Source organism: Streptomyces sp. NPDC021115 (assembly GCF_044333065.1).
GTDB lineage: Bacteria > Actinomycetota > Actinomycetes > Streptomycetales > Streptomycetaceae > Streptomyces.
The window spans coordinates 822,267-878,161 of record NZ_JBIRQF010000001.1 but is presented as its reverse complement, the minus strand read 5'-3'; the positions used below and the strand labels follow the sequence as shown (position 1 = coordinate 878,161).

The window sequence follows — 55,895 nt, the reverse complement described above, 5'->3', positions numbered from 1 at the left end:
TGCCGCTGGCGATGTGGGAGCCGGGGCCGGGCCGGTTGGGGTACATGTTCGAGGTGCCGAGCACGCGTTGGCCCTCGACGGCCACCACGACATGTCCCGGCGGCGGGACCACCCACATGTCGTGCGCCTGCACCTCGGTCTGGAGGGGGTCGTAGCAGAAGGTGTCCGCCTTGCGGACGATCTCCTCGATGATCGGCCAGACTTGCGGCCAGTCACGCTCCTCGAACGCCCGAATTTTCATCTGGCATACGTTAGCGACGGCGTTCAGTCCTTTCGACCGGATATTTGCGCGGTGAATCAGCGGGTGCCCAGCACCAGTGGCGTTCACCGCGGCGGGAGGCCGAGTACGGGTGAAGATCTACTTTCGATGCGCGCCCTGACCAACTCTCAGGATGCGTCTCGGTAGCGGGTGGCAAGGGCGGCGGCGCGGTTGCGCAGGGAGGTGCGCAACGACGCCGGGGTCAAGGCTTCCGCGTCCGTGCTGAGCTGCCACAGCGCCCACTCGGCGTGTCGTAAATCTTGGAACGTCACTTCCAGCCGCAGCCAGCCGTCTGCGTCGGGTTCTGTGGCGCGGACGGCTACCGCGGTGCTCAGCAGATCCTCCCGCCGCTCCGGGTTCACCCGTATCAGCACGGCGATATGGTCGCTGGACAGAAACTGCGCGCAGCGTTCCCGCCAGACCCGGTCCAGATCAACCCGGTCTGGTCGCTGTGCCGGTTCGGGGAGTTCCTCGGCGGCCAACACCCGCGACAGCCGGTAGGTGCGGTCCGCGCCAGATCTCGTGGCTAGCAAGTAGCCCCGGTCGCGTACGGTGACCAGGCCGATCGGGTCCACCGCGCGCCACTGTGGTGTCTGGTCCGTGGCCGCGTAGTGGATGCGCAGTTTGTGTCCCGCGAGCACCGCGCGCCGGATCTCGATCATTGTCGTGTCGGGCACCTCCTCAGTGACCAGCCGGCGTGAGAGCAGGTCGGTGTCCGGCTCGACGAGAAATCGCTGGGCCGCGTCGCTTGCGGCGGCCCGATGACATTCGGGCAGCGCGTCAACCGCCTTGCGCATGGCCGAAGCGAGCGCCGAGCCGAGGCCGAATACCTGCTCGCCGCGCCCCGATCCGACGGTCAGCAAGGCAAGGGCCTCATCGAGGTTCAGCCCTGTGAGCTCGGTCCGGAAACCGGGCATCAACGCGAACCCGCCGTGTCGGCCGCGTTCGGCGTAGACCGGGACGCCGGCTGCGGAGAGCGCTTCGATGTCGCGCAGCACGGTACGGGTGGAGACCTCCAACTCGCGGGCCAGCGTGTCCGCGGTCAGCCGACCGCGCTGACGCAGCAGCAGCACCAGCGAGACCAGCCGATCGGCGCGCATACGAGAACCTTATCGAATACATGACCAAGGATGTCGTGATTTGTTGCGAGGCTCGTGAGCACCGACGTCGACGATGGCGGCTACCGCGCCGAGGGACGTACGGACATCCAATGAATCGAACGGAGCTGATGTGGCAGTGGAACGTACGGCAGTCAACCCGGTGACGTGGTCGGTGGAGATGGGGTTCAACCAGGGTGAGATCGTCTCCGGGCACACCCGGACCCTGTACTGCTCCGGACAGACCGCGATGAGCGGCGACGGCAAGCCACAGCATGAAGGTGACATGGCCGCACAGTTGGCGCTGAGTCTCGACAACCTGGAGGCGGTGCTCGGCGAGGCCGACATGTCCCTCGCGAACCTCGTCCGGCTCAACGTCTACACCACCGACGTCGATCTGCTGTTCCCGCACTACGGCGTGCTGGCGTCGCGGTTGGGCGCCGCCGGGGTGGCACCGACCACCACGATGCTCGGGGTGACACGGCTGGCGATCCCCGGCCAGATGGTCGAGCTTGAGGGGACCGCCGTCGCGTGATGTGACGCGTCACATCGGTCCGGCAGGCGCTCGATGCGAGTCGGGAGCGGTCCGGGGCACCGGTTCGAGGCGTACTCGTCCCTCAGCGAGACAGCGGTCGAGCTCGGGCGGTCGGTAGGACGCGTCCTCGTCGTGGCGTACGCGAGCGGATTCCGAGAGGTACTCGCACCCGTCGGCACGACCCGACGTGTCCGCGGCCTGGCCGATGGGCCGGTGCCACGGTCGGTCCATGAGGTAGAGGCCGGTGCGTGAGTCGTGCATCGTGCCCATGATGTCGGGCCGTACCTGGAAGCCCATGGCGCGCGGCTTGGTCTCGCTGAGGACCTCGGGGTCGAACTCCAGCCCGTGGCGGCGAGCCTGGTGGACCATCCACAGCAGGGTGATGTCGGACAGGGCCGTCTCGCTGTAGCCGCCGCCGACATCGCTGTGCACTCCGGCGAACCACACCTGCTTCACTTCTTGGCCGTTGTCGGCGGCGCCGGGTTGCTGGTGCCACAGCGTCGGGATGAACGGTGTGCGCTGCTCGTCGATGGCCAGTGCGTGGAAGGCGGCCTTCACCCAGCTGCTCAGTTCGGTGTCGTGGAATCCCCACCGGCGGTTGACCGAGGCCACGACCGGCTTGAGCAACCGGGGACCCGGAACCGGGATGCCGAGGGTACCGACCGTGTCCCACACTCCGATGAAGCGGATCTCCGTCTCGTACGCGTACGCCTGGCGGAACAGGGTGGCGGCCGTGCCGGACGGCTTCTCGATCCGGTCGCGGTACAGGGCCCACGCCTCCTTGATCCGGTGGGCGTTCTCCCGGCGCAGGATGCCGGAGTTGCGCACCAGACCGGCGAGGCTGCGGGCGGTGAAGGCCCCCCGGCTGAATCCGAACAGGTACAGATGGTCACCGGGCTCGTAGGCGTCGACGAGGAAGCGGTAGGCGTCCAGGACGTTGCTGGACAACCCCATGCCGAACGCGCCGCCGCGCAGGCGATCCCACCGGCGTGTGCCGACACCGCGACCGTAGTACACGCGCTGCTCAACGCCGTCCGCCCGCGGTCGGACGGCCAGGGCGACCTTGGTGACGTTCGTCTTGTTGGGCTGGTCGGCAAGGTCCCACGTGCCGTCACAGCAGAGGACCAGATTCTTGGCCATGGCAGCTCCCTCCGGGGAGGAACAGCGACCGCACATCCAGGCCTAACGGCCGACAGACGTGCTCCCATGGTCGCACCGCTCCGCCGACCTCGCCATTCGCCGCAGCCGACCCTCGACCTCCGGCGTCAGCCGTCCGCCGGGGCCAGGTACTGCTGGTGGCAGCGGTTGGCCGGGCCTGCGCGGGTTCCTCGGCTCGTGCCCGGTTGGAGGCGAAGCGGTAGGAGTCGGTGTCGGTCTCGATGATGGTGCCGTTGACTGTCGGACGGCCGATGACTGTAACAGGCACGTATCAGGGGCACATGGCGCGCAACTGCCCAGCTGTGCGAGGGGGTCTGAGTGGACATGATCATTCAACGACGCTCTCTCCGACGCGCCGTTCTGTGGGGGGTGGCTCCGGCTGCCGCGCTTGCCGTGGGAGTCGCGGCGGTTGCCAGCGGCGCGCACCACTCGTCTCCCGACGGTGCGCAGCAGGCCGCCGCCCACAGTGCGGGGCCGAAGACCGCAGACAAGGCGGCCGGCAGCGAAGGCAAGGGCGCGGGTGGGGAGTTGACGGCGCGCAGCGCTGCCCGGCGGCCCGGGCACGGACATGGGCACCGCCATAGGCCCGGGCAGAACCGGCCGCCCGCGCAGAACCTTCCCCGCGTGCACCACGTGTCGCTCTCGATCTCGCCGCAGGGCGACGGGGCCCAGGGCAACGTCCAGTTCGCCAGCAGCTACCAGCAGGCGATCGACGGACTGCGTCAGGAGACCGGGCCCGTCTTCCGCAACTACGTACGCACCACCCAGCCGGACAACGACGATCTGATCCGCCTGCGGGTCTACCGGGACGGGAGCCAGCCCGTCGATCTCTTCTTCACCGCCGAGAACCTCTACCTGCACGCCTGGGCCACCTACAACAATGGCGACGACCCGGAGCAGGGCACGCTCTTCGAATTCGGGGACGGCCACATCGGGCCCAGCCTGGGCTGGAACCCCCGCCACGTCGTGCACACCGGACTGCCCGGCGGCTACGACGGGCTGGAGCAAACCGTGGCCTACCGCGACCCCGGCAACCCCGGCAACCCCAACCGCCGCAACATCGAATACGGACGCCCCAGCCTCTGGCGCGCCTTCTCCGACCTGGACAACGCCGACGGCCGCTACCGGATGAACCGGCTCGGCGCCCCCAACCCGACGGCCGGCGCCCCCACCCGGAGCGAACTGGCGCGCAGCCTGATCACCGTCATCACCGCGACCGCCGAAGCCGCCCGCATCCGGCCCATCGCATCCGACATCACCAACGCCTTGCACTACGGCCGGCCGACCACGATGAACGACACGAACGTGGCACTGGTCAACAACTGGGATCCGGTGTCCCAGTGGATATTCAACGTCAACCAGGACCCCGACGCACAGCCCTCGGACCGCATCAGCTCCATTATCCGCCAGCACCTGCACAGCTTCCAGGACGGCCAGGGCTACCTCGCGGTGGTCCACAAGCAGAGCAGCCCCAAGTAGCTCACCTTGCCGGAACGGGGCCGACCGCCGCACAGTTGGCCCCGTTCCTTCTGCGAGCGTGCCCGAATCATGCGCCTTTTGCGCGCTTCGATCCGCCAGGGGAGCGGCCCGTCCAGTTCCTGCGGCGCCCCTCAGGCGTCTTCGCCCCGCTCAGTCCCAATGATCCCGACGGGGCAGCTCACGCCGGTCCCGCCGATGCCGCAGTAGCCTGCGGGGTTCTTGTCCAGGTACTGCTGGTGGTACGGCTCGGCCGGGTAGAAGGGGCCGGCGGGGAGGATTTCGGTGGCGATCTCGCCGTAGCCGGAGCCGGTCAGGACGGACTGGTAGGCGGCGCGGGAGGACTCGGCTTCGGACTGCTGCTCGGGGGAGTGGGTGTAGACGGCCGAGCGGTACTGGGTGCCGACGTCGTTGCCCTGGCGGAAGTGCTGGGTGGGGTCGTGGGACTCCCAGAAGAGCTTCAGGAGGGCGCCGTACGAGGTGACCGCGGGGTCGAAGACGACGCGGACGGCCTCGGTGTGGGCGGTGAGGCCGCTGCACACCTCCTCGTAGGTGGGGTTCTCGGTGTGGCCGCCCTGGTAGCCGACCAGGGTGGTCCAGACGCCGGGGGCCTGCCAGAAGACGCGCTCCGCGCCCCAGAAGCAGCCGAGACCGAAGTCGGCGACGGCCAGGCCCTGCGGGTACGGGCCGGTGAGGGGGGTGCCGAGGACGGTGTGGCGGTCGGGGACGGTGTAGCCCGGTTGGGGGCGGCCCTTCAGTGCCTCCTCGGGGGTGGGGAGGTGGTTTTCGCGGCGGCTGAACAGCATCAGGGCTCCTTCAGGCGGTACGGCGGCTGTTCCGTACAACGGGCGCGGGCGGCGGCGAATTCCGCGGCGCCCCTCACTTCGGCAGGGTCGCCGGGGAGCCGCCCCGGCCTTCCCAGCCCGCGACGGCCAGCGCCCGGTAGACGGCGTAGTCGGCCGCCGGGTCCGCCCCGTACGACCAGGGCACCGCGCCCACGTGGCCGTCCACGTGGCGCAGCTGCTCCATGGCGTCCGCGTACCGCTCGGAGCGGACCAGGAACCAGATCAGCAGGTGGCGGACGTGGGGGAGGACCGGGTGGTCGGCCGGGGCCTGGCGGACGGCGTACAGGGCGCCCTCGACCGCCTTGGTGATCACGTCGCTCTGGTAGAGGCTGCGGACGAGGTTGGCCTCCGGCAGGTGCTCGAAGACGCCGAAGAGGGGGAGGGCGGGGAGGAGGCTCTTGGCGGGGGCCGCCGCGGCGGCGGCGTGGGTGAAGGTGTCGGCGCGGTCCTGGGAGCCGTGCCACTTCTCGCACCAGTAGTGGAGGGCGGCGAGGTGGGCGCCCATGTGGTGCGGGGCGCGGTCGGTGACCTTCGTCCACAGCTCCTCGAAGTCGGCCTGCCGGTAGGGGAGTCCGCGGGCGACGCCGAGTTCGACGATGTACGGAACGGGGTCCTCCGGGGCCAGCCGGGCCGCCTCGTGGCAGACGTCCCTGGCCTCCTCCAGGATCATCCGGAAGTCCTGTGACGACGGGTCGCGCAGCGCCTGCCGGACCAGGAACTCCGCCTGCACGGCGGCCGCGCCCGGGTCCTCGGGGGCGGCGGCGCGCCAGGTGCGCAGCCACATCCCGCCCTGGCCGGGGGCCTGGGCGAGGGCGAAGGCGGCGGCTCCGGCGAGGGTCTGGACGCGCTGCCAGCGCAGTTCGGAGGTCGCTTCGGTGAGCGCGAGCAGCCGGGAGGCGGGCTGCCAGTCCTGGCTCGACTGGACCTCCTCCAGCGCCTCGATGAGCTGCGGGTCCGGGCCCGGCAGCCGTACGTCGAGCTGTTCGCGCGGTACGAAGCCGTACTCGCCCGGGTCCGTGGCGCGCATCGCGCCCCGCAAGGTCTCGCGGCCCCCGCGCCTCCGCCGCAGCGCGGGCAGCACGATCAGCCCGCCGATCATGACGACGGCGATGAGGAAGATCAGAAGCTCCATGAGGTGTCCCCGTGTGAAGTCCCGTGACGGCTTGTGGTCCAGCCTATGCGTCCCGGCGGCGGTTGAATCCTGGACCGCGGCGTCGCGCGTTACGCTCGGGCCCATGACCGACCAGCACCCCCACAGCTTCGAGACGCTCGCCATCCACGCGGGCCAGGAGGCGGACCCGCTCACCGGCGCCGTCGTTCCGCCGATCTACCAGGTCTCCACCTACAAGCAGGACGGGGTGGGGGGCCTGCGCGGCGGCTATGAGTACAGCCGCTCCGCCAACCCCACCCGCACCGCGCTGGAGGAGAACCTGGCGGCCCTGGAGGGCGGCCGCCGCGGGCTCGCGTTCGCCTCCGGCCTCGCCGCCGAGGACTGCCTGCTGCGTACGCTGCTGGTGCCGGGCGACCACGTGGTCATCCCGGACGACGCGTACGGCGGCACGTTCCGCCTGTTCTCCAAGGTCGTCGAGCGCTGGGGCGTGGAGTGGTCGGTCGCCGACACCTCCGACCCGGCGGCGGTACGGGCCGCGCTGCGCCCCCGTACGAAGGTGATCTGGGTCGAGACGCCGAGCAACCCGCTGCTGGGCATCACCGACATCGCCGTCCTCGCCGACATCGCGCGTAACGCCGGGGCCCGGCTGGTCGTGGACAACACCTTCGCGAGCCCCTACCTCCAGCAGCCGCTGGCACTCGGCGCGGACGTCGTGGTGCACTCCACCACCAAGTACATGGGCGGCCACTCGGACGTCGTCGGCGGCGCGCTGATCGTCTCCGACCCGGCCCTCGGCGACGAACTCGCCTTCCACCAGAACGCGATGGGCGCCGTCGCCGCTCCCTTCGACTCCTGGCTGGTGCTGCGCGGCATCAAGACGCTCGGCGTACGGATGGACCGGCACAGCGCGAACGCGACGCGCGTCGCGGAACTGCTCACCGCCCACCCCAAGGTGACCGAGGTCTTCTACCCGGGGCTGCCCGAGCACGCGGGCCACGAGATCGCCGCCAAGCAGATGCGCGCCTTCGGCGGCATGGTGTCGTTCCGGGTCACCGGCGGCGAGGAGGCGGCGGTCGAGGTCTGCAACCGGGCCCGGCTGTTCACGCTCGGCGAGTCGCTGGGCGGCGTCGAGTCGCTGATCGAGCACCCGGGGCGGATGACCCACGCCTCGGCGGCCGGTTCGGCGCTGGAGGTCCCGGCGGATCTCGTACGGCTGTCGGTGGGCATCGAGTCCATCGACGACCTGCTGGGGGATCTCACCCAGGCCCTCGCCTGAGCCCCGTCCCCGTGGTCACCACCCCTCCAGCGGAGGGGTGGTGTCGGTGGGCGGCCCCGCCCACGGGTGGACGACCGCCGCCCACACGGCGAACGCGAGGACCGCGGCGAGCAGCACCGCCCAGCCGACGGTCCGCGCCGCCCGGCGGCGGCGCAGCAGCCGCCGCCCGCGCCCGGCGGCCCGCCCGGCCAGATCCGGCGGCAGCACCGGGTGCGGCCCTTCCAGCATCCGCCGGACCTGGTCCTCCTTGCGGTCGGGGAAGCTCATCGCGCCGCCACCGGGGGCGGGCCGGGGGTGCCGGAAGCGCCGGAGGTATCGGAACCGCCGGTGGTGCCGGAAGCGCCGGGGCGCGCGGGGGCGGCCCGCGCGCCGGTACGGGGCGGGGCGGCGCGCATCAGCGTCACCGCGCGCGTGCAGATGGCCCGTACGCGCTCGACCGGCAGCCCGAGCGTGGCCGCCGCCTGCTCCTCCGCGACCCCCTCGTACAGCCGCAGCACCAGCACCAGCCGCTCGCGCGGGGTGAGCCGGTCCAGCACGCCGCCGCGCGGGCGCCGGTAGCGGCGGGCCCGGTGGGCGAAGAGGGCGGCCAGCTCCTGGCGGGTGCGGTCGTACGGATCTTCGCCGCGCAACCGCTCCCAGCGGGCGTAGGTGCGCGCGAGCGCGGCGGTCAGCAGCTGCTGCGCGGCGTCGGTGCGGGCCTCGGCCGCCCCCGTCGGTTCCCCGTGAGCAATGTGGCCGCGTGCAACAACCTGCCACCCGCGCCCGCGACGAATGCCTCGAATTCCCGGGCCCGGCGGCTCTCCCGTGCTGCCCGCCGCTCTCGCACCGCGCCGCCCTCCGCCTTCGTCCCTCAAGGACACGGCAGGCACGGGCGCCCGGTCAAGGGTTCGGGCGGCAGGTCGTCAGGAGGCCGGTGCCGCCGCCTGCGGCACCGCGCCGTGCGCGGCGGACAGGGCGACGTTGAAGCGGGTGAGCAGATCGCAGAACAGATCGCGCTCCTCCACCGTCCAGCCGTCCGTGACCTGCGCCATCAGCTCGCGCCGCGAGGAGCGCACCTCCTCCAGCCGGGCCTTGCCGCGCGGGGAGAGCTGGAGGACGACGGCACGGCCGTCCTCGGGGTGCGAGGTGCGCTTGACCAGGCCGGAGTCGACCAGCGGGGCGACCTGCCGGGTCACGGTGGACGAGTCGATGCCCATGCCCCCGGCGAGGGCCTTGACCCCCATGGGACCTTCCTGGTCGAGCCGGTTGAGCAGCAGATAGGCGGCGCGGTCCATCGAGTTGCGGGCCTGTCCGACGCCGCCGAGCCGGGTCTGCTCCGCGCGCCGGGCGAAGACCGCGACCTGGTGCTGGAGTGACTCCAGTACGCCTGTGTCGAGTTGAGTCGTCATGTCCGATTGGATGGGCATGGCCTAGGGCTCACTTCATGCGGTGGTCTGTGGGATGTGGCACAGAGTACGCGGCCCGGGCGCTGGCCGTACGGGGGCTGCGGAAACCTGCCCACAACCGGCCACACCCCGGTCGCCCCGCCCATCGCCCCGGAACGGCCGTGATCCGGGTGAGCTGCGAGACTGGGGCCATGGCACCACGACCCGGCGGAGCGGACGGGCCCGGCCCCGCCCCGCGTCCCGCGCGCTCCGCACCGTCCGTCCCGCCCGTACCGTCCGCCCCACTCGCGATCACCGTGGACGATGTGCGCGAGGCGCAGAAGACGCTCTCGGGGGTCGCCCGGCTGACCGCGCTGGAGGGCAGCCGCCATCTGACCGGTCTGGTCGGCGCCCCGGTGCAGCTGAAGTGCGAGAACTTGCAGCGTACGGGGTCGTTCAAGCTGCGCGGCGCCTATGTGCGGATCGCGCGGCTCACGCCCGAGGAGCGGGCCGCGGGGGTGGTCGCGGCGAGCGCGGGGAACCATGCGCAGGGCGTCGCGCTCGCGGCCTCGCTGCTGGGGGTGCGCTCGACCGTCTTCATGCCCGAGGGCGCGCCGCTGCCGAAGATCGCGGCGACGCGGGACTACGGCGCGGAGGTCCGCCTCGAGGGCCAGATCGTGGACGAGACGATGCGGGCGGCGCAGCGTTACGCGGAGCGGACGGGCGCGGTCTTCATCCATCCGTTCGACCACCCGGACATCATCGCGGGTCAGGGCACGGTGGGTCTGGAGATCCTGGAGCAGTGCCCCGAGGTGGGCACGATCGTGGTGGGCATCGGCGGGGGCGGCCTCGCGGCCGGGATCGCGGTGGCGGTGAAGGCGCTGCGGCCGGATGTGCGGGTGGTGGGCGTGCAGGCGGCGGGCGCCGCGGCGTATCCGCCGTCACTGGCGGCCGGGCGGCCGGTGTCGGTCGAGGCGCCGGTGACGATGGCGGACGGCATCAAGGTGGGGCGGCCGGGCGACGTTCCGTTCGGGATCATCGGCGCGCTCGTCGACGAGGTCCGTACGGTCACCGAGGACGAGCTGTCCAGCGCGCTGCTGCTGTGCCTGGAGCGGGCGAAGCTGGTGGTGGAGCCCGCGGGGGCGAGTTCGGTGGCGGCGGTGCTGTCGGACCCGGGGTCCTTCGAGGGGCCGGTGGTGTCGGTGCTCTCGGGCGGCAATGTGGACCCGCTGCTGATGCAGCGCATCCTGCGGCACGGCATGGCCGCGGCGGGCCGCTACCTGTCGCTGCGGCTGCGGCTCACCGACCGGCCGGGGGCGCTGGCGACGCTGCTGGCGGAGCTGTCGGCGGTGGACGCCAATGTGCTCGACATCAGCCACGTGCGCATCAATCCGCGGCTGGCGCTCAGCGAGGCCGAGGTGGAACTCCAGCTGGAGACGAAGGGGCCGGAGCACTGCGCCGAGGTCCGGGAGGCGCTGCACGGGGCCGGTTACACCGTGATGGTCTGACGGTTCGCGTCACCCGATTCGCCGATTCCGCTGATTCACGTATGTCGCGATGTATCGCGTCTACGTTACGATTCTCTTCACTTGCTGTCGCGACGCTGCCCTTGTGGGCGGACATATGCCTTTATTGAGGGGACGCGTCCCAACCCGGGAACACCCAACTCTGGGAGTGCCACATGCCAGGCGCGATCCATGCCGAGGGCCTGGTGAAGACCTTCGGTGACGTAAGAGCTCTGGACGGCGTCGACCTCGACGTGCCGGACGGAACCGTGCTCGGACTGCTCGGCCCGAACGGCGCGGGCAAGACCACCGCGGTGCGCGTGCTCACCACGCTGCTGCGCCCGGACAGCGGATCGGCGGTGGTCGCGGGGGTGGATGTGCTCAAGTACCCCAACGAGGTCCGCCGGTCCATCGGCCTGTCCGGGCAGTTCGCCGCCGTCGACGAGTATCTGACGGGCCGGGAGAACCTCCGGATGGTCGGACAGCTGTACCAGATGGGCGCGCGCGAGGCGAAGGCCCGCGCGGATGAGCTGCTGGAGCGGTTCCGCCTGGCGGACGCGGCCGACCGCACCGCCAAGACGTACTCCGGCGGCATGCGCCGCCGCCTCGACCTCGCCGCCGCCCTGGTCGTCAGCCCGCCCGTGATGTTCATGGACGAGCCGACGACGGGGCTCGATCCGCGCAACCGGCAGGCGCTGTGGGAGGTCATCCAGGAACTGGTGGCGGGCGGTACGACGCTGCTGCTGACCACCCAGTACCTGGAGGAGGCCGACCATCTGGCCCATGACATCTGCGTGATCGACCGTGGCAAGGTCATCGCCCGCGGCACCTCCGACCAGCTCAAGGCCCGCATCGGCGGGGAGCGGGTGGAGGTCGTGGTGCACGAGCGCGAGCACATCGCGATCACCGAGCAGGTGCTGCGGGTGCTGGGCAAGGGCGAGACCGCGGTGCAGGAGCACACCCGCAAGGTCACCGTGCCGGTCGTCGGCGGGGCCAAGCTGCTCGCCGAGGTCATCCGCGAACTGGACACCCGTGGCGTGGAGATCGACGACATCGGGCTGCGCCGCCCGACGCTCGACGACGTGTTCATCTCGCTCACCGGCCATGGCGCCGAGGACGGCGCCGACGGCGGCGACACGGTGAACGGCGCGGAGAGCGGCGGCGCTCGCGAGGGAGGCAAGTGATGGCTGTTGTCGAGGAGTCCGGCGCCACCGTCGCCACCGCCCCCCGGCCGCGCGGCGGACCGCTCGCGGGGGTCCGGGACTCGCTGGTGGTCGCCCAGCGGAATCTGATCCGGATGATGCGGATTCCTGAGGTAGTCATTTTTGGCCTGATTCAGCCCATTATGTTCGTGGTGCTGTTCAGTTATGTGTTCGGCGGCGCGATCATGGTGCCGGGGCAGGCCAGTGCGGACGCCGATGTCTATCGCGAGTTCCTGATGGGCGGGATCTTCGCGCAGACCGTCACCTTCGCGACGGCGGGCGCGGGCGCGGGGATCGCCGACGACATGCACAAGGGGCTGATCGACCGGTTCCGCTCCCTGCCGATGGCGCGCGGCGCTGTGCTCACCGGCCGTACCCTCGCGGATCTGGTGCAGACGGCGCTGACGCTGGTGGTGCTGGCGATCGTCGCGCTCATCGTGGGCTGGCGGGTGCACGACGGCATCCTGAGCGCGCTGGGCGCCTTCGGGCTGCTGCTTCTGCTCGGTTACGCGTTCTCGTGGATCGGCGCGCTGATCGGGCTGACGGTGCGGACGCCGGAGGCTGCGACGTCCGGCGGGCTGATCTGGCTGTTCCCGCTGACCTTCATCTCGAACGCGTTCGTGCCGTCCAGCAAGATGCCCGAGTTCCTGGGGCACATCGCGGACTGGAACCCGTTCAGCGCCACGGTGCAGGCGTGCCGGGAGCTGTTCGGCAATCCGCAGGGCGTGGTCTCGGACGCCTGGCCGATGCAGCATCCGGTGCTGGCGTCGGTGCTGTGGTCGGTTGCGATCATCGTGGTGTTCCGGACGCTGTCGGTCCGGAAGTACCGCTCGGCGACCGCCTGAGGACCGGTCCGGGGCGCGTCATGCGGCGAGCCCCCGACCGTGTCCGGTCGGGGGCTCGCCGAGCGTCGTGTGGGCGTTCGGGAGGGCGTTTCAGCCCTGGTAGGGCTTGGCATCCAGGATGCGCACCGATGCCGTACGGCCGTTGGGAAGCTCGTACTCGGCGTCCTGGCCGACCTTCTTGCCGTTGACGCCCGTGCCCAGCGGGGACTGCGGCGAGTAGGTCTCGATGTCCGCGCTCGCGTACTCACGTGAGGCGAGGAGGAAGGTCAGGGTGTCGTCCGGGTCGCCGTCGAAGGCGATGGTGACGACCATGCCGGGGGCGACCACGCCGGTGTCCGCGGGTGCCTCACCGACCTTCGCGTGCTCCAGGAGCTGCGTCAGCTGACGCACGCGCAGCTCCTGCTTGCCCTGTTCCTCCTTGGCGGCGTGGTAACCGCCGTTCTCCCGGAGGTCACCTTCCTCCCGGGCAGCCTCGATCTTCTTCGCGATCTCGATACGTGCCGGACCCGACAGGTACTCCAGCTCCGCCTTGAGCTGGTCGTACGCCTCCTGGGTCAGCCAGGTGACGTTCTCGCTGGTCTGGGTCACAGGTGCTCCTCGTCGGTGCTGGGAATACAAATGAACGCCCTACTCAGAAGGGTGCGCCTTCAAAGCCGGGCGAAACCACGAGCCTAACAATTCCGACAGGAAACGGGGAGGAGGGAACTCAGCTCCATGCGCATGAACCGGGGCAAACCCGGCCAGTCCGGACGTGCCCGATCCGGTGCCGCTCCAGCGCCCGGTCCGGTGCCCGGTTCAGCTCTTCGCGGCCGCTTCGCAGCCGACCAGCTCGGCACTGGTCGCACGCGCGGTGGTACGCACCGTCACGATCTTGACCATGTCGTCCTGGCGCTGGCCGAAGGTGAAGCTCTTCCGGCCGACCTCGTCATGGGTGGTGTCCAGGGTGCGCACCGTGCAGACGGCGGTGGAGTCCTTGTCCTTGGTGATCTCGAGCCGGGCCTCGACGGTGTCGTTCGCGGTCACCTTGAAACCGGTCAGCTGACCGCTGACGTCCTGCTCGATGACGTACGCGTACCCGAACCAGGCGATCAACGCGATCAGACCGGCACCCAGCACCGAACCGATGATCTTCAGCTTGCGGTCGGCCCGCTCATCCGCGGAGCGGCCGTAGCGCCCCTCGGGCAACGCCTGGCGCACCGCCGACATGATCGCTTCCTCCTGCTCGGGAGACCCGGAATTATTCGGGCCCGCTGTGGGTCACTATAGAAGCCGTCTTCCGCGACGAATCACTGAGGATCGAACTTGACTGAGCAGCTGCGTTTGATGGCCGTGCACGCGCACCCGGACGACGAGTCGAGCAAGGGCGCGGCCACGATGGCCAAGTACGTGTCCGAGGGGGTGGACGTGCTGGTCGCGACCTGCACAGGCGGTGAGCGCGGGTCCATCCTCAACCCCAAGCTCCAGGGGGATCCGTACATCGAGGAGCACATCCACGAGGTGCGCGCCAAGGAGATGGACGAGGCGCGCGAGATCCTCGGTGTGAAGCAGGAGTGGCTGGGCTTCGTGGACTCCGGGCTGCCCGAGGGCGACCCGCTGCCCCCGCTGCCCGAGGGCTGCTTCGCGCTCCAGGACGTGGACGAGGCGGCGGGCGCGCTCGTCAAGCTGATCCGCTCCTTCAAGCCGCAGGTCATCACCACCTATGACGAGAACGGCGGCTATCCGCACCCCGACCACATCATGACCCACAAGATCACGATGGTGGCCTTCGAGGCGGCCGGGGACCCCGAGAAGTACCCCGAGGCGGGCCCGGCCTGGCAGCCGCAGAAGCTCTACTACAACCAGGGCTTCAACCGGCCGCGCACCGTCGCCCTGCACGAGGGGCTGCTCGCGCGCGGGCTGGAGTCGCCGTACGCGGAGTGGCTGGAGCGCTGGAAGACGTTCTCCCGGCGCGAGCGCACCCTGACCACCTATGTGCCCTGCGCCGACTTCTTCGAGATCCGTGACAAGGCGCTGACCGCGCACCGCACGCAGATCGACCCCGACGGCGGCTGGTTCCGGGTGCCCATGGACGTCCAGAAGGAGATCTGGCCGACGGAAGAATACGAGCTCGCGAAGTCGCTCGTGGATACCTCCCTCCCCGAGGACGACCTCTTCGCGGGCATCCGCAACAATTGACCCCATGATGAGCGCGACCAGCACCCTCGCCATGACGCATCTCGTCCCGCTCGCCAAAGATCTGGACGAGAACAAGGTGACCCCCGGCCTGCTCGGGTTCGTCGTCTTCGCACTGATCGGCGGCGCGGTGTGGCTCCTGATGAGGTCCATGAACAAGCACATGAACAAGGTGGACTTCGAGGAGGAGCCGGAGCCCGGTGAGGCCCGGGCCACCGCCTCCCCGAAGGGCGCCAACGGGGAGCGCACGGCGTAACCGGGGAGCGCACGGCGTAACCGGGGAGCGCACGGCGCAGAGGCACCTCCTTTCCCGGGTCCGGCACGGGCTCGGGCCGGGCCCGCACGGGCTCAGGCGCGGGGGCCGTCCAGAGCCACGGCCATGACCTCGCGGGAGCGGCGGCTCGGCACCATGCCGAGCTGCCAGGCCTGCCATCCCGTTTCCGGCTCCACGCCGCGCTCCAGCACCAGCGCGAACGCCTCCGCGCACTCCTCCAGCCGGGGATCGCCGCCCGCCGCGGCCCCGCCCGGCTCGCGCAGCTCCCTCCGCAGCTCCGCCAGCTCCTCCTGCGCCACCGCCGTGCCGATGACCGAGCCGCCCGCCGAGGCGAACGGCAGCAGCGTGCAACGCAGGAACCGGGCCCAGGACCCGCCGCGCCGGTCCCCGTACCCGGCGAACAGCGCGGCCGCCTCGTCGACCAGCTCCAGCGCCTGCGCCGCCCGGCCGTTCCCCGCGTCGATCACCGCCAGCTCGACGCACGACCACGCCTCGCCATGGGCCACCCCCACCCGGTGGAAGTCCTGCCGGGCGTCCTGCAACAGCTGCCGCGCGAAGCCGCTGTTGCGCAGGGAGCCGGTCTGCGCCGCCCGCAGATCACGGGTGACCCGCGCCGAGTGATGCCGGGCACAGGCCAGCCCGTACACATCCCGCATCCGGCTGAACATTGTGCGGGCCCGCTCCAGATCCCGTACCGCCGCGTCCCGGTCGCCGCGCTCCTCCAGCGCCTGGCCCAGGTAGTACAGCGTCCACGCCTCACCGCGCGCGTCCTCGTTGTCCCGGTGCCGGGACAGGGCCTGGCGCAGCTGCTCCACGGACGCCGACGGCTCCCCGGCCACCAGCCGGGTGCGGGCCAGCATGGTCAGCGCCCACGCCTCACCGCGCTGGTCGTGGGTGCGGTCATACGCGCCCAGCGCCTCCCGCAGCTCGGCCTCCGCGCGCCCCACATCGCCCATCCGCAGACACGCCTGGCCGAGCTGGAAGTGCGCCCACGCCTGACCGTGCAGGCTCTCGGACTCCTCGTGCAGCACCAGCGCCTGCCGCAGCAGCTCCAGTGCCTCGGCGAGCTGCCCGCGGTCCCGCTCCACGGCGGCCAGCGCGTGCATCGTCCACCCGCGGTCACCGCGCAGCGCGTCGTCGGACTCCTGGAGGGCCAGCGCCTCGCGCAGCTTCGCCGCGGCCTCCACCAGATTCCCCTGGTGGTGCAGGGTGATGCCCAGGCTGCACAGCGCACGGGCCGCGCCCGCCTCGTGCTGGGCCTCGAAGTACAGGTCGACCACCGACGACAGCGTCGTACGCGCCTGGTCCAGCTCGCCCAGCTGACGCGCGGCGATACCGGTGCGCCACTGCACGGACCGCACCAGCAGCCCCTGGTCGACGGCCTGGGTCAGCTCGCTGATCTCGCCCAGCCGGTACAGGTCGCCGCGCAGCAGGCAGTAGTCGCACAGCGCGCCCAGCAGATGCAGCACCGCGGACTGGTCCACGCCCTCCGCATGGCGCAGCGCAGCAGTGATGAAGCTCGACTCGTCGTCCAGCCAGCCCAGCGCCGCGTCCAGCGAGGTGAAGCCGTGGCCGCCCGCCGCGCCCTTGGTGAAGACATCGGCACGCGTGGACGTCTTGCCGTCGACCAGCCGGATCACCGAGTCCGCCAGCTCGGCATAGCTGCGGATCAGCCGCTCCTGGGCGGCGGTGCGCTGCTCGGGCTCCTCCTCGTCCGCCAGCCGGGCGGCGGCGAACGAGCGCACCAGGTCGTGCAGCCGGTAGCGGCTGCCGCGCACATGCTGGATCAGCCCGGCCCGGCCCAGCGCGTCCAGATGGCGGGCCGCCTCCTCCTGGTCGGCGCCCAGCAGCGCCGCGGCCGCCGCCGCGCCCAGGCTCGCCCGCCCGGCCAGCGCGAGGCGCCGCAGCAGCCGCCGGGCGTCCTCCTTCTGGTCCGTGTACCGCAGCCACAGGGTGCGCTCGACCGGGCCGACCGGCCCGTACGCCTCGAGGTCGGTGGCGAGGACGGCGGGGGTGCGGGGGCCGAGGGAGGAGCCCGCGATGCGCAGCGCCAGCGGCAGCCGCCCGCACAGCTCGGCGATCCGCTCCACGGACTGCCCGTCGTACGGGCCGGGCCCGGCCGGGTTCTCCGCGGAGACCCGCAGCAGCTCCTCGGCGCCCGACTGGTCCAGCGGGCCGACCTCCAGCCGGTGCACCCATGCGGCGAGGTCCGGCGGCAGGTCGAGCGGGGTGCGCGAGGTGACCAGGATCAGGCTGTCGGACCGCTCCGGGACCAGCGTGCACACCTGCTCGGCGTCGCTCGCGTCGTCCAGCACGATCGTGACGGGCAGCCCGGTCAGATGCTGGTGGTACAGCTCGGTGAGCCGCTTGAGGTGCTGGTCCTGGCTCGCCCGCTCCCGGAAGAGCAGCTGGTCGCGGGGCGCGCCGAGCCGGTTGAGCAGATGCAGCAGCGCGTCACGGGTCGACAGCGGGGCCTGCTCGGGGCTGTCCCCGCGCAGATCCACCAGGCACGCGCCCCGGAACTGGTCGCGCAGCTCATGGGCCGCCCGCACGGCCAGCGTGCTGCGGCCCGAGCCCGGCGGGCCGTCCAGCAGCACCACCGTCGGCTTGGTCTCGGCGCTGGCCCGCGCCTGGTGCACCCACTGGGCGATCTGACCGGTCTGCGCGCGGCGCCCCGCGAACGGGCCGTCCGCCTGGGGGAGATGGCCGAAGGACTGCTCCAGTACGGTGCGCCTGCGGGCCGCCTGGCTGCGGTCCGCGCCCCGCAGCCGCGGCGCCTGCACGCCGGAGGTGGACGAGGAGCGCTTGGCGCGGGCGCCGCTCTGGCGGGTGGCGGCCGACGTCATCCGGTGCTGGTCGATGAACGGCCGGATGCCCCGCACCTCGACCGCAGTCAGCCACTGGAGCCGCAACTGCTCGGGCCCGCCCGGCTGGTTGCGCAGCGCCGCCTGGCGGTGGGCGGCGGGCCAGTGCGCCGCGGTGAGCTTGAGGACGGCCGCGGCCGACCCCGCCACCGCCGCGGTCACGCCCGCGCCCAGCGCCGTGCCCGCCGAGGTGCCGAAGGTGAGGTCCGCGCCGATGGCGGCGGCCGCCGCCACGCCCGCGGTCAGCGCCGGGGTCGACAGCCGCTCGCGCCCCAGCATCGCCGAGAGCGGTCTGCTGCCCGCCGCCGCCTCGTCCAGCGCGCGCACATACGCGCCGTACTCCTCGGCGGCGGTCGCCGCCATCTCGTCCAGCGAGCCCCGCGCGCGGCTGAGCAGCACCCCGCCGTCCGTGCGGCCGCCGGAGCGCCGCACCTCCTCCTCGACGGCTCGCGTCAGCAGCCGCTCGATCTCCGTCCGGTGGCTGTCCCGCAGCACGGCCAGTGAGCCCGGCATGTGATCCCCCTCCTTGCACGAGCGCCACGCGTGAATCGCGCGTTGCTCCCCAAGTCTTCCGCTTCTGCCTCATTTCCGGCAGCCCTGTGGATAACCCCCCTGTGGACAAACGGCTTTCCGCGTGCGGATGAGGCGGGTGGGGGAGGGAGGGGCGGGAGATTCAGGGGAGGATCGAGTCGACGTAACCACCGTCCACGCGTACGGCGCCGCCGGTGGTGGCGGAGGCGTACGGCGAGGCGAGGTAGACCACGAGGTGGGCGATCTCCTCGGGCTCGATGAGGCGCTGGATCAGCGACTGCGGGCGGTACTTCACCATGAACTCGCGCTGTGCCTCGTCCCAGGGCAGCTCGTCGCCGACGAGTTCGCGGACGAACCCCTCGACGCCGCCGGTGTGAGTCGGCCCGGCGATCACGGAGTTGACGGTGACTCCGGTACCGGCGGCCTCCTTGGCGAATCCGCGGCTGACGGCGAGCAGCGAGGTCTTCGTCATGCCGTAGTGGATCATCTCCGTCGGAATCACCACGGCCGAGTCGCTGGCGAGGTTGAGCACCCGCCCCCAGCCCCGCTCCTTCATGCCGGGCAGGTAGGCGCGGATGAGGCGTACCGCGGAGAGGACGTTGACCTCGAAGTACCGGCGCCACTCGGCGTCGTCGATCTCCAGCGGGGGCGCGGAGCCGAAGATGCCGAGGTTGTTGACGAGGATGTCCACCCGCGGGACGGCTTCGAGGACGGCGCGGGTGCCGTCCTCGGTCGCCAGGTCCCCCACGGCGCCCGTGACGTGCTCGTTGCCGGTCTCGGCGCGGATGGCCCGGACGGTCCGCTCGACGCGCTCCGCGCCGCGGCCGTTGACGACGACGTGGGCGCCCGCGCGGGCGAGGCCGGTGGCGATGGCCGCCCCGATGCCCTGGGTGGAGCCGGTCACCAGCGCGGTCCGGCCGGAGAGATCGATCTGCATGGCAGAGCCCTTCTGTAAGCGGGGGGTTGGCGCACGGGACGTGCGGGGGAGGGTCAGGAGACGACGCGCTCGGCTTCCGCCCTGTCTGCCGCGTCTGCCGCGTCTGCCGCGTCCGGCGCGCCGGACGCGCTCCGCGCGTCGGCCGTGACCCGCGCCGTGCCGGACGGCGGGCCGGAGGCCGCGACGCGCGAGCCGGTGCGCAGTTCCAGGCGGTGGGAGACGACGGCCAGCACCAGGGCGGAGGCGGCCAGGGCGGCGCCCACGGCGTTCGGCGCGGTGTAGCCGAGGCCGCCGGAGATGACGAGGCCGCCGAGCCAGGCGGCCAGCGCGTTGCCCAGGTTGAACGCGCCGATGTTGACGGCCGAGGCCAGCGTCGGTGCGCCGTGGGCGTGGTCCAGGACGCGCTTCTGGAGCGGCGGGACGGTGGCGAACCCGAGCGCGCCGATCAGGAAGACCGCCGCGACCGTCGTCGCCTTGCCCGAGGCGAGGACGGTGAACAGGAGCAGGACCAGCGCCAGTCCGCCGAGCGCGGTGAAGAGCATCGGCATGAGCTTGCGGTCCGCGAACCGCCCGCCGATGAGGTTGCCCGTGACCATGCCGACGCCGAAGACGACCAGGAGCCAGGTGACGGAGGACTCCGCGAAGCCGCCGACCTCGGTGGCCATCGGCGCGATGTAGGTGATCGCGGCGAACACACCTCCGAAGCCGAGCACGGTCATCACCATGGCCAGGACGACCTGTGCGTCCTTGAACGCGGCCGCCTCGTGCCGCAGCCGTACCCCCTCCGGCTTGGGGACGTCGGGCACCAGCAGGGCGACCCCGGCCAGGCCGAGCACGCCGAGGGCGGCGACGATCAGGAAGGTGACGCGCCAGCCCGCGCTCTGGCCCACGAAGGTGCCGAGCGGGACGCCGACGACGTTGGCCACGGTGAGGCCGGTGAACATCATCGAGATCGCCCCGGCCTTCTTCTCGGGGGCCACCAGCTCGGCGGCCACGACCGCGCCGATGCCGAAGAACGCGCCGTGGGCCAGTGAGGCCACCACCCGGCCGGTCAGCATGACGGCGAAGACGGGCGCGAGGGCCGAGATCGTGTTGCCGAGGATGAACAGGCCCATGAGCAGCATGAGCATGTTCTTGCGGGAGATCTTGGTGCCGAGGGCGGTCATGACCGGGGCGCCGGCCATGACGCCGAGGGCGTAGCCCGTGACCAGGTATCCGGCCGTCGGCACGGAGACGCCGAGGTCAGCGCCGACCTGGGGCAGCAGGCCCATGATCACGAATTCGGTGGTGCCGATTCCGAAGGCCCCGATGGCCAGGGCCAGCAGTGCGAGGGGCATGGGGAGGTCCTTTGATGTGGGCGAAGAGCGTGCGCGGCGATAGTGCGCAGGGAGCGATTGTAGGCATGGACAATAGTTGCACACGCCGACTAATGCAAGCGCGGGTATAGTGGGTCCATGGCTGCCACCGATCCGGCGATGACCGCCCTGGCGCAGGGCTGGTGCGCCCTCTCGCTGCTGCACGGCCGCATCGAGGGGCGCGTCGAGCGCGCCCTCCAGGCCGGTCACGACCTCAGCGCGCGCGAGTACTCCCTGCTGGACGTCCTCAGCCGCCAGCACGACGGGGAGGGCGGGCACCTCCAGATGCGTCAGGTCGCCGACTCCGTCGTGCTCAGCCAGAGCGCGACCACCCGGCTGGTGACCCGGCTGGAGGATCGCGGGCTGCTCTCGCGCTACCTGTGCCCCACCGACCGCCGCGGCATCTACGTCGACGTCACCGACAAGGGGGCCCGCCTGCTGGAAGAGGCCCGCCCCACTCATAACACCGCCCTGAGTGAAGCCCTCGAACAGGCGTCCGCAGAACCGGAACTGGCGCCGCTCGTGCAGGCCGTCAAGCAGCTCCAGAAGGTGGCCCCGACCGCCTGAGCACCTATTTCTTGCGCGAATGGGCGACGGTCAACGCGTAAACTCGGCCCCTTTCGCGTGTGAATGGCGAGAGGTGTGGCGTTGGGTGGTGGAATTCGGGGAATTGGTCCGGCACATGTGGAATCTCGAATTCCATCGAAAATGATCACAGTGTGACGTCGATCACATGGGTAAAGTCTTGATCAAGTGGATCCGATGGTTCATATACTGTCGGGACGTTTGGTGCCCCAGATGGACCGACGCTTCATCGCCGGCCCTCCGGGTGCGGCCGCCGCGTGCCTGTGCAGCGCAGTGGTGTGGTCTCAGTCAAGGGGGAAGTTCATGCTTTTTGGACGAGTTGATCAGGGCGCCTCGCTCGAGGACTTCGCTGCCGGATAGGGCCCCCAGGTGCAGACCTGGTCGATCGCGGCCGCTCGGTGAGCAGTAATTCGCGAATTCCCTCCATTTATCAGAAGCCCTGCCCGACCTCCAGGGGTTTTCTGCTGGGCCGTGGAGCCGGTTCCGCCTGTCCCGGTGCCTGATCTGCGCCCGCCGGACGGTCGTGCGGCCGGGTGAGCAGTGCTTCTCTGTCCTCGGGGCGAGGTCCCCTCAAGCCTTTCATCGCCTCGGAATCCGGCGCCTCACCGCCGGACGATCATAAGGTTGTAAGGTGAATTCAAGTAGTTCCTTGAGAGATCCCCACGTCGCATTGAGAAACGATCACTTGAGAATCCTTCAACTTGTCTCCCAGGGCTGCACCATGGCGCAGGTCGCCCGCCGCATGGAGATGAGCGACCGCACACTCCGGCGTAAACTCCGGTCGATATGCGACCACGTCGATGTGGAAACCCCGATCGAGGCAGTGGTGTGGGCTGTGCGCCGAAGAATCATCTGACCTGAAGTCACCCCGCGGTGCCGCGCCCCGGCGCCATGACGGGCCGGTCCGTCGAGCGGTCATCCCGTACCGCATCCAGTGCGCCCCTGCCACTGGTGGCCGATGCCGGACAATTCGTTGTCCGGCGGCATCGGCCCAGGATAGAAAGCGTCTGTGGCAGGCGAAAACATTAAGTACCAGGTCCGGTCTTCCGCGTCGGTTGTCGACACTCCCGTGAGTGCGGCGGTCGAACAGCTGCTGAGTCAGCTCGGGTTAGGTTCACTGAGCGCCTCGGACGTCTACTCCTATCCAGGCCGGAACGAGAACTGGTCGGGTATCACGGACACCGGAAATTCGGTATTCGTGAAACAGCTCAGGGGGAGTGCCCAGGAATCCCTGAAACGCTACCGAAGGGTCTTGGCGTTCGAGCGTCTGGTGAAGGATGGCGCCCGGCCTTTCCCCCGCCCCGCGTTCATCGGGGGCGACGAGGAACGGCGGCTGCTGGTGTTCCGGATGCTGGACGACGTCAGGTCCGGCAGCGAGCTCGCCGCTGACCAGGAGTTCACCGAGGCCATGTCGGCGGAGGCCGGTCGCACGCTGGCGGCGTTGCACCGACTCCCCTTCCGGGCCGAGGACTTCCCCGAGCCGGACCCCCACCCTTACCCACCGGTCGAAGACCTCCGCTCGCTGCCACTGGAGATGTACGTCAACGCCACCGGCGCCTTCGTCCAAGCATGGGCGCTGTTGCAGCGCGATGCCGCGCTGCTCGAAGAGCTGGAGCGGCTGCGGGCGACCGAGGCCGGGGTCGCACGGGTGCCCGTCCACGGTGATCTGCGGCTGGATCAGTTCCTGCTCACCGACACCGCGTTCTACGTCAACGACTGGGAAGAGTTCAGGCTCGGCGACCCGGCACGCGATGTCGGGGCGTACGTCGGCGAGTGGCTGCACCGGGCGGTGCTGCGGATTCCCGGGCAGGAGACGGACGACGCGTTCTCCCCCGCGCTCACCCACGAGGACGTCGTGGCGCGCGGGAGCGGGGAACTGGCCCGCGTGCTGCCGCTGATCTCCGCGTTCCACCGCGGTTACCGCGAGGGCGGGGGCCCCGACGACGACGGACTCGTGGTGCGTGCCACGTCCTACGCCGGATGGCATCTGATCGACCGGCTGATCGCCTCGACCAGGGAGAGCGGCCGGCTGTCGGCCATCGTCCGGGCGGCGGCGGGCATCGGCAGGACCGCGCTACTCGACCCGCGGAGCTTCGTCTCCACGGTCGGACTCGGGGAGGCCCCATGAGCACGCACATCGAAGAGATCGCCACGTCCGGTCGCATGCCGGAGCCGCCTTCCGCGGACAGGGGACCGGTGCTCTCGGCCGGTCTCCGTCAGACGCTGGAGGACGTACGGATCGCGCCGGACGGCAGGACGGCCTGGGTACGGGACGACGAGGTGACCGCCGAGTCCGCGTCCGCGATGCGCTTCGTGCTCGCCCGCACCCTGTACGAAGTGCTGCACACCGGGCGCGGGGTCAAGGACCGCGAGCCGCCCAGGACGCTGCGCGCGCCTGACTTCGAGGCGCGACTGGCGAAGGCGACACCCCACCCGGAGACGGTCGCCGCGGTGATCCTCACCGGGCAGCGGTCGGCCGCCGGACGGCGGGTCGTGGAGATCGACGGCCTCCGGGTGGGCGTCCCGGACTCGGTGACGCCGCGGGAGACCGGGCGGCTGGCGGGCGATCCCGGACGCCCGGTGGCGACGATGAATCTCCCGTCGGCCCGCCCGTTCGTCTCTCCCGGCTTCTTCCTCGTGGACAGCGGCACGGGCCGCACCGGCGGTGGCGATCTGCTGCGGCTCTATCTGCGGGTGGCCGACCCTGACGCGGCGCCGGAGCTGTGGCACGCGGTACTGAGCGCTCTGGAAAGCCGCTCCGCGACCTATCGCGCGAAGATCATCTCGAATCCGGCGAGCCTGCCGCGCAACGACGGCATGGTCCTCTACCTCAGTTCGCGCTCCTGGCACGTCGTCGACGTGGTGACCGGAACCGCTCTCGCCACCGCCCTGCCGGAGGGGCCCGCTCCCGCGTTCGCCCATGTGATCGCGCCCGGTGTGACGGCCGCCTGGGAGCCGAAGGACGACCGTACGGGCATGCGTGGACTGAGCTTCGGCGAACACCGGGCGCATGTGGTCGCGCGGGCCTTCGTGGACGCGGCGGAACGGCGCCGCGAGCACCCGACGGCCGCCGAGCTGGCGGCGGCGTGCGTCGCGGCGAACGTGGACCCCGCCGACCCCGCCCGGAATCTCGACTCGACCGATTGGCCGTGGCACCGGGCCGCCTGAACCCTCAGCCGCGCCGACGACGGTGACCGGACGTCACCGCACACCGCAGGAGGTCCCACGCCATGGCCAGAGAACCACGCCCTGAAGACACCCGTGAACTGCGTGTCTTCACCCAGCTTCTGGAGGGCCGCAAGGCCGCCGTGGCCGCCGCCGTGGTGCTGAGTCTGCTCTCCGCCGCCGCCACCCTCGTGCTCCCCCTCCAGGTCCGCGATCTGGTGATGGCCCTCGCCGAGGACGAACGTCCCGTCGGTCCGCTGCTCATGATGGCGGGCCTCGCCGTGGGCGCCGGGCTGGCGGCGGCGCTCTCCTCCTACCTGCTCGCCCGTGCCGGTGAGGGCCTGGTCGCCGAGGCACGGTTCCGCGTCGTCTCGCACATCCTGACCCTGCCGCTGCGGCGGGTGCGGCGTGAGGGAGCCGGCAATCTGGTCGCCCGCGCCAACTCCGACAGCACGCAACTGCGCTCCGTCGTGGACGTCGGTGTGGCGCAGCTCCCGTCCTCGCTCTTCCTGGCCGTCGGCACTCTGATCGCCATGGGCATGCTGGACTGGGTCCTGCTGATCGTCGTGCTGGCCACCTTCACGATCGCCGGTGTCGGCATCTTCCTGTGCGTACGGTCGATCCGCAGTGGTGTGGAACGCCAGCAGAACGCCATCGGAACGATGTCGCAGCAGATGACGGCGGCCGTGCTGTCGCTGCCCACGGTCAAGGCGTTCCTCGCCGAACGCCAGGTGGCGTCCTCGCTGGGCCACAGCGTCGAGGACGCGCGCAAGGCCGCCGTATCGGTCGCGCGGATGACCGCCCTGGTCGGACCCACGATGCAGCTCGGTCAACAGCTCTCGATCATCGCGGTGATGGTCACCAGCGGTGCCCGGCTCTCCTCCGGGGACCTGGGCATCGGCGAGTTCGCCGCCTTCATCGTCTACCTGCTGCAACTCGTCTCGCCGCTGACCCTGCTGGTGTCGGGCGTGGCCCGGATGCAGAGCGGCCTGGCCGCCCGCCAACGTCTCAACAGCGTGCTCACCATCGCCCCTGAAGGCTCCGGGGCGAACTCTCCGGTCGTTCCGTCACCGACCGCGCCCGCGGTGGAGTTCGACGCGGTCACCTACACGGACGGCGGGCGCACCATCATCCACGAGGCGGCCTTCGCCGCCCCCGCGACCGGACTCACCGCCGTCGTCGGGCCTTCCGGGGCGGGAAAGACGACGTTACTCGGACTCACCGAGCGCTTCCTGCTGCCGGATTCGGGCCGTATCTCCGTCTGCGGGGTGCCGGTCGAGCGGTGGCCCCTGCACCAGCTGCGCGGTGAGATCGACTACGTCGACCAGAGCTTCACCCTCGTCGAGGGCACCGTGCGGCAGAACCTCCAGCTCGGGCAGGAGAAGGACCTGCCGGACGCGGAGCTGTGGCGGGCGCTGGAGGCGCTGGCGCTGCGCGGCGCCGTGGAAGCGCTGCCGGACGGTCTGGACACCGAACTGGGACGGGCCGAAGACCTGTCGGGAGGCCAGCGGCAGCGGCTGGCGGCCGCCCGCGTCCTGCTGCGGGACACACGCATCGTCATCTTCGACGAACCGACCTCGCAGCTCGACAGCGAGAACGAGGAGCGGCTGCGGGTGCTGATGCGCACCCTCGCGGCCGAACGCGCGGTGATCGTGGTCGCGCACCGCATCTCCACGGTGCAGGACGCCGATCTGATCGTGGTCGTGGACGAGGGACACATCGTCGACCGGGGTACGCACGAGGAGCTGCTGACGCGCTCCGCGCTCTATCAGGAGCTGGTGCACGGACAGTCGCTGCGGCGCGGTCCGGCGAGGCGGGCGGTCGACAGCGGCCCGGTGCCACCCGTGCCGGTGGCCGGGACGGCGGCCCGGTGACCGATACCGGGGGTGCGGTCGAACCAGTGGGGGCGCGGCGCCTGCTGGTGATCGGGACGGGTTCGGTGACCGCGGCCCATCTGCCCTTCTGGGCGAGCTGGCTGAAGGCCGGGCACCCCGGAACCGAGGTGCGGTACGTACTGACCGGGGCGGCCACCAGGTTCGTCACCCGGGAGGCGCTGGTCGCCATCGGCGGCTGCGACGTGCTGGCGGACCGGTGGCCCGACGAGCCGGAGCCGAGGGCCCGGCATGTGGACCTCGCGCAGTGGCCGGACGCGGTCGTGGTGCTGCCGGCGACGCTGAACTACCTGGCCAGACTGGCCATCGGACTGGGCGATTCGCCCTCTCTGCTCGCGCTTCAGTGCACGCGTGCGGCGATCGCGCTGGCACCCGCGCTGCCGCCCGGTGGCGCGGAGAGCGCGGCGTACGCGGAACACGCCGCCAAGCTCGGCGCGCGGCGCAACGTGATCGTCGTGCCACCTCATCCCGGCCGCAGTACGACCACGGGCAAGCGCGAGGCGTGGGCGCCCGCGGCCTTTCCCGTGGTGCTGACCGCGGCCGACCGGCTGCGGGCGGAGCTGGAAGCACCGGACAACTCACGGAGGCAGCCATGACCACCGAAACACCCCGGCAGACCGGGAGCAGCGCGTACGGGGAGTCGCTCGCGGACGTCTACGACTCGCTGTACCCCGCCACGGGCCCCGCCATCGACTCCATGGTCGCCTTCCTCCAGGAGCTGTGCCCCGCACCCGCCTCGCTGCTCGAACTGGGAGTGGGGACCGGCCGCTTGGCGATCCCGCTGGCCGGGCACGGCTACCGGGTGCACGGCGTGGACGCGTCCCCCGCGATGCTGGCGAAGCTCCACGAGAACGACCCCACGGGCGCTGTCACCACTTCGGTGGGCGACTTCGGCGCGCTGGCCGTCGGGGAGCGGTACGACCTCGTCCTCACCGCACTCAACACCTTCTTCATGCTGCCCACCCAGGAGCAGCAGATCAGCTGCCTCCGCGGCATCCACGACGCGCTGGCGGACGGCGGGGTCGCGGTCTTCGAGACGTACAACCCGCAGGTGTACCACCGGCTCACCGAGGCGACGACCCGGGTCGGCCATCTGGCGCCGGACGCGCTGCTGATCGACACGATCCAGGTGAACCAGTCGCTCCAGTCCGTCCTGGTCGTGCACACGATCATGGGCGCCGATGGCCTGCGGAAGGTGCCGGAGGTCAGCCGGTACGCCTGGCCCGCCGAGTTCGACGTGATGGCCCGGCTCGCGGGACTGCGGGTGACCGGCCGCTGGGCCGACTGGGACCGCGGCCCCGTCACGGAGCAGACGGAGAAGCATGTCTATGTGGTGGAGCGCCAAAGCGTATAGATAGCTTGACGAAGTGATGTGTTAACACAATACTCCAATGAGTTAACGCATTGCACGGGAGGTGCGCGACATGGCTGTGCGGGCGCTGGAGGTCGACGGCGTGCGGAAGAGCTACGGCAGACGTCAGGCCGTCGACGGCATGACCTTCGACATCCGCGCCGGTGAGCTGTTCGGCTTCGTGGGAAGCAACGGAGCGGGCAAGACCACCACGATGCGGATCATCCTCGGAGTCCTCACACCCGACGCGGGAGAGGTCCGGTGGCTCGGCCGTCCGGTCGACTTCGCCGCCCGCAGGCAGTTCGGTTACATGCCCGAGGAGCGCGGTCTCTATCCGCGGATGAAGGTCGGCGAACACCTGAGGTACCTGGGCGAGCTGCACGGCCTGTCACCCGCGGCCGCGCGGACGGCGGCGGGCCGGTGGATCGAGCGGCTGGCGCTCTCCCCGTACGCGTCCGAGGAGGTCCAGAACCTGAGCCTCGGCAACCAGCAGCGGGTCCAGCTGGCCGCCGCGCTGGTCCACGGCCCGAAGGCGCTGGTGCTCGACGAGCCGTTCTCCGGCCTCGACCCGGTGGCGGTCGACGTCATGCGTGACGTGCTCGCCGAACGGGCGGCCGACGGGGTCCCCGTCATGTTCTCCAGCCATCAGCTGTCGCTCGTCGAGCGCGTCTGCGACCGGGTCGGCATCGTCGGTGACGGGCGGCTCATCGCCTGCGGGACGGTCGAGGAGCTCAGCGAGAACGCCGATCGCCGACTGCTGGTCGACGCCCCGAACGCGGCCGAGGACTGGGCCGCGGGGCTCGCGGGGGTGGAGGTCGTGAGCCGCGAGGGCACCCGTACCCGGCTCCGCCTGGCGAAGGGCGCGGACGACCAGCGGGTGCTCCACGCGGCGCTGGCCACCGGGCCGGTCTCCGCCTTCGTGTCCGAACACCCGCCGCTGACCGAGCTGTACCGCGATCTGATCACCAGAACGGACCCGCCCGGGACCGAGGGCGGCGAGCGATGAGCACGGCGGCGCGAGAAGCGCCGGTCGAAGCGAGCGGTCAGGACTTACCGGCCCGCCGCGCCGTCGGCCTGGTCGCCCGGCGGGAGATCAACAGCCGGATGCGCACGAAGTCCTTCGTGCTGAGCACCCTGGGGCTGTTGCTCGGACTCGGCGTCTACGCACTGATCATCTTCGCCTCCGAGGACGGGCCGGCCAAGGTCGGCGTCGAGGGAGAGGCCGCGGCGATGCGCCCGGTGCTCGCCGCGGTGGCCGAAGAGGCGGGCGGCATCGAGTTCGTCGCCGTCGACGGCGACCGCACCGACCGGCTCCTGCGCGACGGGGAACTCTCCGCCGTGGTCGGTCACACCGATGGGCAGCTCACCCTGTCCGTGGAACGCGAGGCGGACGAGGACCTGCTGGCCCTGGTGCGAGCCGCGGCCGCCGAGGACCGCACCACCAGGGAACTGGAGCGCGCGGGCGTGGACCCCGTGGAGTTCCGGGAGCGGGTGGCATCGTCCACGGTGCGGGTCGACGCGCTGGAACCGTCGGAGAACAGCGCGGCCGAGCAGTTCGCGCTGATCCTTTCCTCCACCGGACTGCTGTACTTCTTCTTCGTCTTCTACGGGATCATGCTGGCGCAGGGCGTGGTGGAGGAGAAGACCAGCCGCGTGGTGGAGCTGCTCCTCTCCACCATCCGCCCCTGGCAGCTGCTCGCCGGGAAACTGCTCGGTGTGGCCGTGGTCGGCCTGACCCAACTCGTGCTGCTCGGCGGAGCCGCGGTGGTGCTCGCCCAGGGCACCGGAGCCATCACCCTGCCGACCGCCGTGGGCGGGACGCTGGTGACGCTGGGCGTCTGGTTCCTGCTCGGCTTCTTCCTCTTCGCCGCCATGCTGGCCGCGGCGGCCGCGCGGGTCTCACGGCAGGAGGACCTCCAGGGGGTGGTGCAACCGGTGATGCTGCTCATCACCGCGCCGTTCGTGCTGGGCATCTCCCTGTTGAGCAAGGACGCCCACGACCCGGTGATCGAGTGGCTGTCGCTCGTACCGCCGCTCAGCCCGATCCTGATGCCGGCCCGCGTACTGCTCGGCATCGCGCCGGTCTGGCAGCTCGTCCTCTCCCTGGTGCTGGCGGTCGCCGCCCTGGCCGGGATGACCCGCGTCGCCGGACGGATGTACGCGGGCAGTGTGCTGCGCAGCGGCTCCCGCGTTCCGCTCGCCGAGGCGCTGCGGCTGCGTTAGCGCCCCGATCCCCCCGCCCCTACTCGGAACCCACCCAACCGGCCTCCCTGGCTGCCTGACAAAGGAGTTACCTCATGAGCACCGCCCTCTGGATCGCCGTCGGCCTCGCCGTTCTCGTCGCCGTTGTCGCGGGGGTGAAGAAGAGCCGGGACTGACGGCCGGTCGGAGCCCTGGAAACCGTCAGAAGTCGAGTTCGTCGGTGGCGCCCCGGCGCAGCGGTGCCACCGACGCTTCGTCGGCGACGATCACACCCGTGAAATCGGCGGGCCGGAAGAACCGGCGGGCCGCCTCGGCGACCGCGTCGTACGGCACGTCCTCCAGCAGCGGTCCCCAGTTGTGCAACCAGCCGGAACCGACCCCGATGTGCAGCAGGTTCGCCAGACCGGACGCCAGCGCGCCCGGTGAAGACATCGCCGTCGCGGTGGAACCGGCCGCGTAGCTCCTGGCGGCGTCGACCTCCCCCACCGACGGCGGCTCGGCCGCCATGCGCTCCAGCTCTTCCCTGAGCACCGCGAGGGCCGGCACGGTGTGCTCGGCGGCGGTGTCGGCCTCGACCATCAGCGTCGAGGCTCCCGGTACCGACTCCACGCCCGAACCGAGCTGATAGGCGTACCCCTTGTCCTCGCGCAGCCGGGTGACCAGCCGGGAGGCGAAGGACCCGCCGAAGACCAGCTGGGCCAGGTGCAGGGACGGGTAGCCCGGGTCCGTTCGGGGCAGCGCGGGGGCGGCCAGCCGGATCACGCTCTGGACGGACCCGGGCCGGTCCACCCGGAGCAGCGGCCCGCCCGCGAACCACGGCGGCACCTCGGGCAGGTCACCCTCGGGACCCGCCTCCCATGGCCCGAACACTTCCGTGACCGTGGCGACGGCCTCCTCCGGCCGCAGGTCCCCGACCAGTACGAGCACCGCGCCGTCGGCCCCCAGGTGCCGCGCGTGCAGCTTCGCCAGGCCGTCCGGTGTGCAGGCGGCGGCCAGTTCGGGCGTCGGCTGCCAGCGGGCGGCGGTCTCCTCGCCGTAGCGCCGTCGCAGCAGCGCGTGCTGGGCGAGGGCCGCCGGGTGGTGGGTGGCCAGCCGGATGCGGCGTGCCAGCCGTGCGCGTTCGGGGAGGACGACGTCCTCCGTCAGCCGCGGCGCGCGGACGGACTCGGCCAGCAGGGCGAGTACCGGCGGCAGGGCGCCGGCCATGGTGTGCCCGGTGACGGTGAGTTTGCGGGCGTCCGCGGCGGAGTTCAGGGTGGCGCCGTGCGCGGCGAGCGCCGCGTCGTAGCCGTCCGCGTCCCGGTGCGCGGTGCCTTGGGGCAGGACCCCGGCCAGCAGTTGGCACAGCGCCACCTCGCCGGGGCTCGTCGCGGCGTACGGGATGGTGAGCCGGATCTCGACGAGGGGGACGACGGGGGCCGAACAGACCACCACCCGCAGTCCGTTGCCGAGTGTGATGTCGACGTCGGGCAGCGGCATACGGTGCTCGTCCACCACGCCTCCGGTCATGCCGCCTCCTCCCGCGCGGCGCCCCCTGGCGCGGCCTGTCCCGGTACGAAGCGCACGACCGTCCGGTGCGAGGACGCGAGCCGGGCGGCGGCCCGGCTCACCTGTTCACCGGTCACTCCGGTCCGCACCAGCTCCGGCAGCGCCTGCGTCAACTCGGCCTCGCCGAAAAGGGTTTCGCGCAGGCCGAGCAACTGCGCCCGGGTGCCCGGGTCGCCCAGCTCGCGCAGCGCCCCGGCGGCCCAGCGGGTGGTCGTGGCACGCAGCAGACCGGCGTCGACCTCGTCCCTCGCCAGCGCCTCCAGCGTGCCGTCCAGCGCGGCCAGGACGTCCTCGGCGCCCCTCTCGTGCTCGTGCACGGCGAACAGGGTCAGCAGATCGGGCCCCGCCGTGTCCAGCGGCAGCCCGAACAGACCGCAGCCCACCGAGAGGCTCGACGCCTCGGCGGCAGCGGTCGGCCCCCGGCGCAGCAGGGCCCCTCTGCCCTGTCCGAGCAGGGCGGCCAGCACGAGGTGCGCGAGGTAGTCGGCGCGCTCGGTGACCGGATCCGGCATCCGGTAGCCCACGGCCACCGCGGGCGCCCCGGCGTGCGGGTCGGCGACGGTCAGCCGCCGCTCCTCGCGCGGCAACGGCTCGTGCGTGTCCGGCGCGACCACCGGCGGACGTGCCGGCAGGGGCTCGAAGTGCCTGCGTACGAGGCGCTCCGCCGTCCCCGGGTCGAACGCACCGGTCAGCGTCACCACAGCATTTCCCGGGCCGTAGTGGTCGGCGAAGAACCGCTCGCACAGCGGGATGTCGAATGCCGCCAGGTCGACGGTTTCGCCGTACCCGTCCCTGGCGTTCTCCGCGCGACTGTGCAGGGCACGCGGCAGCGCCCAGGGGAAAGCGCCGTAAGGGCGATTGCGGACCATGATGCGGATCTCTTCGTCAATCACCGCGAGTTGCGTGCGCAGATTTCGTTCGGAAATGTGAGGCGAGCGCATTCGATCCGCTTCGAGTGCGAGCAGCATTTCCAGTGCGGAGGCGGGGGCCGTGGCGTAGTAAACCGTCACATCCTGGCGGGTCCTGGCGTCGCCGGAACCGCCGACGCGCTGTACCCGGGGCAGATAACCCTCGGGTGCGGCACGGCGACCGCCCTGGAACACAAGGTGTTCGAAGAGGTGCGCGAGGCCCGTATGTCCCTTGGGCTCGGTCCGGAAACCGACGCCGTAGTGCACCGCGACGCCGACCGAGGCGCCTACGGGATTCGGTGCCATCAGCACCCGCAGACCATTGTCCAATACCAGGCGGCGCAGCTGATTTCGAATCACCCGGGCGAGTATAGAACGAGTCAAGTGCCCACTCAACGGAGAACGTTGACCGATAGCGGCCAGTGTCCGCATGCGGCCAATCCCGTTGCCATCGCGGTGTCGGTCAGGGAATGGTTCTGTTCCGACCGGAGAGCGTGATTGCTGAAATTGTCGATCCGGTCACCCATCAATTCCACTGTCACCCAACGGGAGTCATGATGAACACCCAGTCCCTCATCAGCGGCTACTCCGCCTACGCCGACGCCGACGAGATCGTTCCGGCGGTGGAGGCCCCGGGCGCCACCATCACGATCACCACCTCGTCGCAGGCCTGTATCTCCGCCGCGTCCGCCGTCTCGGCCGTGTCGGTCGACAACACGTTCGACCACTCCTGCTGAACCGCGTGACCCGCTGAGCAGCAGGGCGGGTGCCCACCGCCGCAATCGGTGGGCACCCGCCCTGCCGCACGAGGGCCGCGGCACCGGTCTCCGGGGGCCGGGTCACTCGTCGTCATCCGCCTCGGCGTCCCCGACGCCCGCACCGGACAACCCCAGGATGATGGAGGGCAGCGCCGATGACGTCAGCATCAGCGTCGTCAGCAGCGCGGGCATCCGCTCGATCATTACGGGCTCGTTCTGGAAGACGACCATGAGCAGGACGACGGCCATGCCGGCGCCGACCGCGCATTGGTATCCGATGAAGGAGACCCGGTCGCGCAGCCCGCGCTCGCGTTCGTCCAGTCCCTTCAGCGGCCGTTCGGCCACACCGCGGGTCATCGAGCGCAGTACGCCCCACACCAGCAGCCAGACGGCGAAGGCCACGAGCCACCACGAGTCGGAGAACGCGTTGCCCTCTGAGATGAGCGACAGCACCACCATGGCCGCGCTCAGCGCGCAGAGCGCGAGTGCCACCGGGGACGTGGGGTTGCGGACCAGACCCGCCGCCTCGTCAGAACCTTGCCGACTCACGAGCGTTCCTCCTTGTTGTACAGCTGGGCGGACAGCGGGACGAAGGGCTTGCGACTGAAGATCGCTTCGATCGGAAGCTCGAACACGTCGCTGAACCGGAACGCCAGGTCGAGGCTCGGGAAGTAGTCGCCCCGTTCGATGGCACCGATGGTCTGCGGGTGCACTTCCACCAGTTTGGCCAGCGCCACCCTGCTGAGGCCGCGCTCTGCCCGGAGCACTCTCAGCTGGTTGTGGATCGGCATTCCCTCGCGATGGCTCACTGGGCTCATGCAAGGAATGTAGTGGAAACACAACAGTTCGTCAAGGAAAAGCAACAGCTCTGGCTGGAGTCACCGCACCAGAGTCAAGGGAAGGTGTGCTAGATGCTCCCGAGCGTGCTCGTGCCCAACATGCCGGACACCCCGGATGCCCTGCGGCCCTACGCCGAGCTGGTGCGCGACACCGGTGCGCGCCGCCTGTGGACGGGGCAGTCGCTCAAGGTGGAGACCCACCAGGCGTTCGCCCATCTCGCCGGCGCGGGGGTACGCGTCCCCATCGGCACCAGCGTGACCCTGATGCCGCTGCGCCATCCGTACGAGGCCGCCCTCCAGGCGCGCTCACTGGCCCTGGTGACCGGTCGGCCGGTGGTGGCCGGATACGGCGTCGGCGCACCGGCGTTCGTACGCAGCCTCAACGGACGCCCCTATCCCAGCCCGCGGACGATGGCCGCCGACTACCTGCGCACGGTCCGCTCCCTGCTCGACGGGGAAGTCGTCGAGCACGCGGGCGACTACCACGCGCTGCGGGGGCGGCTGATCCCCATGGACCACCCGGGCGTGGAGGTCGGCGTGGGTGTGCTGCGCCCCAACATGGCGCGTACCGCGGGCGGCGTCGCGGATGTCGCCATCACCTGGATGACCCCGCCCGGATATGTCGCCGAGACCCTGCTGCCCGCCCTGGAGGAAGGCGCCAAGGACCGGGACGCCCGCTGCCGCGTCGCCACCGTCGTCCATGTCGCGGTGGAGCGCGGCGGCCGGGACCCGTACCTGCTCGCACACACCGCCGCCGCCGGGCACCTCTCGGCCGACCACTACACGGACATGCTGCGGCGGGCCGGTGTGCCCGCCGAATCGTCCGACCCGGCGGCCGGTGCCGCCTCCCTGGTGGACAGCGGCACCTACGTGTTCGGCTCGGCGGACCACATCGCCGCCCGGCTCGACGGGTACCGGGACGCCGGGGTGGACGAGGTGATCCTCAACTGCGCCGGGGTGCTCTTCACCGAGGGCCGGGAGGCGGCGTTCCAGGATGTCCGGGAGATCATCGAGGCGGTCCGGCGGCGGCACGGTGGCTGAGCCCGTCACCGTTCGCGAGTACGGCACCCGCTACCTGCGGATCTCCGTGCGGTACCACGGGGACACCGGATTCAGCTGGCTGCGCGCCCCCGGACCGGCCCACACCCATCCGCAGCGCCTGCCCCCGACGGCGGTCGGCGCGGCACTGCGCCGCGTCGACACCGCCGTCGGCGGTGCCCGGCTCGCCCTGGGGGAGTGGGCGGCCGGCCCGGCGCCGCAAGGTGGAACAGGGGCCAGCGCGCGGCCCGGTGTGCTCTACCGCGTGCCGGGCGCCGTCTCGGTGGCCCGGCTGCTGCCCTCCGGCGACGACACCGCCTTCCAGCTCTCGTCACGTGCCCTGTCGGACGTGGGCAGGACACTGCGGCGGCTGCACCAGGAGCCGTGGGGGCTCCCCCGGCGGCCGCCGCACCACGGCGTGCGTCGGCTCCTCGCCTGGATCTCCGAAGAGGACGACACCCCTGAGGCGACGCGGCTGCGCGCGCTGGCCCGCACTCGGCTCGGCTCCTCGCTGTGGACGCGGCTGACGGACTGGGCCGGGGCCGCGCACGAGGCACCCGGCGGGGGAGGGGCCGTCCTGCTGCACGGTGCGCCCAGCACCGGCTGGCTGGTCCCCTCCCCGGCCGGTGGTCACCCCGCCCTGCTCAGCGGGGAGGAGGTCACCGGGGGCGATCCCGCCCTCGATCTCGGCTGGCTCCTCGGCGAGTTGCACGAACTGCGCGCCGCCGCCGCACGCGGCCTCGGCGCCGCCGGACAGGGGCCGCCGGTCGACTACCGGAGCGCGGCCCAGGCCCTGCTCTCCGGCTACACCGGCGGCGACGGCATCGCCGCCGTTCCGCCCGGCACCGCGCGCGCCGCCACCCTCCGGCTGGCCGTCCACATGCGGGACTTCGCCTCGTTCGTCGGCTGGCACGAGGACCTGCGCCACTACTGCGACCTGCTCGCGGAAACGCTCGCCGGGGACGGCGCTCCCGCGCTTCAGTGGGCCACGGTCAGCTGCCCGCGACGACCGTCGTCGTCACCGTCACCGCGATGATCGCCGTCAGCGCGTCCTCCGCGGCCTTCACGACGTGACGAACCGCCGTCGCTGACCACTGGCCCTGTGAGACCGACTCCATGGCCGCCGCGACCCGGCGCGCGTCGTCGTCCGGGAAGGCCAGGCGGTGCAGCTTCGCCCCGTGCAGCAGGGCCACCAGGCTCGCCGTGCGGACGTCCGGCGTCGCGCCCTGGAGGACGACCGCGCCGAGGCGCTCCCGTACCGCCGCCTCCACCGAGCCGTCGGCCTCCGGATAGCGGCGCACGGGGAAGAGACCGAGCACCTTCTTCTTCTCCTCCCGGACCAGTCCCTTCTCGATCAGGGCCGTGTTGGCCCGGGCCACGGCGTCCGTCTTCAACCGGTTGATCCAGTCCTCGGCCTTGCCCGGCTTGTCCTTGCCCGCGATGGCGGCGAGCGCGGTGTCGAGGGCGGGCTCGCCCAGCGGCGTCGCGTCGACGGCGGTGACCTTGCCGTCGGCCACGTCGATCCGGCCGGCCAGGGCGAGTTCCACCAGCGAGGCAGCGGAGATCGCCAGGGCCACCTTCGCCGGCTCCTTCGCGGTGCCGGACGCGTCGTCCAGCGAGAGGAGCAGGAGCTGCTCACCCAATGTGGTGGGGGTTTCCGTGGGGGGTTCCATCGGTGTGTCCATTCCGGGTGCGGGCACTCAGTCCCAGGTGAGGTTAGCGGCACCGGCTGTCGCCTCGGCCGCGCCCCGGAGGGTGGGAGAGGATGGGGGTATGCCGAACCGCCTGGCGCACGAAACGTCCCCCTACCTCCTCCAGCACGCCGACAACCCGGTCGACTGGCGGCCGTGGTCCCACGAGGCGTTCGAGGAGGCGCGCAGCCGCGGGGTCCCCGTGCTGCTCAGCGTCGGATACAGCTCCTGCCACTGGTGTCACGTCATGGCGCACGAGTCCTTCGAGGACGCCGGGACGGCCGAGTATCTGAACGCCCACTTCGTCTCCATCAAGGTCGACCGCGAGGAGCGGCCCGACGTCGACGCCGTGTACATGGAGGCGGTGCAGGCCGCCACCGGGCAGGGCGGCTGGCCGATGACGGTGTTCCTGACGCCCGACGCCGAGCCCTTCTACTTCGGCACCTACTTCCCGCCCGCCCCGCGCCCCGGCATGCCCTCGTTCCGGCAGGTGCTGGAGGGGGTGCGCGCCGCGTGGGCCGACCGGCGCGACGAGGTGCGGGACGTGGCCGGGAAGATCGTGCGGGACCTGGCCGAGCGGACCGGCATCGCACTGGGCTCCGGCGCGCCGCAGCCGCCGGGCGCCGAGGACCTGGCGGCCGCGCTGATGGGGCTGACCCGCGAATTCGACGCCGTGCGCGGCGGGTTCGGCGGGGCGCCGAAGTTCCCGCCGTCCATGGCGCTGGAGTTCCTGCTGCGCCACCACGCCCGGACCGGCGCCGAGGGCGCGTTGCAGATGGTGCAGGCCACGTGCGAGGCGATGGCCCGCGGCGGCATCTACGACCAGCTCGGCGGCGGGTTCGCGCGCTACTCCGTCGACGCGGAATGGGTCATTCCGCACTTCGAGAAGATGCTGTACGACAACGCCCTGCTGTGCCGCGTCTACGCCCATCTCTGGCGGGCCACCGGCTCGGACCTCGCGCGCCGGGTCGCCCTGGAAACCGCCGAATTCCTGGTCCGCGAGATGCGCACCGAACAGGGCGGGTTCGCCTCCGCCCTGGACGCCGACAGCGACGACGGCACCGGACGCCATGTCGAGGGCGCGTACTACGTCTGGACGCCGGAGCAGCTGCGCGAGGTGCTGGGCGAGGCGGACGCCGAGCAGGCCGCCGCGTACTTCGGGGTGACCGAGGAGGGCACCTTCGAGGCGGGTGCGTCCGTCCTCCAGCTGCCCGACGGCGCCCGCCCGGCCGACGCCGACCGGCTCGCCTCCGTACGGGAGCGGCTGCTGGCCGCGCGGGAGCGGCGGGAGCGGCCCGGCCGCGACGACAAGGTCGTGGCCGCCTGGAACGGGCTGGCCATCGCCGCCCTCGCCGAGACCGGCGCGTACTTCGACCGCCCCGACCTGGTCGAGGCGGCGACCGGGGCCGCCGATCTGCTCGTACGCCTCCACATGGACAACGCCGGACGGCTCGCCCGCACCTCGCTGGGCGGCGCGGTGGGCGCGCACGCGGGCGTGCTGGAGGACTACGCCGATGTGGCCGAGGGCTTTCTCGCCCTGTCCGCGGTCTCCGGTGAGGGCGTATGGGTCGAGTTCGCGGGGCTGCTCCTGGACACCGTGCTGCACCACTTCGCCGCCGAGGACGGCACCCTGTTCGACACGGCCGACGACGCCGAGGCGCTGATCCGCCGCCCCCAGGACCCGACCGACAACGCCGTCCCCTCGGGGTGGACGGCCGCCGCCGGGGCGCTGCTGTCGTACGCCGCCGTCTCCGGGAGCGGCCGCCACCGGGAGGCGGCCGAGCGGGCGCTGGCCGTGGTGAAGGCGCTGGGCGCGCGGGTGCCGCGCTTCATCGGCTGGGGGCTCGCGGTGGCCGAGGCGCGGCTGGACGGGCCGCGCGAGGTGGCCGTCGTCGGGCCGGACGGCGACCCCGGCACCCGCGCCCTGCACCGGGCCGCGCTGCTGGGCACGGCGCCGGGTGCGGTGATCGCGGTGGGCGCGCCAGGTTCCGACGAGGTGCCTCTGCTGGAGGGGCGGGTGCTGCTGGAGGGGCGCCCGGCGGCGTACGTCTGCCGCCACTTCACCTGCGACGCCCCGACCGACGACGTGGCGGCGCTGACGGCCCGGCTCGGCGGCTGACGCCCGGCCCCGGGAAGACGGCTACAGCGGCAGGCCGCGGGCGAGCATGCCCAGGGCGCGGTCGATGCCGGCCTCCATGGTCTCCACCTGGTGGTGGTCGAAGCAGTGGAAGACCGCTTCGTGGAGGGCGCCGAGGACCGCTCCGACGAGCACCCGCACCTCGAAGTCCTCCGGTGACCGGCCGCTGCGCTCGGCCAGCACCTCGCCCAGCAGGGTCCCGGTCTTGGCCATGCCCTCGCCCATGCGGGCGCGCAGCGCCGGGACCTGGCGGATCAGGGTGAGCCGGGTCAGCATCTCCGCGCGCTCCTCGGCGGTGAGCCGCCCCGCCATGTCGATCAGGACGCGCCGCAGGGAGGAGACGGGCGGTTCGTCCAGCGGCCGGTCCCGGATTCCGGCGGCCATGGCCTCGTCGTACTCGTCCGTGAGGACGATGTCCTCCTTGGTGGGGAAGTAGCGGAAGACGGTGCTGGGGGAGACGTCGGCGGCCTCCGCGATCCGGTCCACCGGGGTGGCGTCATAGCCCAGTTCCACGAACAGCTCGCAGGCGGCGCGCCGGATCGCCTGCCGGGTCTGGATCTTCTTGCGTTCGCGCAGCCCGGGCCGGGGCCGGGCCGGGGGCGTGGATGCGGAGGCCATGTCGATCATTGTCGGGCACCGGCCCCGGCGACGGCGGGTTCCGCTCAGGAGTGCTGGTAGGCCACCAGCGAGATTCCGACGTAGTGCACGACGAAGGCGGCGAGCGTGAGGGAGTGGAACACCTCGTGGAAGCCGAACCAGCGGGGTGAGGGGTTGGGGCGCTTGGTCCCGTAGATCACCGCGCCCGCGCTGTAGAGCAGCCCGCCGACGACGATCAGCGTCATGACGGCGATGCCGCCGGTGCGCAGGAAGTCCGGCAGGAAGAACACCGCGGCCCAGCCGAGGGCGATGTAGCACGGGGTGTAGAGCCAGCGCGGGGCGCCGACCCAGAATACCCGGAAGGCGATGCCCGCGAGCGCTCCGACCCACACCAGCCAGAGCAGCAGCTGCTGTTTGCCGTGCGGGAGCAGCAGCATCGTGAACGGCGTGTAGGTGCCCGCGATGATCAGGAAGATATTGGCGTGATCCAGGCGGCGCAGCACCGCCGTGGCGCGCGGGCCCCAATTGCCCCGGTGGTACAGGGCGCTCGTGCCGAAGAGCGCGCACGCGCTGAGCGTGAAGATGGCGCACGCCACGCGCCCGCGCGGGCTGTCGGCGAGAGCGGTGAGCACCACTCCGGCGATGAGCGCGGCCGGGAACATGCCGGCGTGCAGCCAGCCGCGCAGCAGAGGTTTGAGGGGGATCGGCGCTTCCTCGGGCCCTGGTGAGTGGTCAACGGCGGCATCGGGCGCGGCGGACGTCATACCGCTCATGCTACCCAGCAACCGTGCGTTACCGGTCGTGTCGAGTGGTGATGGTCACGAAGGTGCCCACTGGACAGATCGCCCGTACCGTCGGATGATCAAATGAGCGCGGTCGGCACCGGATGAGCTGAGCATCCGGGTCGCAGCCCCCAAGGGGTAGCTGTCTCCATATGTGGATATGCGTGCACATATCCGCCCAAACCCTCAACCAAGACGCCGGAGCAGATCCGTTCCGGCGGAATGGAGCGATCGTGGCGCCCACCAATGTGGCTTCCTCCCTCATCACGCCCCCGACCAGCCACCAGGAACTGATCGCCTGGGTCGGCGAGATCGCCGAACTCACCCAGCCCGACGAGGTGGTGTGGTGTGACGGTTCGGAGTCGGAGTACGACCGTCTGTGTGCGGAGCTCGTCGAGAAGGGCACGTTCAAACGTCTCGACCCGATCAAGCGCCCCAACTCGTACTACGCGGCCTCCGATCCCAGCGATGTGGCGCGCGTCGAGGACCGCACCTTCATCTGCTCCGAGAAGGAGGCGGACGCGGGTCCGACGAACCACTGGAAGGACCCCGCCGAGATGCGGGAGATCTTCCAGGGCGAACAGGGCGTGTTCCGGGGCTCGATGCGCGGCCGCACCATGTACGTCGTCCCGTTCTGCATGGGCCCGCTCGGCTCGCCGCTGTCCGCGATCGGCGTCGAGATCACCGACTCCGCGTACGTGGCCGTCGCCATGCGCACCATGACCCGCATGGGACAGGACGTGCTCGACGTCCTCGGCGACACGGGCTTCTTCGTGAAGGCCGTCCACACCCTCGGCGCCCCGCTGGAGCCGGGCCAGGCCGACGTTCCGTGGCCGTGCAACAGCACCAAGTACATCTCGCACTTCCCCGAGAGCCGCGAGATCTGGTCGTACGGCTCCGGCTACGGCGGCAACGCGCTGCTGGGCAAGAAGTGCTACGCCCTGCGCATCGCCTCCGTCATGGCGCGTGACGAGGGCTGGCTCGCCGAGCACATGCTGATCCTCAAGCTCACCCCGCCGCGCGGGGAGTCGAAGTACGTCGCCGCGGCCTTCCCGAGCGCGTGCGGCAAGACCAACCTCGCGATGCTGGAGCCGACCATCCCCGGCTGGACGGTCGAGACGATCGGCGACGACATCGCCTGGATGCGGTTCGGCGAGGACGGCCGGCTGTACGCGATCAACCCCGAGGCTGGCTTCTTCGGCGTCGCGCCCGGCACCGGCGAGCACACCAACGCCAACGCGATGAAGACCCTGTGGGGCAACTCCGTCTTCACCAACGTCGCGCTCACCGACGACGGCGACGTGTGGTGGGAGGGCATGACCGAGGAGCAGCCCGCCCACCTCACCGACTGGAAGGGCAACGACTGGACCCCGGCCAGCGGGACGCCCGCGGCCCACCCCAACGCCCGCTTCACCACGCCCGCCGGACAGTGCCCGATCATCGCGCCCGAGTGGGAGGACCCCAAGGGCGTGCCGATCTCGGCGATCCTCTTCGGCGGACGCCGCGCCAGCGCGGTCCCGCTCGTCACCGAGTCCTTCGACTGGCAGCACGGCGTCTTCCTCGGCGCCAACGTGGCCAGCGAGAAGACCGCCGCGGCCGAGGGCAAGGTCGGCGAGCTGCGCCGCGACCCGTTCGCGATGCTGCCCTTCTGCGGCTACAACATGGGCGACTACATGGCCCACTGGGTCGACGTCGCCAAGGACAAGGACCAGGCGAAGCTCCCGAAGATCTACTACGTCAACTGGTTCCGCAAGAACGAGGCGGGCAAGTTCGTGTGGCCCGGCTTCGGCGAGAACAGCCGCGTCCTGAAGTGGATCGTGGACCGCCTCGACGGACGCGCCGAGGGCGTCGAGACCCCCATCGGCATCCTGCCGACCAAGGAATCCCTCGACACCGACGGGCTCGGCCTGGCCGACGGGGAGCTGGACTTCCTGCTCAACGTCGACAAGGAGGTGTGGCGCGAGGAGGCGGCGCTGGTGCCCGACCACCTGAACACCTTCGGTGACCACACGCCGAAGGCGATGTGGGACGAGTACCGGGCGCTGGTTCAGCGCCTGGGCTGAACACCACGTGTATGAACAGGTCGGGCCCGCACCGCACGGTGCGGGCCCGATCTGTTCAAGGATGCGATCAAGGGGAGTTCCTACACCTCGGGTCTGGACGGTTTCCGGGGCGGCGACGGATGGTAGGCCTGCAACGCCAGCACGATGCCGAGGAGAGCACCGCATGAGTGTCGCCCCCAGTGATTCCGTCGCCTTCAAGCCCTTCGCCTCCGCACCCGGCGAGGCGAGCACCGACCGGGTGTCGGCGATCCGGCTCTCCCTGGTGTACCTGCCGCTGCGCGCGCCCATCAGCGACGCCAAGGTGCTGACCGGCAGGCAGAAGCCGCTCACCGAAGTCGCCTTCCTCTTCGCCGAGATCAGCACCGAGGGCGGCCATCAGGGTCTCGGCTTCAGCTACTCCAAGCGGGCGGGCGGGCCCGCGCTGTACGCCCATGCCCAGGAGATCGCGCCCGAGCTGATCGGCGAGGACCCCAGCGACATCGCCCGGCTGTGGAACAAGCTGGTGTGGGCGGGCGCGTCCATGGGCCGCAGCGGGGCCGCCGTGCAGGCGGTCGCCGCGTTCGACATCGCGCTGTGGGACCTCAAGGCCCGGCGCGCGGGGCTGCCGCTGGCCAAGCTGCTGGGCGCGCACCGCGACGCGGTCAGCGTCTACAACACCTCCGGCGGCTTCCTCTCCACGCCCATCGAGGAGGTGTTGGAGAACATCGACCTGGCCCGCTCCCGGGGCGTCGCCGGGATCAAGCTCAAGGTGGGCTCGCCGGACCCGCGCGTGGACCTCGCCCGGGTGGAGACCGTACGGGAGCACCTGGGCGACAGCGTTCCGCTGATGGTGGACGCCAACCAGCAGTGGGACCGGGCCACCGCCACCCGGGTCGGCCGGGTGCTGGAGAAGTTCGACCTGACCTGGATCGAGGAGCCGCTCGACGCGTACGACGCCGAGGGTCACGCGGCCCTCGCCGCCACCCTGGACACCCCCATAGCCACCGGCGAGATGCTCACCAGCGCGCATGAGCACGCGGCGCTGATCGAGGCGGGCTCCTCCGACTTCGTGCAGCCGGACGCCCCACGGGTCGGCGGCATCACCCCGTTCCTCCAGATCATGACGCTCGCCGACTACAAGGGCCGCAGCCTCGCCCCGCACTTCGCGATGGAGATCCACGTCCATCTCTCGGCGGCCTATCCGCGCACCGCATGGGTCGAGCACTTCGAGTGGCTGGAGCCGCTGTTCAACGAGCGGCTGGAGCTGCGCGACGGCCGCATGGTGATCTCCCGGCGCGCCGGGCTCGGCCTCTCGCTCAGCGATCAGGCGGCGGCCTGGACGAAGGAGGCGGCGCGCTTCGGCGCGGGCGCCTGAGCGGAGGCAGTGCGGTCCGGGCCGGAGGCTATGCGGTCCGGGCCTCGAACGCCGCGTACGCGGGCTCGTCGAAGAGGACGAAGCGCACCTCTTCGACGGCCGTGTCCGCCGCGCGGACCGTCTCCACCGCGATCCGGGCGCCGTCGTCCAGCGGCCAGCGGTAGACGCCGGTGGAGATCGCGGGGAACGCGACCGTCCGCGCGCCCAGCTCGTCGGCGACCCGCAGGGACTCGCGGTAGCACGACGCCAGCAGGCCGGAGCGGTCCTCGCTCGCCGACCAGACCGGCCCGACGGTGTGGATCACCCAGCGGGCGTCGAGCCGCCCCGCCGTCGTGGCCACTGCCTGGCCGGTGGGCAGCCCCTTGCCGTAATGGGAGGCGCGCAGGCTGCGGCAGGCGTCGAGGATCTCGGGCCCGCCCTTGCGGTGGATCGCGCCGTCGACGCCTCCGCCGCCGAGGAGGGAGGAGTTCGCCGCGTTGACGATGGCGTCGACGTGCTGGGCGGTGATGTCGCCGTGGACGAGGGTGAGCGTCGTCATGGCTCCATCCTGGGGCACGCGCCCCCGCGTCACACGGTGACGCCGAGCCCCGCCGCATGCGCCTCCAGCCGCTCGGCGGTCAGCGCCGTGGCCGCCGCGTCGTCGCGCGAGGTCGCGGTGACCAGGGCCCAGCCCGCCAGGGTGTGGGCGCGCTGGTGGAGGGCGGCGACACGGGCCGGGTCGGCGTCGGCCGTGGTGGGCGCGGCGCGCAGCGGGGCGCGGCCGTCGCGCAGCCGTACGACCTGCTGGGCCAGGCGCTCGGCGGCCTCGTCCAGCGCCGGGTCCGGGGTGAGGGCACGCAATTCGTCGGTCACGGTGAGCAGCGCGGTCAGATGTCCGGCGAGCCGGATGTCCAGCTCCTCCTCGCGGGAGCGGTGCGGGAAATCCGGCTCGGGCTCGGCCATGGTGTGGACCGACTTGGTGCGGATCGGCTCGTACATGGATGGCCTCCAAACGTTCAGGAGGCCATCCTAACTTGGACGCAGTCTAAAGTTGAGCCTTCTACAGGAACTGCTTCCTGCTTCTCAGGGCTGCCCGTAGCCGTCGAGGAAGTTCCCGATCCGGGTCACCGCGTCGGCCAGGTCCTTCTTCGCCGGGAGCGTGACGATGCGGAAGTGGTCCGGCTCCGGCCAGTTGAAGCCCGTGCCGTGCACGATCATGATCTTCTCGGCCCGCAGCAGGTCCAGCACCATCTGCCGGTCATCCTTGATCTTGTAGACCTTGGGGTCCAGCTTCGGGAACGCGTACAGCGCGCCCTTCGGCTTCACGCAGCTCACGCCCGGGATCTGGGTCAGCAGCTCGTACGCCGTGTCGCGCTGCTCCAGCAGCCGGCCGCCCGGGAGCACCAGGTCGTTGATCGACTGACGGCCGCCGAGGGCGGTGGCCACCGCGTGCTGTGCGGGCATGTTGGCGCACAGCCGCATGTTGGCGAGGATCGTCAGCCCCTCCAGGTAGCTGGCGGCGTGGGCCTTGGGGCCGCAGACCGCGAGCCAGCCGCTGCGGTAGCCCGCGACGCGGTACGCCTTGGAGAGCCCGTTGAACGTCAGCGTCAGCAGGTCAGGGGCGATCGCGGCGGTCGGGGTGTGGGTGGCGCCGTCGTAGAGGATCTTGTCGTAGATCTCGTCGGAGCAGACGATCAGCTGGTGGCGGCGGGCGATGTCGGTGATGCCGCGCAGCACCTCTTCGCTGTAGACGGCGCCCGTCGGGTTGTTCGGGTTGATGATGACGATCGCCTTGGTGCGGTCGGTCACCTTGCGCTCGATGTCGGCGAGGTCCGGCAGCCAGTCCGCCTGCTCGTCGCAGCGGTAGTGGACGGCGGTGCCGCCCGCGAGCGAGACCGAGGCGGTCCACAGCGGATAGTCGGGGGAGGGGACGAGGACCTCGTCGCCGTCGTCCAGCAGCCCCTGCATCGACATCTGGATCAGCTCGGAGACGCCGTTGCCGAGGAAGACGTCCTCGACGTCGAGGTGGATGCCCTGGGTCTGGTAGTGCTGCATCACCGCGCGCCGGGCGGAGAGCAGCCCCTTGGCGTCGCCGTAGCCATGGGCGTCGCCGAGGTTGCGCAGCATGTCCTCGAGGATCTCCGGCGGGCAGTCGAACCCGAAGGTCGCCGGGTTGCCGGTGTTGAGCTTGAGGATGCGGTGACCCGCTGCCTCCAGCCGCATCGCCTCCTCGAGAACCGGGCCACGGATTTCGTAGCAGACGTTGGCGAGCTTCGTGGACTGGATCACCTGCATGTCGGCCACCTTACGGCGGAGCATCCGGCCACGCTCGGTGTTTTTCACCACGTGGACGGTGTACGGGAGCGCTCCCGGGCCCCGGCGAGCGCATCGCGCCCCCTCCGCGCTCATCGATAACAAGTGAGTTAACCCCGTTAATTTTCGCGAACGAAGGGTTGGCCCGGACGGAACCGATGGCTATCGTTCACGCACCTCACCCAATCGTTCAACTGAACGAAACGAGCGAAGGGCCGCCCCCGTCCATGTCCGAGACCACCCACCGAACAGACCCCGGGGCGGCCCGGATACCGCGGCGGTCGGTGCTCGCCGCGGCGGCCGCCGGCGGCGGTGTCCTCGCCGGATCCGCCCTGCTGACCGGCTGCTCGGGCGCCGCGTCCGCGTCCCCGACCGAGGCCGTGCCCAGCCGCGGCCCGGCCGGGCGCCCCGACCGAGGCGGCACCCTGCGCATCGCCCGGCCGCCCGCCTCCGACGCCGAGACCCTGGACCCGGCGAGCGCGCTGTCCGCGTACGAATACCTCGGCGCCCTCTACAACCGGCTCGTCCGCGTCGACAAGGACGGCAAGACCGCGCCCGACCTCGCCGAGTCCTGGGAGCCCGACGCCAAGGCCACCACCTGGACCTTCCGGCTGCGCCGCGGCGTCACCTTCCACGACGGCTCCGCCTTCACCTCCGCCGACGCCGCCTACACCCTGCGGCACATCCTCGACAGCGCGACCGCGTCCCCGCAGGGCCCGGTGCTCGCCCCGCTCGTCGACCCCAAGCGGCTGCGCACCCCTGATGCGCACACCCTGGTGATCCCGCTGAAGAGCCCGCACGCCGAGTTCCCCAGCCTGCTCACCCACTACAACTGCTACGTCGTCCCCGACGGCAGCGCCAAGTCCATCGGCCGCACCGGCATCGGCACCGGCCCGTTCAAACTGGCCTCCTTCGCCTCCGCCGGACCCGGCCGGGTCGTCGCGTACGAGGACCACTGGGCCGGGCGCCCGGTGCTGGACGCCATCGACTTCTTCTCCGTCGCCGACATGCAGGCCCGGGCCAACGCCCTGCTCGCCGGGCAGGTCGATCTGCTCTCCCAGACCAATCTGGACTTCGCCACCGCCCGCGTCGTCGCCGCCTCCAGCCGCGCCACCATCGCCCGCTCGAAGAACGCCCAGTGGTACGTGCTGCCGATGCTCACCACCGAGAAGCCCTTCACCGATGTGCGGGTGCGGCAGGCCATGAAGCTCGCGTACGACCCCGAGCACATCCGGAAGGTCGCCCTCCAGGGCGCGGGCACGCTCGGCTGGGACAACCCCGTACCGCCGAACGACCCCGCCCACATCAGCGCCCACCCCGACCATGACCCCGAGCGGGCGCGCCAGCTGCTCAAGCGGGCCGGGCACGAGCGGCTCGCGGTGGACCTCTACACGTCCTCGTACGACCCGATCTTCACGCCCATGGCCCTCGCCTACCAGGAGTCCGCGGCCCGCGCCGGGATCCGCGTCCGGATCAGGACCGCGGCCGCCGACTCGTACTACACCCAGATCTGGATGAAGAAGCCGCTCATGGCCACCTACTGGTACACCGGGCGCCCCGTCGACCAGCTCCTCAACCAGGTCTTCCGCAGCGGCTCCTCGTACAACGAGACCGCCTGGTCGGACAAGGAGTTCGACGCGCTGCTCGACCGGGCCCGCCGGGAGACCGACGGGGGCCGCCGCCGCGAGCTGTACGGGCAGGCGCAGACCCTGATCGTCGAGCGGGGCGGGGCGATCACCCCGATGTTCGCCGACCGGCTCACCGGCATCTCCCGGAAGGTGCGCGGCTACGCCGAGCACGGCTTCGAGTTCGACTACCTCGGCATCGGCCTGAAGGGGGCGTGAGAAGCGTGCTCACCTTCATCGTCCGCCGGGTCGTCGCCGCGTTCGGCACCCTGCTGCTCTCCTCCGTCATGGTCTTCCTGGCCGTCCAGGCGCTGCCCGGCGACGTCGCCACCCAGGTGCTCGGCAAGGACGCCACCCCCGACGCGGTGTCCGCGCTGCGCAAGCAGATGGGGCTCGACCAGCCCGCCTGGGAGCGCTACTTCGACTGGATCAAGGGCGCGCTGCACGGCGACTTCGGCACCTCGCTCGTCACCACCAAGCCGGTGGGGAGCGAGGTCGCCCAGTACCTCGGCAACTCCGCCCTCATCGCCGTCGTCACCGTCCTCTTCGCGGTCACCGGCTCGCTCGTCCTCGGCGTCCTCGCCGGGCTCTACCGCGACCGCTGGCCCGACCATGTGATCTCCACGGTCAGCCTGGTCGGGATGTCCATCCCCGAGTTCGTCGTGGCCACCCTGCTGGTGCTCGCCTTCTCCGTCGCCCTGCCCGTGCTGCCCGCCGTGGTGCTGTACGGACCGGGGGCCTCCACCGGGCAGCTGCTGCCCGCGGTGTGGCTGCCCGCCGCGTCGCTCGCGATCGTGATGGCCGCGTACATCGTGCGGATGGCCCGTACGTCGGTCATCGACGTCATGGCGAGCGAATACGTCACCACCGCGCGGCTGAAGGGCCTGTCCACCTGGCGCGTGGTCACCCGGCACGCGCTGCCCAGCGCGCTGCTGCCCACCCTCCATGTGATCGCGCTCAACGTGGCCTGGCTGATCGGCGGCGTCGCGGTCGTGGAGAACGTCTTCAACTACCCCGGCATCGGCAAGCTGCTGCTCACCTCCGTGCAGAACCGCGATCTGCCCGTCATCCAGGCCATCGCCCTCATCAGCGCCGTCGTCTACGTCGTCTGCAACCTCGCCGCCGACCTCGGCTCCATGGCCCTCAATCCCAAGCTCCGCACCCGAGGAGGGAGCATCCGATGAGCGCGCTGAAGACGCCTGCCGCGGCCCCCGTTCCCGCGCCGTCCGCCCGCCCCGGCTCGGGCGCCGCCCGCGCCTGGCGCACCGTACGCTCCTCGCGCCCCGCCGCCATCGGGCTCGCGATCGTCGCCGTCCACCTGGTGGTGGCGCTGCTCGCCCCGCTGCTCACCCCGTACCACCCCACCGTCGGCGACGCCTCGCACGCGCTGCTCGGGCCGAGCGCCGACCACTGGGCGGGCACCGACCAGTACGGGCGCGACGTGCTGACCCGGGTGCTGTACGGCGGGCGGTACGCGCTCGGCGTCTCCGTCACCGCGACCCTCCTCACCATCGCGCTCGGCACCGTCCTCGGCTGCGCGGCCGCGCTGCGCGGCGGCTGGCTGGACGATGTGCTGATGCGCGTCCTGGACGCGGTGCTGTCCATCCCCGCGATCCTCGTCCTGCTGGTGATCGTCACCGCGCTGGGCACCGGCTCCGGGGTCATCGTGCTGGCCATCGGCGTCATCTGCGTCCCCCAGGTCGTACGGGTCGTACGCGGCGCCGCGCTCGCCGTCGTCCCCCAGGACTACGTCACCGCGGCACGCGCCCGCGGGGAGGGGACGTGGGCGATCCTGCGGCGCGAGGTGCTGCCCAACATCACCGACGTGGTGTGCGTCGAATTCGCCATGCGCGCCTCGTGGGTCGTGCTGCTGATCTCGTCGCTGTCCTTCCTCGGCTTCGGCGCCGACCCGCCCACCCCCGACTGGGGGCTCATGGTCTCCGAGAACCGCACCGCCATCACCGTCGTGCCCATGGCCAGCCTCGCGCCCATCATCGCCCTGGCCACCCTCGTCGTCGGGCTCAACCTCGCCGCCGACGGGCTGTCCAAGGCGTGGGGCGTCGACCGCATCCGGGAGGGCTCCTGATGAGCGCGATTGTCTCTGTGGCGGGGCTTGGTGTCGCCTACCGGTCCGGCGGTGGGGAGATCCCCGTCGTCCACGACGTCTCGTTCGACCTCGCGCCCGGCGAAACGTTCGCCCTCGTCGGCGAGTCCGGCAGCGGCAAGTCCACCGTCGCCGCGACCCTGCTGGGCCATCTGCGGCACGGCTCCCGGCTCACCGGCGGCACGGTGCGCGTCGACGGGAGCGACGTCTTCGCGCTCCCCGCGCGCGAACTGCGGCGGCTGCGCGGCGGTACGGTCGCGATGATCGCCCAGAACGCGGGCCAGGCCCTCACCCCCTCCATGCGCATCGGACGCCAGATCGCCGAGGCGGGCGGTGACACCCCCGTCAGCGACCTCCTCGAACAGGTCCGGCTGCCGCGCCCCGCCGAACTCGCCCGCCGCTATCCGCACGAACTCTCCGGCGGACAGCAGCAGCGCGTCGCCATCGCGATGGCCATCGCGACCCGGCCCAAGGTGCTGGTGCTGGACGAGCCCACGACGGGGCTCGACGTCCTCACCCAGCGCTCCGTCCTGGACCTGGTCGGCTCCCTGCGCGACGAACTCGGCCTCGCGGCGGTCCTCGTCAGCCATGACCTGGGCGTCGTCGCGCGGATGGCCGACGAGGTGTGCGTGCTGCGGTCGGGCCGGGTCGTCGAAGCCGCCCCCACCCGTCAGCTCTTCGCCGCCCCCGCCGACCCGTACACCCGCCGCCTGCTCTCCAGCGTGCCCCGGCTGACGGACACCGGGCTCGCCCTCGTCGGCGAGGACGGCACGCGGGAGGTGCGTCCGAAGCGGCCGGTGCCGGCGGACGCGGGTCAGGCGGTGGACGTCCGGGACGTCACCATCGACTACGGCTCCTCGCGCGCCGTCGACGGCGTCTCCTTCCAGGTGCGGCGGGGCGAGGTGCTGGCCCTGGTCGGCGAGTCCGGCAGCGGCAAGTCCACCCTGGCGTGGGCGCTCGCCGGACTGCGCGCGCCCTCCGGCGGTGCCATGACCCACGACGCCGGTGACCTGGGCGCGAGCGCGCGGCAGCGCCCGCTCGCGCTCCGGCGCACGATCCAGCTCGTCTTCCAGAACGCCGACACGTCGCTGAATCCGCGGCGTTCGGTGGGCGACGCGGTGCGGCGTCCCCTGCGGTTCTTCGGCGCGGCCTCGTCGCGGGACGAGGCGGCCACGCGGGCCCGCGGGCTCATCACCGACGTCCGCCTCGACCCCGACTTCGCCGACCGGCTCCCCGCCCAGCTCTCCGGCGGCCAGCGGCAGCGCATCGGCATCGCGCGGGCGCTGGCCGGTGAGCCGGATGTGCTGATCGCGGATGAGATCACCACGGCGCTCGACGTCTCCGTCCAGGCGGATGTGCTGCGCCTGCTGGACGATCTGCGTCGGGAGCGCGACCTGGCCTGCCTCTTCATCAGCCATGACCTGGCGGTGGTGCGGGGCATCGCCGACCGGGTGGTGGTGCTGCGGCACGGGGTGGTCGTGGAGGAGGGCCCGACGGACGCGGTCTTCGCGGCTCCGGGCCACCCGTACACCCGCCAACTGATGGCGGCTGCCCTCGAACCCGACCCGGACGCGGAGCCTGCCGTCGAGGCGGCCGACGACTGGGCCGACGCGGCCGAGCCGGGGTCTACGTGGACCGACCTGGGCGACGCCCACCGAGTCCGCCGCTGGCGGTCGGTGGGTGCCGCTTGAGGATTCGTTTCCGGGTGCGGGCCGGTGGTGGGGTTGTGCCCACCCGTCCCGCCCCGCGGAACGATTGCCCACAACCGGTCGCATCCAGCCCGTCCGCACCACCCAGCCCCTCCGGCGTTTGAGGAGCGGGGTCCGGGGCGGAGCCCCGGTTTCGGGAAGGGGCGGGGTGGGGGACAGGCCCGCCGCAGGAGTACGCAACACCAGTAGAGGAGAAGCGTGAGGTACCGCGAGACGTTCGACCGTGAGGTGCGGGTCGAGGACGTATGGATTCCGACCCGCGACGGCACGCGGCTGCACGCCCGGATTTGGCGGCCGACGGACTCGGAGACCGCCCCCGTACCCGCCCTCCTCGAATACCTCCCGTACCGCAAGAGCGACTGGACCGCCCCCCGCGACGCCCAGCGTCACCCCTGGTACGCCGGTCACGGCTACGCCTCCGTACGCGTCGACCTGCGCGGCAGCGGCGACTCCGAGGGCGTGATGCGCGACGAGTACGACGAGACCGAGCTGGCCGACGGCGTGGACGTCGTCAACTGGCTCGCCGCACAGCCCTGGTGCACCGGCAAGGTGGGCATGTTCGGCATCTCCTGGGGCGGGTTCAACTCGCTCCAGATCGCCGCCCTGCGCCCCGAACCGCTCAAGGCGATCGTGACCGTCTGCTCCGCCGACGACCGTTACGACAACGACGTCCACTACATCGGCGGCGCCGTCCTCGGCATCGACATGCTCGCCTGGGCGGGCACGATGCTGGCGTTCACCGCGCGCCCCCCGCACCCCACCTCCGTCGGCGAGGACCGCTGGCTGCCGATGTGGCGGGAACGGCTCGACGCGCTGGAGCCGTATCTGCACACCTGGCTCGCCCACCAGGAGCGCGACGCGTACTGGCGGCACGGCAGCGTGTGCGAGGACTACGGGGCGGTCGACGCCGCCGTGCTCGCGGTCGGCGGCTGGGCCGACCCGTACCGGGACACCGTGCTGCGCCTGGTGGAGCACCTCGACGCGCCCGTACGCGGGCTGATCGGCCCCTGGTCGCACCAGTACCCGGACCGGGGGCTGCCGCCGGGCCCGGCGATCGGGTTCCTCCAGGAGACGCTGCGCTGGTGGGACCACTGGCTCAAGGACGAGCCGACGGGCGTCATGGACGAGCCGCTGCTCCGCGCCTGGATCAACGACCCGGTGCCGCCCGCCACCTCGTACGAGACGATGCCGGGCCGCTGGGTCGGCGACGACGCGTGGCCCGCCCCGTCCGTGACCTGGGACGAACGCCCCCTCGGCGGTTCGTCCCAGGATCCGGTGATCGTCCGCTCCCCGCTGCACACCGGCCTCGACGCTGGCCGCTACTTCCCGTTCGGCAACGCCACCGATCTGCCGCCGGACCAGCGCGAGGAGGACGGCCGTTCGGTGTGCTTCGACTCGACTCCACTGGAAGAGCGCGTCGAGATCCTGGGCCGCCCCCGCGTACGGCTGCGGCTCGACAGCGCGACCCGGCGCGCCCATGTCATCGCGCGCGTCTGCGACGTGGCGCCCGACGGCTCGTCCACCCTCGTCACCCGCGGCGTGCTCAACCTGATGTCCCGGCACGGCCGGGACAAGGCCGTGGAGTGGGAGCCGGGGCGTTACGAGGACGTCGAGTTCGAGCTGAACGGGACCGGCTACGCCTTCCCGCCCGGCCACCGCATCCGGGTCGCGGTCTCCGACGCGTACTGGCCGTGGGTCTGGCCGCACGGCGAGCGCGGCCAGCTGACCGTACGGCCCGGCGAGAGCGCGCTGCTGCTGCCCGTACGGGACCCGGGCGCGGACGCCGCGCGGGTGCCGATCACCTTCGAGGAGCCCGAACAGGCCCCGCCGCTCGCGATCACCGTGGAGACCCCCGCCGAGCCCCGCCCCGAACGCACCGTCACCCATGACGTCGCCACGGGGGAGTGGGTGCTGGACGTCGACCCCAACTACGGCGGTTCCCGCACCTACCCCGACGGGCTGCGGTACGAGGAGAGCGCCCGCGAGACGTACCGCATCCGCTCCGGCGACCCGCTGTCGGCCGTGGCAAGCTCGCGGTGGACCATCCGGCTGCGGCGCGACGGCTGGGACGCGGAGATCCGCACCACGACCGAACTGCGCGCCGCGGCGGACGAATTCATCATGGACAGCAGCGTCGAGGCACGGGCGAACGGAGAGACAGTGGCCAACCGCGCATGGCAGCACACCATCCCGAGGACGTCCGCGTGACGCCGTCCTCCGAGCGCCCGTCCGACCGCCGCCCCCCGCGCCGCGCCGTCGCCGCCTCGGCCCGTACCCGGCAGCCGACCGAGGTACGGCGCCGACTCATCGTGGAGGCCGCTGTTCCGCTCATCGCGGAGCGGGGCACGGCGGGGGTCGGGGTGCGTGAGGTCGCGGCCGCGGCCGGGGTCTCGGTCGGCACGGTCACGTACCACTTCGAAAGCGTGCAGGAAGTCCTCTCCGAGGCGATGGTCCTGCACATAGAGCGCTACTACGCCGCCCTCACCGAGGCCGCCGACCGCGCCACCAGCGGCGCGGAGGGCCTGCGGCTGCTCATCGACGCGCTCTTCACGGACGACACGGACCGGCACTGGCGGATGTGGTTCGACTACTGGAACGCGGGCGAACGCGACCAGACGTTCGCCCGCGGCCAGGCCGAGCGGTACGAGAGCTGGCACGGCGAGATCCGCTCGCTGGTCGAGCGGGGCTGCGCCGAGGGCGACTTCCGCTGCGGCGACCCGGCGGACTTCACCCTCCGCTTCTCGGCCCTCGCCGACGGCCTCGCCCTCCGCCGCCTGCGCCAGATCCCGTCCCTGAGCGTCGAGGACGCGCGACGGCACCTGTGGCGCTTCGTGCAGGCGGAGCTGGGCGCCTGACCGGGGACGGTGCGCGCGGAGTGGGCTCACCTTTTTCTTGCGAGGAGGCCCCGGCGTTCACGCCGGAGAGGAATCGCATCTGGGTGTCGCGACGCGGAGCGTCGTCGCGTCCGGTTCAGGGCGCGGAATGCCCGTACCGCTGTCGGTATCGCTGAGGTGATGCGAACGCGTGTGCCTGCGTTCGCTGGTTGAGGTGGTGGCCGTGGGATCGGGGGACGTGTGTGCTGTTGTCGTACGTATGGTCCTTCGGAGGGGTCAGGAGGGTATGCCGTCCTGGCCGGGGCCGTGAGGGGGCGAGATGGCGCACGTGGGGGTGGCTGCGGAGGGTGGGCATGCCCGGTATACCTACCGGCTGCGCGTGTCGTCCGCCGCTCGCACCGGTCTGGTGGCGGAGTGGGACCGGTGCCGCTGGGTGTGGAACGAATGTGTCGCCAAGTCCAGGGCCGTGCACCTGCGCAACAAGTCCACCGGTCAGAAGGCCACGTGTGGTCCGGCTCAGCTCGACAGGATGCTGACCGAAGCCAGGCGGAGGACGCGGTGGCTGCGTGAGGGCTCCTCGGTTCCTCAGCAGCAGATCATCCGCGACTTCGGCCGCTCCCGCGCCAAGGCGCACAAGGACATCCGCGCAGGCCTGCCCATGGCGCGCCGGGCCGGGATGCCGAAGTGGAAATCCAAGCGCGAGGCGCTGCCGACCCTCAACTACACCCGGCGCGGGTTCCGGTTGAAGGACGGCCGACTGCACTTGGCGGGCGGTATCGTCGTGGTGGTGGTGTGGTCGCGGGAACTGTCGGCTGAACCGTCCTCGGTGCGTGTGTACCAGGACAGTCTCGGGCACTGGTACTGCTCGTTCGTCGTGCCCGCTCAGGTGCAGCCCGTGCGGGAGACGGGTCGCGTACTCGGTGTCGACTGGGGCGTGAAGGAGATCGCGACCACCACGTCCGACGCGCACGACCTGCCGCACGCGGGGTACGGCAGGAAGGTCCAGGCGAAGCTGACCCGGTACGACCGGATGATGGCCCGCCGCAGGCCGAAGAAGGGGCAACCGGCGTCGAAGGGCTACCGCAGGGCGAGGAAACTGCGGGCGAAGGCGTACAAGAAGGCTGCCAGGCAGCGTGAGGACACCGGGCGAAAGTGGGCGAGGAAGGTTGTCCTCGACCACGACGCTGTCGCTGTGGAGGACTTCCGCCCGAAGTTCCTGGCCAGGACCACCATGGCCCGCAAGGCCGCTGATGCCGCCATCGGCGCCACCAAGGCCGCTCTGGTGGCGATGGGCCGCAAGCATGGGCGGGACATCCGCCTTGTCCACCCCGCGTACACCACGATGGATTGCGCGCACTGCGATGCGAGAGCCAAGCATCGCCTGCCGCTGGGTGAGCGGACCTACACCTGCGCCGTGTGTGGAACCGTGTCTCCACGGGACAAGAACTCCGCACGCGTGATGCTCGTCCGGGCTGGTCTCAACCCGGCTGGTGCTGATGGCGGAAGACCTCCTGGAGCGCTGCTCCAGGAGGCGGCCTGAGCCAGGAATTCCCTCCCGTCAGGGAGGGGAGAATTCAATTCTTCTGGACGGGCGGGCAGGTGCCGGTGTCGGAGC

The 55,895-nt window shown here is 71.4% G+C and carries 51 protein-coding genes and 1 pseudogene (1 of these 52 only partly in view); 29 read left to right on the top strand and 23 right to left on the bottom strand.

Features of this window, described 5'->3' with window-relative positions; translation table 11 throughout:
- Positions 1–241, bottom strand: partial view of a GNAT family N-acetyltransferase gene (locus ACH4TL_RS03995; RefSeq protein WP_398312559.1) — the 5' end (the start) only. It extends 251 nt beyond the left edge of the window; only the first 241 of its 492 coding nucleotides appear in the window; its start codon is at positions 239–241; its stop codon lies beyond the left edge, outside the window.
- A gap of 146 nt (positions 242–387) precedes the next feature.
- Entirely contained in the window at positions 388–1,359 is a 972-nt protein-coding gene (locus ACH4TL_RS03990; protein WP_398312562.1) for a helix-turn-helix transcriptional regulator, read from the bottom strand.
- A 136-nt stretch (positions 1,360–1,495) separates the two neighbouring features.
- Between ACH4TL_RS03990 and ACH4TL_RS03985 the strand changes: the two genes are divergently transcribed.
- Positions 1,496–1,891, top strand: coding sequence for a RidA family protein (locus ACH4TL_RS03985; protein WP_398312565.1), 396 nt, complete (start codon positions 1,496–1,498; stop codon positions 1,889–1,891).
- A gap of 9 nt (positions 1,892–1,900) precedes the next feature.
- Here ACH4TL_RS03985 and ACH4TL_RS03980 read toward each other — a convergent pair whose 3' ends face one another.
- Positions 1,901–3,031: a DUF2235 domain-containing protein gene (locus ACH4TL_RS03980; RefSeq protein WP_398312568.1), complete on the bottom strand. Its 1,131-nt coding sequence runs from the start codon at positions 3,029–3,031 to the stop codon at positions 1,901–1,903.
- Positions 3,032–3,673: 642 nt separating this feature from the next.
- Here ACH4TL_RS03980 and ACH4TL_RS03975 point away from each other — a divergent pair.
- On the top strand, positions 3,674–4,528 hold the full coding sequence (locus ACH4TL_RS03975; protein ID WP_398312572.1) for a ribosome-inactivating family protein: 855 nt from the start codon (positions 3,674–3,676) through the stop codon (positions 4,526–4,528).
- Positions 4,529–4,659: 131 nt separating this feature from the next.
- Here ACH4TL_RS03975 and msrA read toward each other — a convergent pair whose 3' ends face one another.
- Positions 4,660–5,331, bottom strand: a complete 672-nt coding sequence (gene msrA, locus ACH4TL_RS03970) for a peptide-methionine (S)-S-oxide reductase MsrA (protein ID WP_398312575.1) — start codon at positions 5,329–5,331, stop codon at positions 4,660–4,662.
- A gap of 73 nt (positions 5,332–5,404) precedes the next feature.
- Positions 5,405–6,502: a hypothetical protein gene (locus ACH4TL_RS03965; protein ID WP_398312578.1), complete on the bottom strand. Its 1,098-nt coding sequence runs from the start codon at positions 6,500–6,502 to the stop codon at positions 5,405–5,407.
- Positions 6,503–6,605: 103 nt separating this feature from the next.
- On the opposite strand from ACH4TL_RS03965, the gene ACH4TL_RS03960 reads away from it, so the two are divergent.
- On the top strand, positions 6,606–7,757 hold the full coding sequence (locus tag ACH4TL_RS03960) for a cystathionine gamma-synthase (protein WP_398312581.1): 1,152 nt from the start codon (positions 6,606–6,608) through the stop codon (positions 7,755–7,757).
- A 15-nt stretch (positions 7,758–7,772) separates the two neighbouring features.
- On the opposite strand, the gene ACH4TL_RS03955 is transcribed toward ACH4TL_RS03960, so the two are convergent.
- The 3 genes and pseudogenes from ACH4TL_RS03955 to ACH4TL_RS03945 all read right to left on the bottom strand — a co-directional run bounded on the left by ACH4TL_RS03955 (position 7,773) and on the right by ACH4TL_RS03945 (position 9,163).
- Entirely contained in the window at positions 7,773–8,024 is a 252-nt protein-coding gene (locus tag ACH4TL_RS03955; RefSeq protein WP_398312584.1) for a hypothetical protein, read from the bottom strand.
- A pseudogene (locus tag ACH4TL_RS03950) lies at positions 8,021–8,583 on the bottom strand (sigma factor-like helix-turn-helix DNA-binding protein). Before ACH4TL_RS03950 ends, ACH4TL_RS03955 begins: the two are co-directional and overlap by 4 nt.
- A gap of 76 nt (positions 8,584–8,659) precedes the next feature.
- Entirely contained in the window at positions 8,660–9,163 is a 504-nt protein-coding gene (locus ACH4TL_RS03945; RefSeq protein ID WP_398312587.1) for a MarR family winged helix-turn-helix transcriptional regulator, read from the bottom strand.
- A 170-nt stretch (positions 9,164–9,333) separates the two neighbouring features.
- Between ACH4TL_RS03945 and ilvA the strand changes: the two genes are divergently transcribed.
- The 3 genes from ilvA to ACH4TL_RS03930 all read left to right on the top strand — a co-directional run bounded on the left by ilvA (position 9,334) and on the right by ACH4TL_RS03930 (position 12,673).
- Entirely contained in the window at positions 9,334–10,629 is a 1,296-nt protein-coding gene (gene ilvA / locus ACH4TL_RS03940; protein WP_398312590.1) for a threonine ammonia-lyase, read from the top strand.
- Positions 10,630–10,802: 173 nt separating this feature from the next.
- Positions 10,803–11,810, top strand: a complete 1,008-nt coding sequence (locus tag ACH4TL_RS03935) for an ATP-binding cassette domain-containing protein (protein WP_398312593.1) — start codon at positions 10,803–10,805, stop codon at positions 11,808–11,810.
- Positions 11,810–12,673 (top strand): ABC transporter permease, encoded by an 864-nt coding sequence (locus ACH4TL_RS03930; RefSeq protein WP_398312596.1) that lies wholly within the window; start codon positions 11,810–11,812, stop codon positions 12,671–12,673. The genes ACH4TL_RS03935 and ACH4TL_RS03930 overlap by 1 nt, the downstream gene beginning before the upstream one ends.
- Before the next feature lie 90 nt (positions 12,674–12,763).
- Here the strand turns inward: ACH4TL_RS03930 and greA are convergent, their stop codons facing one another.
- Both greA and ACH4TL_RS03920 read right to left on the bottom strand, forming a co-directional pair.
- A complete protein-coding gene (gene greA / locus ACH4TL_RS03925) occupies positions 12,764–13,261 on the bottom strand; it encodes a transcription elongation factor GreA (protein WP_398312599.1) in 498 nt (165 codons plus the stop codon).
- 207 nt (positions 13,262–13,468) lie between these two features.
- Positions 13,469–13,879, bottom strand: a complete 411-nt coding sequence (locus ACH4TL_RS03920; RefSeq protein ID WP_398312602.1) for a DUF4307 domain-containing protein — start codon at positions 13,877–13,879, stop codon at positions 13,469–13,471.
- Positions 13,880–13,975: 96 nt separating this feature from the next.
- Here ACH4TL_RS03920 and mca point away from each other — a divergent pair, with 96 nt between their 5' ends.
- On the top strand, positions 13,976–14,848 hold the full coding sequence (mca, locus tag ACH4TL_RS03915; RefSeq protein ID WP_398312604.1) for a mycothiol conjugate amidase Mca: 873 nt from the start codon (positions 13,976–13,978) through the stop codon (positions 14,846–14,848).
- Between the two features lie 7 nt (positions 14,849–14,855).
- Positions 14,856–15,101 carry a hypothetical protein gene (locus ACH4TL_RS03910; RefSeq protein WP_398313687.1) on the top strand — a complete coding sequence of 82 codons (246 nt, stop codon included), beginning with the start codon at positions 14,856–14,858 and terminating at the stop codon, positions 15,099–15,101.
- A gap of 92 nt (positions 15,102–15,193) precedes the next feature.
- Here ACH4TL_RS03910 and ACH4TL_RS03905 read toward each other — a convergent pair whose 3' ends face one another.
- The 3 genes from ACH4TL_RS03905 to ACH4TL_RS03895 form a co-directional block, all read right to left on the bottom strand.
- Positions 15,194–18,496, bottom strand: a complete 3,303-nt coding sequence (locus ACH4TL_RS03905; RefSeq protein WP_398312607.1) for a tetratricopeptide repeat protein — start codon at positions 18,494–18,496, stop codon at positions 15,194–15,196.
- 160 nt (positions 18,497–18,656) lie between these two features.
- Positions 18,657–19,451, bottom strand: coding sequence for an SDR family NAD(P)-dependent oxidoreductase (locus tag ACH4TL_RS03900; RefSeq protein WP_398312610.1), 795 nt, complete (start codon positions 19,449–19,451; stop codon positions 18,657–18,659).
- Between the two features lie 53 nt (positions 19,452–19,504).
- A complete protein-coding gene (locus ACH4TL_RS03895) occupies positions 19,505–20,788 on the bottom strand; it encodes an MFS transporter (protein ID WP_398312613.1) in 1,284 nt (427 codons plus the stop codon).
- A gap of 117 nt (positions 20,789–20,905) precedes the next feature.
- On the opposite strand from ACH4TL_RS03895, the gene ACH4TL_RS03890 reads away from it, so the two are divergent.
- From ACH4TL_RS03890 to ACH4TL_RS03855, 8 genes are all read left to right on the top strand, one after another.
- Positions 20,906–21,373 carry a MarR family winged helix-turn-helix transcriptional regulator gene (locus ACH4TL_RS03890; protein ID WP_398312616.1) on the top strand — a complete coding sequence of 156 codons (468 nt, stop codon included), beginning with the start codon at positions 20,906–20,908 and terminating at the stop codon, positions 21,371–21,373.
- Between the two features lie 1,027 nt (positions 21,374–22,400).
- Complete coding sequence (gene lxmK / locus ACH4TL_RS03885) at positions 22,401–23,519, top strand: class V lanthionine synthetase subunit LxmK (RefSeq protein ID WP_398425143.1); 1,119 nt, start codon at positions 22,401–22,403, stop codon at positions 23,517–23,519.
- The gene (locus ACH4TL_RS03880) at positions 23,516–24,559 is read left to right on the top strand and encodes a T3SS effector HopA1 family protein (protein ID WP_398312622.1); all 1,044 of its coding nucleotides are present in this window, start codon (positions 23,516–23,518) and stop codon (positions 24,557–24,559) included. Before lxmK ends, ACH4TL_RS03880 begins: the two co-directional genes overlap by 4 nt.
- 62 nt (positions 24,560–24,621) lie before the next feature.
- Complete coding sequence (locus ACH4TL_RS03875) at positions 24,622–26,430, top strand: ABC transporter ATP-binding protein (protein WP_398312625.1); 1,809 nt, start codon at positions 24,622–24,624, stop codon at positions 26,428–26,430.
- The gene (locus ACH4TL_RS03870) at positions 26,427–27,044 is read left to right on the top strand and encodes a flavoprotein (protein WP_398312628.1); all 618 of its coding nucleotides are present in this window, start codon (positions 26,427–26,429) and stop codon (positions 27,042–27,044) included. The genes ACH4TL_RS03875 and ACH4TL_RS03870 overlap by 4 nt, the downstream gene beginning before the upstream one ends.
- The gene (locus ACH4TL_RS03865; protein WP_398312631.1) at positions 27,041–27,802 is read left to right on the top strand and encodes a class I SAM-dependent methyltransferase; all 762 of its coding nucleotides are present in this window, start codon (positions 27,041–27,043) and stop codon (positions 27,800–27,802) included. The genes ACH4TL_RS03870 and ACH4TL_RS03865 overlap by 4 nt, the downstream gene beginning before the upstream one ends.
- A gap of 70 nt (positions 27,803–27,872) precedes the next feature.
- Complete coding sequence (locus ACH4TL_RS03860; protein ID WP_398312634.1) at positions 27,873–28,805, top strand: ABC transporter ATP-binding protein; 933 nt, start codon at positions 27,873–27,875, stop codon at positions 28,803–28,805.
- Positions 28,802–30,022, top strand: coding sequence for an ABC transporter permease (locus ACH4TL_RS03855; RefSeq protein WP_398312637.1), 1,221 nt, complete (start codon positions 28,802–28,804; stop codon positions 30,020–30,022). The genes ACH4TL_RS03860 and ACH4TL_RS03855 overlap by 4 nt, the downstream gene beginning before the upstream one ends.
- 180 nt (positions 30,023–30,202) lie before the next feature.
- Here ACH4TL_RS03855 and ACH4TL_RS03850 read toward each other — a convergent pair whose 3' ends face one another.
- Together ACH4TL_RS03850 and ACH4TL_RS03845 are read right to left on the bottom strand one after the other, a co-directional pair.
- Positions 30,203–31,510: a M16 family metallopeptidase gene (locus ACH4TL_RS03850; protein ID WP_398312640.1), complete on the bottom strand. Its 1,308-nt coding sequence runs from the start codon at positions 31,508–31,510 to the stop codon at positions 30,203–30,205.
- Positions 31,507–32,817, bottom strand: a complete 1,311-nt coding sequence (locus tag ACH4TL_RS03845) for a M16 family metallopeptidase (RefSeq protein WP_398312643.1) — start codon at positions 32,815–32,817, stop codon at positions 31,507–31,509. Before ACH4TL_RS03845 ends, ACH4TL_RS03850 begins: the two co-directional genes overlap by 4 nt.
- A 194-nt stretch (positions 32,818–33,011) precedes the next feature.
- Between ACH4TL_RS03845 and ACH4TL_RS03840 the strand changes: the two genes are divergently transcribed.
- Complete coding sequence (locus ACH4TL_RS03840; protein ID WP_398312646.1) at positions 33,012–33,194, top strand: LxmA leader domain family RiPP; 183 nt, start codon at positions 33,012–33,014, stop codon at positions 33,192–33,194.
- A gap of 102 nt (positions 33,195–33,296) precedes the next feature.
- Here the strand turns inward: ACH4TL_RS03840 and ACH4TL_RS03835 are convergent, their stop codons facing one another.
- Entirely contained in the window at positions 33,297–33,764 is a 468-nt protein-coding gene (locus tag ACH4TL_RS03835) for a hypothetical protein (protein ID WP_398312649.1), read from the bottom strand.
- Entirely contained in the window at positions 33,761–34,033 is a 273-nt protein-coding gene (locus ACH4TL_RS03830) for a helix-turn-helix transcriptional regulator (protein ID WP_398312652.1), read from the bottom strand. Before ACH4TL_RS03830 ends, ACH4TL_RS03835 begins: the two co-directional genes overlap by 4 nt.
- A gap of 93 nt (positions 34,034–34,126) precedes the next feature.
- Here ACH4TL_RS03830 and ACH4TL_RS03825 point away from each other — a divergent pair, with 93 nt between their 5' ends.
- Both ACH4TL_RS03825 and ACH4TL_RS03820 read left to right on the top strand, forming a co-directional pair.
- Positions 34,127–35,095 (top strand): LLM class flavin-dependent oxidoreductase, encoded by a 969-nt coding sequence (locus ACH4TL_RS03825; RefSeq protein WP_398312655.1) that lies wholly within the window; start codon positions 34,127–34,129, stop codon positions 35,093–35,095.
- Positions 35,088–36,128: a hypothetical protein gene (locus tag ACH4TL_RS03820; protein ID WP_398312658.1), complete on the top strand. Its 1,041-nt coding sequence runs from the start codon at positions 35,088–35,090 to the stop codon at positions 36,126–36,128. The genes ACH4TL_RS03825 and ACH4TL_RS03820 overlap by 8 nt, the downstream gene beginning before the upstream one ends.
- On the opposite strand, the gene ACH4TL_RS03815 is transcribed toward ACH4TL_RS03820, so the two are convergent.
- On the bottom strand, positions 36,085–36,765 hold the full coding sequence (locus ACH4TL_RS03815) for a GPP34 family phosphoprotein (RefSeq protein ID WP_398312660.1): 681 nt from the start codon (positions 36,763–36,765) through the stop codon (positions 36,085–36,087). The genes ACH4TL_RS03820 and ACH4TL_RS03815 overlap by 44 nt on opposite strands.
- Before the next feature lie 100 nt (positions 36,766–36,865).
- Between ACH4TL_RS03815 and ACH4TL_RS03810 the strand changes: the two genes are divergently transcribed.
- Positions 36,866–38,902 (top strand): thioredoxin domain-containing protein, encoded by a 2,037-nt coding sequence (locus ACH4TL_RS03810; protein ID WP_398312663.1) that lies wholly within the window; start codon positions 36,866–36,868, stop codon positions 38,900–38,902.
- 21 nt (positions 38,903–38,923) lie between these two features.
- Here ACH4TL_RS03810 and ACH4TL_RS03805 read toward each other — a convergent pair whose 3' ends face one another.
- On the bottom strand, positions 38,924–39,547 hold the full coding sequence (locus ACH4TL_RS03805) for a TetR/AcrR family transcriptional regulator (RefSeq protein WP_398312666.1): 624 nt from the start codon (positions 39,545–39,547) through the stop codon (positions 38,924–38,926).
- Positions 39,548–39,582: 35 nt separating this feature from the next.
- Complete coding sequence (locus ACH4TL_RS03800; protein WP_398312669.1) at positions 39,583–40,281, bottom strand: hemolysin III family protein; 699 nt, start codon at positions 40,279–40,281, stop codon at positions 39,583–39,585.
- 251 nt (positions 40,282–40,532) lie between these two features.
- Here ACH4TL_RS03800 and ACH4TL_RS03795 point away from each other — a divergent pair, with 251 nt between their 5' ends.
- Both ACH4TL_RS03795 and ACH4TL_RS03790 read left to right on the top strand, forming a co-directional pair.
- Positions 40,533–42,362 carry a phosphoenolpyruvate carboxykinase (GTP) gene (locus ACH4TL_RS03795; RefSeq protein ID WP_398312672.1) on the top strand — a complete coding sequence of 610 codons (1,830 nt, stop codon included), beginning with the start codon at positions 40,533–40,535 and terminating at the stop codon, positions 42,360–42,362.
- 163 nt (positions 42,363–42,525) lie between these two features.
- Positions 42,526–43,716, top strand: coding sequence for a mandelate racemase/muconate lactonizing enzyme family protein (locus ACH4TL_RS03790; protein ID WP_398312675.1), 1,191 nt, complete (start codon positions 42,526–42,528; stop codon positions 43,714–43,716).
- Positions 43,717–43,744: 28 nt separating this feature from the next.
- Here ACH4TL_RS03790 and ACH4TL_RS03785 read toward each other — a convergent pair whose 3' ends face one another.
- From ACH4TL_RS03785 to ACH4TL_RS03775, 3 genes are all read right to left on the bottom strand, one after another.
- Complete coding sequence (locus ACH4TL_RS03785) at positions 43,745–44,254, bottom strand: O-acetyl-ADP-ribose deacetylase (protein ID WP_398312678.1); 510 nt, start codon at positions 44,252–44,254, stop codon at positions 43,745–43,747.
- A 29-nt stretch (positions 44,255–44,283) separates the two neighbouring features.
- Positions 44,284–44,694, bottom strand: a complete 411-nt coding sequence (locus tag ACH4TL_RS03780) for a hypothetical protein (protein WP_398312681.1) — start codon at positions 44,692–44,694, stop codon at positions 44,284–44,286.
- A gap of 84 nt (positions 44,695–44,778) precedes the next feature.
- A complete protein-coding gene (locus tag ACH4TL_RS03775) occupies positions 44,779–45,990 on the bottom strand; it encodes a pyridoxal phosphate-dependent aminotransferase (protein ID WP_398313688.1) in 1,212 nt (403 codons plus the stop codon).
- Positions 45,991–46,235: 245 nt separating this feature from the next.
- Between ACH4TL_RS03775 and ACH4TL_RS03770 the strand changes: the two genes are divergently transcribed.
- The 7 genes from ACH4TL_RS03770 (at position 46,236) to ACH4TL_RS03740 (ending at position 55,820) form a co-directional block, all read left to right on the top strand.
- Positions 46,236–47,852, top strand: coding sequence for an ABC transporter substrate-binding protein (locus ACH4TL_RS03770; RefSeq protein ID WP_398312684.1), 1,617 nt, complete (start codon positions 46,236–46,238; stop codon positions 47,850–47,852).
- A 5-nt stretch (positions 47,853–47,857) separates the two neighbouring features.
- A complete protein-coding gene (locus ACH4TL_RS03765; protein ID WP_398312687.1) occupies positions 47,858–48,817 on the top strand; it encodes an ABC transporter permease in 960 nt (319 codons plus the stop codon).
- Complete coding sequence (locus ACH4TL_RS03760) at positions 48,814–49,719, top strand: ABC transporter permease (protein ID WP_398312690.1); 906 nt, start codon at positions 48,814–48,816, stop codon at positions 49,717–49,719. The genes ACH4TL_RS03765 and ACH4TL_RS03760 overlap by 4 nt, the downstream gene beginning before the upstream one ends.
- Positions 49,719–51,428, top strand: coding sequence for a dipeptide ABC transporter ATP-binding protein (locus tag ACH4TL_RS03755; protein WP_398312692.1), 1,710 nt, complete (start codon positions 49,719–49,721; stop codon positions 51,426–51,428). The genes ACH4TL_RS03760 and ACH4TL_RS03755 overlap by 1 nt, the downstream gene beginning before the upstream one ends.
- Before the next feature lie 216 nt (positions 51,429–51,644).
- On the top strand, positions 51,645–53,654 hold the full coding sequence (locus tag ACH4TL_RS03750; protein WP_398312694.1) for a CocE/NonD family hydrolase: 2,010 nt from the start codon (positions 51,645–51,647) through the stop codon (positions 53,652–53,654).
- Positions 53,651–54,301, top strand: a complete 651-nt coding sequence (locus ACH4TL_RS03745) for a TetR/AcrR family transcriptional regulator (protein WP_398312696.1) — start codon at positions 53,651–53,653, stop codon at positions 54,299–54,301. The genes ACH4TL_RS03750 and ACH4TL_RS03745 overlap by 4 nt, the downstream gene beginning before the upstream one ends.
- A 298-nt stretch (positions 54,302–54,599) precedes the next feature.
- A complete protein-coding gene (locus tag ACH4TL_RS03740) occupies positions 54,600–55,820 on the top strand; it encodes an RNA-guided endonuclease InsQ/TnpB family protein (RefSeq protein WP_398312698.1) in 1,221 nt (406 codons plus the stop codon).
- Positions 55,821–55,895: the final 75 nt, after the last annotated feature.

Coding starts and splice junctions, on each gene's coding strand:
- ACH4TL_RS03990 (WP_398312562.1), bottom strand. CDS start 1,359: ATGCGCGCCGATCGGCTGGTCTCGCTGGTGCTGCTGCTGCGTCAGCGC.
- ACH4TL_RS03980 (WP_398312568.1), bottom strand. CDS start 3,031: ATGGCCAAGAATCTGGTCCTCTGCTGTGACGGCACGTGGGACCTTGCC.
- msrA (WP_398312575.1), bottom strand. CDS start 5,331: ATGCTGTTCAGCCGCCGCGAAAACCACCTCCCCACCCCCGAGGAGGCA.
- ACH4TL_RS03965 (WP_398312578.1), bottom strand. CDS start 6,502: ATGGAGCTTCTGATCTTCCTCATCGCCGTCGTCATGATCGGCGGGCTG.
- ACH4TL_RS03960 (WP_398312581.1), top strand. CDS start 6,606: ATGACCGACCAGCACCCCCACAGCTTCGAGACGCTCGCCATCCACGCG.
- ACH4TL_RS03955 (WP_398312584.1), bottom strand. CDS start 8,024: ATGAGCTTCCCCGACCGCAAGGAGGACCAGGTCCGGCGGATGCTGGAA.
- ACH4TL_RS03945 (WP_398312587.1), bottom strand. CDS start 9,163: ATGCCCATCCAATCGGACATGACGACTCAACTCGACACAGGCGTACTG.
- ilvA (WP_398312590.1), top strand. CDS start 9,334: ATGGCACCACGACCCGGCGGAGCGGACGGGCCCGGCCCCGCCCCGCGT.
- ACH4TL_RS03935 (WP_398312593.1), top strand. CDS start 10,803: ATGCCAGGCGCGATCCATGCCGAGGGCCTGGTGAAGACCTTCGGTGAC.
- ACH4TL_RS03930 (WP_398312596.1), top strand. CDS start 11,810: ATGGCTGTTGTCGAGGAGTCCGGCGCCACCGTCGCCACCGCCCCCCGG.
- ACH4TL_RS03920 (WP_398312602.1), bottom strand. CDS start 13,879: ATGTCGGCGGTGCGCCAGGCGTTGCCCGAGGGGCGCTACGGCCGCTCC.
- ACH4TL_RS03910 (WP_398313687.1), top strand. CDS start 14,856: ATGAGCGCGACCAGCACCCTCGCCATGACGCATCTCGTCCCGCTCGCC.
- ACH4TL_RS03905 (WP_398312607.1), bottom strand. CDS start 18,496: ATGCCGGGCTCACTGGCCGTGCTGCGGGACAGCCACCGGACGGAGATC.
- ACH4TL_RS03900 (WP_398312610.1), bottom strand. CDS start 19,451: ATGCAGATCGATCTCTCCGGCCGGACCGCGCTGGTGACCGGCTCCACC.
- ACH4TL_RS03895 (WP_398312613.1), bottom strand. CDS start 20,788: ATGCCCCTCGCACTGCTGGCCCTGGCCATCGGGGCCTTCGGAATCGGC.
- ACH4TL_RS03890 (WP_398312616.1), top strand. CDS start 20,906: ATGGCTGCCACCGATCCGGCGATGACCGCCCTGGCGCAGGGCTGGTGC.
- ACH4TL_RS03880 (WP_398312622.1), top strand. CDS start 23,516: ATGAGCACGCACATCGAAGAGATCGCCACGTCCGGTCGCATGCCGGAG.
- ACH4TL_RS03875 (WP_398312625.1), top strand. CDS start 24,622: ATGGCCAGAGAACCACGCCCTGAAGACACCCGTGAACTGCGTGTCTTC.
- ACH4TL_RS03865 (WP_398312631.1), top strand. CDS start 27,041: ATGACCACCGAAACACCCCGGCAGACCGGGAGCAGCGCGTACGGGGAG.
- ACH4TL_RS03860 (WP_398312634.1), top strand. CDS start 27,873: ATGGCTGTGCGGGCGCTGGAGGTCGACGGCGTGCGGAAGAGCTACGGC.
- ACH4TL_RS03855 (WP_398312637.1), top strand. CDS start 28,802: ATGAGCACGGCGGCGCGAGAAGCGCCGGTCGAAGCGAGCGGTCAGGAC.
- ACH4TL_RS03850 (WP_398312640.1), bottom strand. CDS start 31,510: ATGACCGGAGGCGTGGTGGACGAGCACCGTATGCCGCTGCCCGACGTC.
- ACH4TL_RS03840 (WP_398312646.1), top strand. CDS start 33,012: ATGATGAACACCCAGTCCCTCATCAGCGGCTACTCCGCCTACGCCGAC.
- ACH4TL_RS03830 (WP_398312652.1), bottom strand. CDS start 34,033: ATGAGCCCAGTGAGCCATCGCGAGGGAATGCCGATCCACAACCAGCTG.
- ACH4TL_RS03825 (WP_398312655.1), top strand. CDS start 34,127: ATGCTCCCGAGCGTGCTCGTGCCCAACATGCCGGACACCCCGGATGCC.
- ACH4TL_RS03815 (WP_398312660.1), bottom strand. CDS start 36,765: ATGGAACCCCCCACGGAAACCCCCACCACATTGGGTGAGCAGCTCCTG.
- ACH4TL_RS03810 (WP_398312663.1), top strand. CDS start 36,866: ATGCCGAACCGCCTGGCGCACGAAACGTCCCCCTACCTCCTCCAGCAC.
- ACH4TL_RS03805 (WP_398312666.1), bottom strand. CDS start 39,547: ATGATCGACATGGCCTCCGCATCCACGCCCCCGGCCCGGCCCCGGCCC.
- ACH4TL_RS03800 (WP_398312669.1), bottom strand. CDS start 40,281: ATGACGTCCGCCGCGCCCGATGCCGCCGTTGACCACTCACCAGGGCCC.
- ACH4TL_RS03790 (WP_398312675.1), top strand. CDS start 42,526: ATGAGTGTCGCCCCCAGTGATTCCGTCGCCTTCAAGCCCTTCGCCTCC.
- ACH4TL_RS03785 (WP_398312678.1), bottom strand. CDS start 44,254: ATGACGACGCTCACCCTCGTCCACGGCGACATCACCGCCCAGCACGTC.
- ACH4TL_RS03780 (WP_398312681.1), bottom strand. CDS start 44,694: ATGTACGAGCCGATCCGCACCAAGTCGGTCCACACCATGGCCGAGCCC.
- ACH4TL_RS03775 (WP_398313688.1), bottom strand. CDS start 45,990: ATGCAGGTGATCCAGTCCACGAAGCTCGCCAACGTCTGCTACGAAATC.
- ACH4TL_RS03770 (WP_398312684.1), top strand. CDS start 46,236: ATGTCCGAGACCACCCACCGAACAGACCCCGGGGCGGCCCGGATACCG.
- ACH4TL_RS03760 (WP_398312690.1), top strand. CDS start 48,814: ATGAGCGCGCTGAAGACGCCTGCCGCGGCCCCCGTTCCCGCGCCGTCC.
- ACH4TL_RS03755 (WP_398312692.1), top strand. CDS start 49,719: ATGAGCGCGATTGTCTCTGTGGCGGGGCTTGGTGTCGCCTACCGGTCC.
- ACH4TL_RS03740 (WP_398312698.1), top strand. CDS start 54,600: ATGGCGCACGTGGGGGTGGCTGCGGAGGGTGGGCATGCCCGGTATACC.